At 43.8% G+C, this 57,671-nt stretch carries 53 protein-coding genes and 1 other RNA gene (2 of these 54 running past the window's edge); 21 read left to right on the top strand and 33 right to left on the bottom strand.

The features are described from left to right. On the bottom strand, nt 1-110 hold the start of the coding sequence (locus tag AC3WJC_RS05960; RefSeq protein WP_492398154.1) for a tetratricopeptide repeat protein. 1,330 nt of this gene lie to the left of the window's left edge; the window shows 110 of its 1,440 coding nt (coding positions 1-110); it begins with the start codon at nt 108-110; its stop codon lies beyond the left edge, outside the window. 304 nt (nt 111-414) lie between these two features. On the opposite strand from AC3WJC_RS05960, the gene AC3WJC_RS05955 reads away from it, so the two are divergent. The 9 genes from AC3WJC_RS05955 (at nt 415) to AC3WJC_RS05915 (ending at nt 3,610) form a co-directional block, all read left to right on the top strand. Then, entirely contained in the window at nt 415-567 is a 153-nt protein-coding gene (locus AC3WJC_RS05955) for a hypothetical protein (protein WP_492398153.1), read from the top strand. Nucleotides 568-601: 34 nt separating this feature from the next. After that, entirely contained in the window at nt 602-745 is a 144-nt protein-coding gene (locus AC3WJC_RS05950) for a hypothetical protein (protein WP_492398152.1), read from the top strand. A 38-nt stretch (nt 746-783) separates the two neighbouring features. Further along, nucleotides 784-921, top strand: a complete 138-nt coding sequence (locus tag AC3WJC_RS05945; RefSeq protein WP_492398151.1) for a hypothetical protein — start codon at nt 784-786, stop codon at nt 919-921. A 66-nt stretch (nt 922-987) separates the two neighbouring features. Continuing rightward, nucleotides 988-1,176, top strand: a complete 189-nt coding sequence (locus tag AC3WJC_RS05940; protein WP_492398150.1) for a hypothetical protein — start codon at nt 988-990, stop codon at nt 1,174-1,176. Between the two features lie 58 nt (nt 1,177-1,234). Beyond that, nucleotides 1,235-1,423 carry a hypothetical protein gene (locus AC3WJC_RS05935; RefSeq protein WP_492398148.1) on the top strand — a complete coding sequence of 63 codons (189 nt, stop codon included), beginning with the start codon at nt 1,235-1,237 and terminating at the stop codon, nt 1,421-1,423. 58 nt (nt 1,424-1,481) lie between these two features. Then, nucleotides 1,482-1,667 (top strand): hypothetical protein, encoded by a 186-nt coding sequence (locus AC3WJC_RS05930; RefSeq protein WP_492398149.1) that lies wholly within the window; start codon nt 1,482-1,484, stop codon nt 1,665-1,667. 57 nt (nt 1,668-1,724) lie between these two features. Then, a complete protein-coding gene (locus tag AC3WJC_RS05925; RefSeq protein ID WP_492398148.1) occupies nt 1,725-1,913 on the top strand; it encodes a hypothetical protein in 189 nt (62 codons plus the stop codon). A 31-nt stretch (nt 1,914-1,944) separates the two neighbouring features. Next, nucleotides 1,945-2,115: a hypothetical protein gene (locus AC3WJC_RS05920; RefSeq protein ID WP_492398147.1), complete on the top strand. Its 171-nt coding sequence runs from the start codon at nt 1,945-1,947 to the stop codon at nt 2,113-2,115. Between the two features lie 124 nt (nt 2,116-2,239). After that, on the top strand, nt 2,240-3,610 hold the full coding sequence (locus tag AC3WJC_RS05915) for a dipeptidase (RefSeq protein ID WP_492398146.1): 1,371 nt from the start codon (nt 2,240-2,242) through the stop codon (nt 3,608-3,610). A 40-nt stretch (nt 3,611-3,650) separates the two neighbouring features. On the opposite strand, the gene AC3WJC_RS05910 is transcribed toward AC3WJC_RS05915, so the two are convergent. Then, the gene (locus tag AC3WJC_RS05910; RefSeq protein ID WP_492398988.1) at nt 3,651-4,709 is read right to left on the bottom strand and encodes a mandelate racemase/muconate lactonizing enzyme family protein; all 1,059 of its coding nucleotides are present in this window, start codon (nt 4,707-4,709) and stop codon (nt 3,651-3,653) included. A gap of 241 nt (nt 4,710-4,950) precedes the next feature. On the opposite strand from AC3WJC_RS05910, the gene AC3WJC_RS05905 reads away from it, so the two are divergent. The 4 genes from AC3WJC_RS05905 (at nt 4,951) to AC3WJC_RS05890 (ending at nt 9,170) form a co-directional block, all read left to right on the top strand. Continuing rightward, a complete protein-coding gene (locus tag AC3WJC_RS05905) occupies nt 4,951-5,682 on the top strand; it encodes a DUF4290 domain-containing protein (RefSeq protein WP_492398145.1) in 732 nt (243 codons plus the stop codon). 102 nt (nt 5,683-5,784) lie between these two features. Then, entirely contained in the window at nt 5,785-7,092 is a 1,308-nt protein-coding gene (gene murA / locus AC3WJC_RS05900) for a UDP-N-acetylglucosamine 1-carboxyvinyltransferase (protein WP_492398144.1), read from the top strand. A gap of 147 nt (nt 7,093-7,239) precedes the next feature. After that, entirely contained in the window at nt 7,240-8,796 is a 1,557-nt protein-coding gene (locus AC3WJC_RS05895) for an ArnT family glycosyltransferase (RefSeq protein ID WP_492398143.1), read from the top strand. Further along, on the top strand, nt 8,793-9,170 hold the full coding sequence (locus AC3WJC_RS05890; protein WP_492398142.1) for a DMT family protein: 378 nt from the start codon (nt 8,793-8,795) through the stop codon (nt 9,168-9,170). Before AC3WJC_RS05895 ends, AC3WJC_RS05890 begins: the two co-directional genes overlap by 4 nt. Nucleotides 9,171-9,301: 131 nt before the next feature. Here the strand turns inward: AC3WJC_RS05890 and AC3WJC_RS05885 are convergent, their stop codons facing one another. From AC3WJC_RS05885 to AC3WJC_RS05845, 9 genes are all read right to left on the bottom strand, one after another. Next, nucleotides 9,302-10,663: a pyridoxal-phosphate dependent enzyme gene (locus AC3WJC_RS05885; protein WP_492398141.1), complete on the bottom strand. Its 1,362-nt coding sequence runs from the start codon at nt 10,661-10,663 to the stop codon at nt 9,302-9,304. 218 nt (nt 10,664-10,881) lie between these two features. After that, nucleotides 10,882-11,745, bottom strand: a complete 864-nt coding sequence (locus AC3WJC_RS05880; RefSeq protein ID WP_492398140.1) for an AMP nucleosidase — start codon at nt 11,743-11,745, stop codon at nt 10,882-10,884. Between the two features lie 189 nt (nt 11,746-11,934). After that, nucleotides 11,935-13,173 carry an ATP-dependent Clp protease ATP-binding subunit ClpX gene (gene clpX / locus AC3WJC_RS05875; protein ID WP_492398139.1) on the bottom strand — a complete coding sequence of 413 codons (1,239 nt, stop codon included), beginning with the start codon at nt 13,171-13,173 and terminating at the stop codon, nt 11,935-11,937. A gap of 105 nt (nt 13,174-13,278) precedes the next feature. Further along, nucleotides 13,279-13,986 carry an ATP-dependent Clp endopeptidase proteolytic subunit ClpP gene (clpP, locus tag AC3WJC_RS05870; RefSeq protein WP_492398138.1) on the bottom strand — a complete coding sequence of 236 codons (708 nt, stop codon included), beginning with the start codon at nt 13,984-13,986 and terminating at the stop codon, nt 13,279-13,281. Between the two features lie 249 nt (nt 13,987-14,235). Next, on the bottom strand, nt 14,236-15,585 hold the full coding sequence (tig, locus tag AC3WJC_RS05865) for a trigger factor (RefSeq protein ID WP_492398137.1): 1,350 nt from the start codon (nt 15,583-15,585) through the stop codon (nt 14,236-14,238). An 82-nt stretch (nt 15,586-15,667) separates the two neighbouring features. Continuing rightward, complete coding sequence (locus AC3WJC_RS05860; RefSeq protein WP_492398136.1) at nt 15,668-16,657, bottom strand: c-type cytochrome; 990 nt, start codon at nt 16,655-16,657, stop codon at nt 15,668-15,670. Between the two features lie 148 nt (nt 16,658-16,805). Further along, nucleotides 16,806-17,522, bottom strand: a complete 717-nt coding sequence (locus tag AC3WJC_RS05855; protein ID WP_492398135.1) for a head GIN domain-containing protein — start codon at nt 17,520-17,522, stop codon at nt 16,806-16,808. Between the two features lie 130 nt (nt 17,523-17,652). After that, entirely contained in the window at nt 17,653-18,258 is a 606-nt protein-coding gene (locus AC3WJC_RS05850) for a GIN domain-containing protein (RefSeq protein ID WP_492398134.1), read from the bottom strand. 280 nt (nt 18,259-18,538) lie between these two features. Then, nucleotides 18,539-21,778, bottom strand: a complete 3,240-nt coding sequence (locus AC3WJC_RS05845; RefSeq protein ID WP_492398133.1) for an amidohydrolase family protein — start codon at nt 21,776-21,778, stop codon at nt 18,539-18,541. Between the two features lie 74 nt (nt 21,779-21,852). On the opposite strand from AC3WJC_RS05845, the gene AC3WJC_RS05840 reads away from it, so the two are divergent. Further along, nucleotides 21,853-23,748: a RecQ family ATP-dependent DNA helicase gene (locus AC3WJC_RS05840; protein WP_492398132.1), complete on the top strand. Its 1,896-nt coding sequence runs from the start codon at nt 21,853-21,855 to the stop codon at nt 23,746-23,748. Between the two features lie 48 nt (nt 23,749-23,796). On the opposite strand, the gene AC3WJC_RS05835 is transcribed toward AC3WJC_RS05840, so the two are convergent. Next, a complete protein-coding gene (locus AC3WJC_RS05835) occupies nt 23,797-25,083 on the bottom strand; it encodes a citrate synthase (RefSeq protein WP_492398131.1) in 1,287 nt (428 codons plus the stop codon). A 152-nt stretch (nt 25,084-25,235) separates the two neighbouring features. On the opposite strand from AC3WJC_RS05835, the gene AC3WJC_RS05830 reads away from it, so the two are divergent. Then, nucleotides 25,236-28,496, top strand: a complete 3,261-nt coding sequence (locus AC3WJC_RS05830; protein WP_492398130.1) for a PAS domain S-box protein — start codon at nt 25,236-25,238, stop codon at nt 28,494-28,496. A 3-nt stretch (nt 28,497-28,499) separates the two neighbouring features. Here the strand turns inward: AC3WJC_RS05830 and AC3WJC_RS05825 are convergent, their stop codons facing one another. Further along, nucleotides 28,500-29,024 (bottom strand): DUF3347 domain-containing protein, encoded by a 525-nt coding sequence (locus tag AC3WJC_RS05825; protein ID WP_492398129.1) that lies wholly within the window; start codon nt 29,022-29,024, stop codon nt 28,500-28,502. Nucleotides 29,025-29,044: 20 nt separating this feature from the next. Next, nucleotides 29,045-30,292 (bottom strand): ABC transporter permease, encoded by a 1,248-nt coding sequence (locus AC3WJC_RS05820; RefSeq protein WP_492398128.1) that lies wholly within the window; start codon nt 30,290-30,292, stop codon nt 29,045-29,047. Nucleotides 30,293-30,454: 162 nt separating this feature from the next. On the opposite strand from AC3WJC_RS05820, the gene queA reads away from it, so the two are divergent. Beyond that, nucleotides 30,455-31,504, top strand: coding sequence for a tRNA preQ1(34) S-adenosylmethionine ribosyltransferase-isomerase QueA (queA, locus tag AC3WJC_RS05815; RefSeq protein ID WP_492398127.1), 1,050 nt, complete (start codon nt 30,455-30,457; stop codon nt 31,502-31,504). 87 nt (nt 31,505-31,591) lie between these two features. Next, nucleotides 31,592-32,278, top strand: a complete 687-nt coding sequence (locus tag AC3WJC_RS05810; RefSeq protein WP_492398126.1) for a 2-C-methyl-D-erythritol 4-phosphate cytidylyltransferase — start codon at nt 31,592-31,594, stop codon at nt 32,276-32,278. 38 nt (nt 32,279-32,316) lie between these two features. Here AC3WJC_RS05810 and AC3WJC_RS05805 read toward each other — a convergent pair whose 3' ends face one another. The 3 genes from AC3WJC_RS05805 to AC3WJC_RS05795 all read right to left on the bottom strand — a co-directional run bounded on the left by AC3WJC_RS05805 (nt 32,317) and on the right by AC3WJC_RS05795 (nt 33,456). Continuing rightward, nucleotides 32,317-32,463 (bottom strand): lmo0937 family membrane protein, encoded by a 147-nt coding sequence (locus AC3WJC_RS05805; protein WP_127707651.1) that lies wholly within the window; start codon nt 32,461-32,463, stop codon nt 32,317-32,319. A 126-nt stretch (nt 32,464-32,589) separates the two neighbouring features. Beyond that, on the bottom strand, nt 32,590-32,811 hold the full coding sequence (locus AC3WJC_RS05800; RefSeq protein ID WP_002996718.1) for a DUF2795 domain-containing protein: 222 nt from the start codon (nt 32,809-32,811) through the stop codon (nt 32,590-32,592). Between the two features lie 96 nt (nt 32,812-32,907). After that, entirely contained in the window at nt 32,908-33,456 is a 549-nt protein-coding gene (locus tag AC3WJC_RS05795; RefSeq protein WP_492398125.1) for a cob(I)yrinic acid a,c-diamide adenosyltransferase, read from the bottom strand. Nucleotides 33,457-33,551: 95 nt separating this feature from the next. Here AC3WJC_RS05795 and AC3WJC_RS05790 point away from each other — a divergent pair, with 95 nt between their 5' ends. Then, on the top strand, nt 33,552-34,538 hold the full coding sequence (locus tag AC3WJC_RS05790; RefSeq protein WP_492398124.1) for a chitinase: 987 nt from the start codon (nt 33,552-33,554) through the stop codon (nt 34,536-34,538). Here AC3WJC_RS05790 and AC3WJC_RS05785 read toward each other — a convergent pair. The 4 genes from AC3WJC_RS05785 to AC3WJC_RS05770 form a co-directional block, all read right to left on the bottom strand. Continuing rightward, nucleotides 34,532-35,353, bottom strand: a complete 822-nt coding sequence (locus AC3WJC_RS05785; RefSeq protein ID WP_492398123.1) for a DUF4249 domain-containing protein — start codon at nt 35,351-35,353, stop codon at nt 34,532-34,534. The two genes, AC3WJC_RS05790 and AC3WJC_RS05785, sit on opposite strands and share 7 nt — an antisense overlap. A 4-nt stretch (nt 35,354-35,357) precedes the next feature. Continuing rightward, a complete protein-coding gene (locus tag AC3WJC_RS05780) occupies nt 35,358-37,691 on the bottom strand; it encodes a TonB-dependent receptor (protein ID WP_492398122.1) in 2,334 nt (777 codons plus the stop codon). 148 nt (nt 37,692-37,839) lie between these two features. Beyond that, on the bottom strand, nt 37,840-38,202 hold the full coding sequence (locus tag AC3WJC_RS05775) for a VOC family protein (protein WP_492398121.1): 363 nt from the start codon (nt 38,200-38,202) through the stop codon (nt 37,840-37,842). A 102-nt stretch (nt 38,203-38,304) separates the two neighbouring features. Continuing rightward, entirely contained in the window at nt 38,305-38,877 is a 573-nt protein-coding gene (locus tag AC3WJC_RS05770; RefSeq protein ID WP_492398120.1) for an LOG family protein, read from the bottom strand. A 96-nt stretch (nt 38,878-38,973) separates the two neighbouring features. Here AC3WJC_RS05770 and AC3WJC_RS05765 point away from each other — a divergent pair, with 96 nt between their 5' ends. Further along, nucleotides 38,974-40,173: a pyridoxal phosphate-dependent aminotransferase gene (locus AC3WJC_RS05765; RefSeq protein WP_492398119.1), complete on the top strand. Its 1,200-nt coding sequence runs from the start codon at nt 38,974-38,976 to the stop codon at nt 40,171-40,173. A gap of 147 nt (nt 40,174-40,320) precedes the next feature. Beyond that, nucleotides 40,321-40,689, top strand: a transfer-messenger RNA (tmRNA) gene (gene ssrA / locus AC3WJC_RS05760). A gap of 57 nt (nt 40,690-40,746) precedes the next feature. Here ssrA and AC3WJC_RS05755 read toward each other — a convergent pair. From AC3WJC_RS05755 to AC3WJC_RS05720, 8 genes are all read right to left on the bottom strand, one after another. After that, on the bottom strand, nt 40,747-41,457 hold the full coding sequence (locus AC3WJC_RS05755; RefSeq protein WP_492398118.1) for a DKNYY domain-containing protein: 711 nt from the start codon (nt 41,455-41,457) through the stop codon (nt 40,747-40,749). Nucleotides 41,458-41,764: 307 nt separating this feature from the next. Continuing rightward, the gene (locus AC3WJC_RS05750; RefSeq protein WP_492398117.1) at nt 41,765-42,733 is read right to left on the bottom strand and encodes a S41 family peptidase; all 969 of its coding nucleotides are present in this window, start codon (nt 42,731-42,733) and stop codon (nt 41,765-41,767) included. 38 nt (nt 42,734-42,771) lie between these two features. Beyond that, a complete protein-coding gene (locus tag AC3WJC_RS05745; RefSeq protein ID WP_492398116.1) occupies nt 42,772-43,530 on the bottom strand; it encodes a hypothetical protein in 759 nt (252 codons plus the stop codon). 47 nt (nt 43,531-43,577) lie between these two features. Continuing rightward, nucleotides 43,578-44,972: a beta-helix domain-containing protein gene (locus AC3WJC_RS05740; RefSeq protein ID WP_492398115.1), complete on the bottom strand. Its 1,395-nt coding sequence runs from the start codon at nt 44,970-44,972 to the stop codon at nt 43,578-43,580. A 92-nt stretch (nt 44,973-45,064) separates the two neighbouring features. Further along, nucleotides 45,065-46,549, bottom strand: a complete 1,485-nt coding sequence (locus tag AC3WJC_RS05735; protein WP_492398114.1) for a beta-helix domain-containing protein — start codon at nt 46,547-46,549, stop codon at nt 45,065-45,067. Nucleotides 46,550-46,728: 179 nt separating this feature from the next. After that, the gene (locus tag AC3WJC_RS05730) at nt 46,729-49,983 is read right to left on the bottom strand and encodes a TonB-dependent receptor (protein ID WP_492398113.1); all 3,255 of its coding nucleotides are present in this window, start codon (nt 49,981-49,983) and stop codon (nt 46,729-46,731) included. A gap of 183 nt (nt 49,984-50,166) precedes the next feature. After that, nucleotides 50,167-51,147: a FecR family protein gene (locus tag AC3WJC_RS05725; protein WP_492398112.1), complete on the bottom strand. Its 981-nt coding sequence runs from the start codon at nt 51,145-51,147 to the stop codon at nt 50,167-50,169. Between the two features lie 101 nt (nt 51,148-51,248). Beyond that, nucleotides 51,249-51,758, bottom strand: coding sequence for an RNA polymerase sigma factor (locus AC3WJC_RS05720; RefSeq protein ID WP_492398111.1), 510 nt, complete (start codon nt 51,756-51,758; stop codon nt 51,249-51,251). Nucleotides 51,759-52,080: 322 nt separating this feature from the next. On the opposite strand from AC3WJC_RS05720, the gene AC3WJC_RS05715 reads away from it, so the two are divergent. After that, nucleotides 52,081-52,545 carry a response regulator gene (locus tag AC3WJC_RS05715; RefSeq protein WP_492398110.1) on the top strand — a complete coding sequence of 155 codons (465 nt, stop codon included), beginning with the start codon at nt 52,081-52,083 and terminating at the stop codon, nt 52,543-52,545. 2 nt (nt 52,546-52,547) lie between these two features. Here the strand turns inward: AC3WJC_RS05715 and AC3WJC_RS05710 are convergent, their stop codons facing one another. The 4 genes from AC3WJC_RS05710 to AC3WJC_RS05695 form a co-directional block, all read right to left on the bottom strand. Continuing rightward, nucleotides 52,548-52,946: a response regulator gene (locus tag AC3WJC_RS05710; RefSeq protein WP_492398109.1), complete on the bottom strand. Its 399-nt coding sequence runs from the start codon at nt 52,944-52,946 to the stop codon at nt 52,548-52,550. A gap of 6 nt (nt 52,947-52,952) precedes the next feature. Continuing rightward, the gene (locus AC3WJC_RS05705) at nt 52,953-54,038 is read right to left on the bottom strand and encodes a hybrid sensor histidine kinase/response regulator (RefSeq protein ID WP_492398108.1); all 1,086 of its coding nucleotides are present in this window, start codon (nt 54,036-54,038) and stop codon (nt 52,953-52,955) included. A gap of 61 nt (nt 54,039-54,099) precedes the next feature. Further along, entirely contained in the window at nt 54,100-56,256 is a 2,157-nt protein-coding gene (locus tag AC3WJC_RS05700) for a sensor histidine kinase (protein ID WP_492398107.1), read from the bottom strand. A 41-nt stretch (nt 56,257-56,297) separates the two neighbouring features. Continuing rightward, on the bottom strand, nt 56,298-57,671 hold the 3' portion of the coding sequence (locus AC3WJC_RS05695; RefSeq protein WP_492398106.1) for an Rv1355c family protein. 936 nt of this gene lie beyond the right edge of the window; 1,374 of the gene's 2,310 nt are visible here — the last part of the coding sequence; the start codon falls outside the window, past its right edge; its stop codon occupies nt 56,298-56,300.

Below are 57,671 nucleotides of genomic sequence, written 5' to 3'. Positions count from 1 at the left end.
TTGAACTTAATAACCTCATTGGTATCCTGCAGCATAACGGTTGAAGCCGGATAAGCTACAACGTTAAAGCCAAGAATAAACAGGATTAGGGGAAGAAGGTATTTATTCATTAACCATTAATAACGGGCACTGTTGCCGCAAGCTATAAAAATAACAATAAAACCCATGTTGAAAACTTTTTTTTAAAATTCTTTACTCTTAACGAAACATAGGTATATTTGCAACTGTTAAATAATTGACTAACAACACATTATATGATAAAATAATATTTAGGAAAATACATAGCCATATCAGCGGATTGTTTAATTTAAACATGACCGCGAGGTAAGCAAGTTGTTCATTTATTCTGGACCGAAAAAATGAAGATGTATTAACTTAAATATATCATTAACTATAGATTAATATATAAATTATATGAAAACTTTAATATTATTAATGGCAATTTTTTTAGTTATTGGTTCATTTACTTTAAATGCTAATACTAATATCGCATCAACAACCAAGCAAATTGATGCCCCTAACATTAAAATAAGCGGCTTTAAAAAAGATATAAGTGTAGCCGACTAATATTTTTAAATACAATATTCAATAATTAAGCGCTATGAAAAAGATCTTAATAATAGTTGCCATAGCAACTTTAGGTTCGGGTGTACTAACCTCTTGCAAAAAGGATAACAGGCTGCATATTGAAGCCCCTGTAAAAACACTTGCCGGGTTTAAAAAAGATGTTAGCGTAGCAGATTAAATTACTGATATACAAATAAATAATAATTAGATAACATCATGAAAAAGCTTGCATTAGCACTACTGATAGTAACTACAGCCGCCCTTGCATCATGCCAAAAAAAGCATGAAGCCAAACCCGAGGCTCCCGTTCATGTGCTGATGGGGTTTAGGAATGATATAAGCACGGCAGATTAAAAAATAATAATATTAATATATATTAAAATACAATAAAAACTTATAAACAATCAAGAAAATAATTATATGAAAAAGATATTTATAACAACAGCCCTGGCAATAGCCACATTATTTACTTCAGTATCAGCAAACACAAATAAAGCAGGCGATAAAAAAGACGTTTCTTTTGCTGATTACAAAGCCGGTGACAAGAAAGATGTAAGCTCTGCAGATGCTAAAGCAGGTGATAAAAAAGATGTTTCTTCTGCCGACTAATTACCGATCAACTACACATATCAACACAAAATTTAAATACCCCATAACACATAAAATAATGAAAAAATCAATCATAGCAACCGCATTAGTTCTTTCAACAATTTTTTCTTCAGTAGCCGCTACCAACCTGAAAGCCGGTGATAAAAAAGACGTTTCCTCTGCCGATTACAAGGCCGGTGACAAAAAAGATGTAAGCTCTGCCGACGCCAAAGCAGGTGATAAAAAAGATGTTTCTTCTGCCGACTAATTACTCTACCAACAAACACATAATCAACACAACATAATACTCCACAACATATAAAATCATGAAAAAGTCAATCATAGTAACCGCATTAGTTCTTTCAACCATTTTCTCATCAGTAGCCGCTACCAACCTGAAATCCGGTGATAAAAAAGACGTTTCTTCTGCCGATTACAAAGCCGGTGACAAGAAAGATGTAAGCTCTGCCGATGCCAAAGCAGGTGATAAAAAAGATGTTTCTGCCGACTAATTACCGATCAACTACACATATCAACACAAAATTTAAACACCCTATAACACATAAATAATGAAAAAATCAATCATAGCAACCGCATTAGTTCTTTCAACCATTTTCTCATCAGTAGCTGCTACCAACCTGAAAGCCGGTGATAAAAAAGACGTTTCCTCTGCCGATTACAAAGCCGGTGACAAGAAAGATGTAAGCTCTGCCGATGCTAAAGCAGGTGATAAAAAAGATGTTTCTTCTGCCGACTAATTAGTTCAGCGTCCCTTACTAAATATAGATTATGAAAAAATATATCATTGCTGCCGCCATCATCCTTACTTCGGGGATTACCGCATGGTCGTTCAACAAAAAAGCGGATATAACACACGAGCAAATTATCAGGATTGAAAAAGCGCCCTTGCATAAACAAGCCCCAGGTAATGCCATGCGCGATATTTCAACGGCCGACTGATTTGTTGTCCAATAATTATAAAAGAAACCTTTAGCTGATAACAGCGCGACGCGGTTCAGGCTAATTGAAAAACCACATGGTTTAAAAGCAACTTACACTATATTTGCTGCAAATACATTTATTTATGTCAGTCATAAAAAATTATGTTGCGCAGCATGAGCAGCGAATGCTTGATGAACTGTTTGATTTACTGCGCTACCCGTCTGTAAGCGCGGACCCAAAATACAAAGCCGACGTTTTAAAAACAGCCGAGTTTGTTGCAACAAAGCTGATTGAAGCCGGTGCCGAAAATGTAGAAGTATGCCAAACTGCCGGCTACCCTATTGTTTACGGTGAAAAAAATATTGATGCCACCAAACCAACCGTTTTGGTTTACGGGCATTACGATGTTCAACCGCCAGACCCGCTTGAACTGTGGGAGACTCCCCCGTTTGAGCCCACCATACGTGATGGTAAGATATTTGCCCGCGGTGCGTGTGATGACAAAGGCCAGTTTTACATGCATGTAAAAGCCTTTGAGCTAATGATGCAAACCAATACCCTGCCCTGCAACATCAAATTTATGATCGAGGGCGAGGAAGAAGTAGGTTCAGACAACCTGGGCGACTTTGTAAAACAAAACAAAAATAAGCTAAAGGCTGATGTGGTACTGATATCAGACACCGCCATGATCAGCATGGAGCACCCATCACTTGAAACCGGCCTGCGTGGCCTTTCCTATCTTGAGGTTGAAGTTACCGGTCCTAACCGCGATCTGCACTCCGGTGTTTACGGTGGCGCGGTTGCCAACCCGGCCACCATTCTGGCTAAAATGATTGCCTCTCTGCATGACGATAACAATCGCATAGCCATCCCCGGATTTTATGATGATGTAATAAACCTGAGCGATGCTGAACGCAATGCCCTGAACAGCGCGCCTTATAATGACGCTGAATACAAAGCCGACCTTGGCGTTAATGAGCTTTGGGGCGAAAACGGCTATTCTACCTTTGAGCGTACCGGCACCCGCCCTACCCTCGAGGTGAACGGCATTTGGGGTGGCTACATTGGCGAGGGTGCCAAAACCGTACTGCCATCAAAAGCAAGTGCCAAAATATCCATGCGTTTAGTGCCCAACCAGGGTTCGGCTAAAATAACCAAACTATTTACCGATCACTTTTTAAGCATAGCGCCGGCATCAGTAAAAGTAAAAGTAACCCCGCACCATGGTGGTGAACCCGTGGTAACCCCAACTGATAGCATAGCCTACAAGGCGGCACAACAAGCCATTGCCGAATCGTTCGGGAAAGAGCCGATACCAACCCGTGGCGGCGGCAGCATCCCAATAGTAGCTTTATTTGAGGCTGAATTGGGTATAAAAACCGTACTGATGGGCTTTGGACTGGATAGCGACAACCTCCATTCGCCGAATGAAAAATATGATATTGCCAACTATTTTAAAGGCATTGAAACCATACCCTTGTTTTACAAGCACTTTGCCGAATTGAGCAAATAGTAAAAATATACGTTATCCAAGGCTCCTTTCGGAGCTTTTTTTATTTCATCGTAAACCGCTCACAATCCGCCAAAAAGCTTTCATCCGCGTCAGCGCCTATGCCGGGTGTGTCATCTATCTTTAAAAAATAGCCGTCGTACTTTACACCACCTACGCATGGGTCGGCCAGGTGGCCCAGCATACAGGTGTCCATATCGTAAAATTTAATGTTGAGGCTTGCATAGGCAAAATGCAGTTTGGCACTCAACCCGATCCGGCTTTCGAGCATCCCGCCCATCATGCAGGGGATATTCCGTTCACCGGCAGTATCGTGGATCTTCTTTGCTTCCAGCATACCGCCTGATTTGGAGAATTTAATGTTGATGTAATGGCATGATCCGCTTTCTATTTGCCTGCGGGCATCATGATGGTTATAAACACTTTCATCAGCCATTATTTTTACCGGCGATAGGGTCATTAGTTCGGGCAGGCGGTCATCATACCAGGTACGCATAGGCTGCTCGCAAAACTCAATATCATACGGGGCGATATTGGTGAGCGCATAAACGGCATCGTCAAAACTCCAGCCCTGGTTGGCATCAACACGAATACGCATACTGCTGCCCACGGCGGTACGGATCTGCCTGATGCGCTCCACATCCGCAAGTGCATCCTTACCCAGCTTTACCTTTAATATACCAGCACCCGTTTCTTTAAAGTGCAAGGCTTTTCCGGCCATTACTTCCGGCGTATTGATGCCGATGGTGATATCCGTTTCAATATCCCGTACGGCTCCGCCTAAATATTGGTATAACGGCAGGCCCGCATGTTTAGCGGCAACATCAAACAAGGTCATATCAAACGCGCTTTTTATGGTGGTGTTACCGGCGGTATAGCTATGCAGTTGCTGTATACGTGCTTCTATATCAAGAGCATCCTCGCCTATCCATAATCGCGCAAAATCTTTTGCCATAACCAGGCAGGTGTCCTGCGTTTCGCCAACGATCATCGGGAAAGCAGAGCATTCGCCAACGCCATAAAAACCGGCATCAGTATGCACCCGTATAAATACGTTTTGCGCATGATGCATGGTGCCCGTGGCGATACTAAAAGGCTCCATAGGTATGCTGAAGCGGTAGATGTCTATCTTGCTGATCAGTAGCTGTTTTTTCAAGGTATTGACGTTTAACTGCTAAAATAAAGTAATATAATTCACACGCAAACAAACTTATTTGTACATTAACACAATTGCGTTATATTTGCGTTACTACAAGAGTAATTTTTTAATACAACTTGTCATTTAGTCCGGCTGACGCTGCTTAGCGCTACGGACAATTTAAATTTTCATTTTATTATAATACATGGCTTATACCACTCTGCCTGCCGGGTTTGATTATAACTCAACAAGGAATAAACTTATTTTGACCGAATATGGCCGTAACGTGCAAAACATGGTCAAATATATATGCAATCTTGACAGTAAAGAAGAACGTAACCGCTACGCACAAGTGGTTATTGATTTGATGGGATTTTTAAACCCACACTTACGCGATGTTGCCGACTTTAAGCATAAACTCTGGGATCACCTGCACATTATATCCGACTATAAGATTGATGTTGACGCGCCGTATCCAAAGCCTACGCCCGAATCGGTACATATTAAACCACAGCCGCTAAACTATCCTAATCAGCGTATACGCGCCAAGCACTATGGCAAAACCATTGAGCTGATGATAGAGCGCGCCAAAGCCATCGAAGAGCCTGAGCGCAGGCGACACATGGTACAATCAATAGCCAACTTTATGAAAATGGCTTACGTACAGTGGAACAAGGATTCAGTATCTGACGAGATCATCCTGGCAGATCTGGCCAGCATGTCTCGCGGAGAACTAAAGCTTGATGATAACATTAACCTGAACAAGGTTGAGTACCGCACCCAACCGGTTAACAACCAAAACGCGCGCGGTAAAACCAACAACCAAAACAACCGTGGCCGCAGTAACAACAATGGCGGCGGTGGCGGCGGCCCGCGTAGCAATAACAACAACCAAAATAACCGCGGCCGTAATAATGGCGGCGCACGCAAATATTAAGCGTTAAAAATTTCAGTCTTTTATTATTTTTGACCCGAAAAACATTTTAGGGATGGGCAAGGTATTAACCTTGCCATATCTTTTTATTACCAACACTAATTTATGAAGAACGCATTTGAAATAATTGGCGGCAAAAAACTTAAAGGCGAAATTGTACCACAAGGCGCTAAAAACGAGTCGCTGCAAATACTTTCGGCCGTACTTTTAACGGAAGAAAAGATCACGATAAGCAACATCCCCAATATTGTTGATGTTAACAAGCTGATAGAATTATTGGGCGATATGGGTGTTAGCATTGAGCGCTTGTCGGCTGATACGTATACGTTTGAGGCTAAAAATATCGATCAGGATTTCTTTCAGTCCGATGCATTTAAAGCCAAAGGCGGCAGTCTTCGCGGCTCGATCATGATCGTGGGGCCATTACTGGCTCGCTTTGGCAAAGCAGCCATCCCGAAACCGGGTGGCGATAAAATTGGCCGCCGCCGTTTAGATACCCACTTTCTGGGTTTTGAAAAGCTGGGTGCCCGTTTTAATTACGATACCACCGAAGAGTTTTACAACGTTGACGCGTCAAACCTGCAGGGCACTTACATACTGCTTGATGAGGCATCAGTAACCGGCACAGCCAATATCGTTATGGCGGCCGTGTTGGCCAAAGGCACTACCACAATTTACAACGCCGCTTGTGAGCCTTACCTGCAACAGCTTTGCAAAATGCTTAACCGCATGGGTGCCAAAATCAGCGGCATCGGCTCAAACCTGCTTACTATTGAAGGGGTTGAACGCCTTGGCGGTACAGAGCACCGTATGCTGCCTGATATGATCGAGATCGGCTCATTCATCGGCCTTGCCGCCATGACTGGTTCTGAGATCACTATTAAGGATGTACACTATAAAGAGCTGGGTATTATACCCGAAGTATTTAAACGTTTAGGCATCAAGCTGGAACTTCGCGGTGATGATATTTTTATCCCCGAGCAGGATCATTATGAAATAGATACCTTTATTGATGGCTCCATATTAACCGTATCTGATGCGCCCTGGCCGGGCTTTACGCCTGACCTGCTGAGCATTGTACTGGTTGTAGCCACACAAGCCAAAGGTTCAGTACTTATCCACCAAAAAATGTTCGAGAGCCGTTTGTTCTTTGTGGATAAACTGCTGGATATGGGTGCTAACATTATTCTTTGCGATCCGCACCGCGCTACTGTTATCGGTTTAGATAAACGTATTCAACTGCGTGGTATTTCCATGACCTCGCCTGACATTCGTGCCGGTGTATCATTACTGATCGCCGCTTTATCAGCAAAAGGTAAATCAACCATTTATAACATTGAACAAATTGAGCGTGGTTACCAGCACATTGACGAAAGGCTGATTGCCTTAGGTGCCGATATAAAGCGCATATAATAACCGCAGTTTTTATTGCAAGGGGCTGAGCTGTTGATTTAAGGGATGATGAATATTTATCCCGGTAGTCAATAAAGCTCAGCCTTAATTTTTAGTAAAATATTAAACTTAAATATTAACTTTATCAAACCAGTTTTTTAACCAAGAATGATCTACAGGAATAAGCGGGCCGAATACCATCGTTTTGTGATGATATTTGTGCTTGTTAAGGTAGTACTTAACCTGATTGCTATCTCAAACTTCGGCTTTCACCGTGATGAATTGCTTCACCTGGCCCTGGCCGATCACCTGGATTGGGGCTTTAAGGAAGTACCGCCGTTTATAGCCGTGCTTGCCAAAATATCGCTAAACCTATTTGGCGATTCGGTATTCGCGTCGCGCCTGTTCACAACCATAGCCAGCGGCATCATTATCTGGCTAACCGGCATGATCACCATTGAACTGGGAGGCCGTAAATTCGCCATTGCCATTGCCTGCCTTTCCATGATATTTGCCCCGGCATTTGCTGCCAGCGGATACCTGTTTCAGCCCGTAGTGTTTGATCAGCTTTGGTGGGTGCTGGCAACCTGGTGCATGGTGAGGTATGTTAACACTTCTTCGGTATTATTTTTATATGGCTTTGGTGTAACTACCGGCGTTGGTATGCTCACTAAATATACCATGGCCTTTTTCGCTATCGCGCTGGTAATTTCGGTATTGATCAGCAAACAGCGCCGTGTGCTTTTTACAAAACACACTATAGGCGCAGGCCTTGTAGCTTTTATAATATTTTTACCTAACCTGATATGGCAATGGCAGCACCACTTCCCGGTGTTAAACCACATGGCCGAACTGCGCGAAACCCAGTTGGAATACGTTAAAGCCGGAGATTTTATTGTGCAGCAGCTTATGGTTAACGGCATAGCGCTTCTTGTCTGGCTGATCGGGTTTGTATTTCTTTTAGTATCGTTCAGGCTGCGTAAGTACCAGTTTCTGGCTTTTGCCTACATCATCATATTTTTGTTTTTACTACAGATGAATGGCAAAAATTATTACCTGTTTGGTGCCTACCCCATGCTTTTTGCCGCCGGTGGATGCGGGTTTGACCGTTTGTTTAAAACAGCAGGCAAGCCGTTACGCGCGGCCGCCATTGTAATAGTTACCCTACCAAACGTATTGTTGCTGCCCATGGTGCTGCCCTTGCTCCCTTTGCCGCAAACCGTGACAGCTATCAGATATACTCAAAACATGATGCCTGCCCTTGATTTTATTACCCGGTGGGAAGATCAGCGGCAACATGCCACCACGCAGGATTATGCCGACATGCTTGGCTGGGATGAGATGGCCGCACTAACAGCAAAAGCCTACCATGGCCTGAACGAGCAAGCAAAGGCACAAACCCGCATATTTGCCGAAAATTATGGCCAGGCTGGTGCCATCAGTGTATTCGGCAAAAGGCTTAACCTGCCGCCGGTAGTATCTCTAAGTAGCAGCTTTTCGCTTTGGGCACCGGATAGCCTGGTACCTAAATACCTGATCTATATTGCGGAGGACGAGGAAGGCGTAAAAGAATTACAGCCGTATATTGACCGTTATGTTAAGATAGGTACCATCAGCAATCCGCTTGCGCGCGAAAAAGGTTCGGGAGTTTATATACTATATAATCCGCTCCCATCGTTAAATGTACGCTATCAAAAAGAACTTGCCGAACTTAGAAAAAAATGAACCTACGGGCACTGCAAACCATCATCTTCCTGGTTATATCAAACACCTTTATGACGTTTGCCTGGTACGGGCATTTAAAGTTTAAAGATTATAGCTGGGGTAAAAACCTTGGCCTCATAGCCATCATCCTCATCAGTTGGGGACTGGCATTTTTTGAATATGTTTTCCAGGTACCTGCCAACCGCATCGGCTTTAAAGATGATGGCGGCCCGTTCAGCCTGGTGCAATTAAAGGTAATTCAGGAAGCTATCACGCTTACCATCTTCATGATATTTACCACCATCTTTTTTAAAACCGAAAAACTCGCCTGGAACCACCTTGTCGGCTTTCTGCTGATCGTGCTGGCGGTTTATGTGATATTTAAGAAATGGTGATTGGAAATAAAGTCTAAAAGACCAAAGCAAAAAGCTCCTCTCTTTTTTCGTAGAGAGTTAAACAGTGAATTTCTTCATTCAAAACTAATATCTCAACTCCGCAATCACCTTTCCGCAATCCGCCTTTTCCCCTATGCTGATATCGCATTAATAATATCGTATTGTGTAATGATCTCGGCATTGCCGCGTTCGTCTGTCACTAAAACGGCAATATTATCTTTATTGATCATGGAAGAAATACGGTCAATAGACGTATTCAGATCAACATAAGGGAACGGTGCCGTGGTGATATTTTTTACCGGTTGCGATTTAAGGCTTGGGCTTTCGAGCAGCGCATCCAGGATATCACTCTCTGTTACCTTACCGATGATGTTGCCGTGCTGGGTAACGGGTATTTGTGAGATATTAAGGGTTTTAATGGTGTTGATGGCTTCGATAACGGTTTTCTCGTGATCGATGGTAATGATCTCGGCACTTTCCTTTTTGCTGATAATATCGCGGGCGGTCAGTTTATCATCCTTCAGGAAGCCGCGGTCGCGCAGCCAGTCGTCATTGTACATTTTACCCATGTAGCGTGAGCCATGGTCAGGGAAGATCACCACAACCACATCACCCGCTTTAAACTTGTCCTTCATTTGCAGCACACCCGCCACTGCCGAACCTGTTGAGTTACCGGCGAATATGCCTTCCTTACGGGCAATCTCGCGGGTCATCAGCGCGGCATCCTTATCAGTTACTTTTTCAAAGTGGTCTATCAGGCTAAAGTCGACATTCTGCGGTAAAAAGTCTTCGCCAATGCCTTCGGTTATGTAAGGATAAATCTCGTTCTTATCAAAAACACCGGTTTCTTTATATTTTTTAAATACCGAGCCATAGGTATCAATACCCAATACCTGTATGTCCGGATTCTTCTCTTTAAGGTAACGCGCCGTGCCCGATATGGTACCACCCGTACCTACGCCTATCACCAGGTGCGTTATCTTGCCCTCGGTTTGCTCCCATATTTCAGGACCGGTTTGCTCGTAATGTGCCTGCGAGTTCGACAGGTTATCATACTGGTTAGGCTTCCATGAGTTAGGCACCTCCCGCTCCAGGCGAGATGATACGGAGTAGTATGAACGCGGGTCTTCCGGATCAACGTTGGTAGGACAAACAATAACCTCGGCTCCAAAGGCACGCAGGGCATCAAACTTTTCCTTTGATTGTTTATCAGTACTGGTAAAAATACATTTGTAGCCTTTTATAACAGCGGCAATGGCCAGCCCCATACCTGTATTGCCCGATGTACCTTCAATAATAGTTCCGCCGGGTTTTAGCTTCCCGCTTTGCTCGGCATCCTCAATCATTTTAAGCGCCATCCTATCCTTTATGGAATTACCCGGATTGGTAGTTTCAATTTTGGCTAACACGGTAGCCGGTATATCTTTTACAATTTTATTGAGTTTAACCAGCGGCGTATTACCAATAGTTTCGAGTATGTTGTTATACCACATATAGGCGCTTTAATTTGTATAGCAAAGCTATAGATTTTATCAGATTAACCCTTAAAAAAGATAAACCTAATAAAGCAACATTAAAAGCTGCTGTTTGATTGGCAAATTAAACAAAATTATGCCTGACGGGGAATACATCATCTACCATCATCTGGCAGGATGTATTTCCGGGCATTATACGCTTAACCAGCCATATGACTGGTTAAAGTAAAGCGGTATTAAAACCGCAGGTGCTTAACGGTTAGGCCGTTATTGATAAGCTGTTTGAGTGATTCAATACCTACTTTCAGGTGGGTTTCAACGTAACCCTCCGTAACTTTCGAGTCGCTTTCGCTGGTTTTAACGCCTTCAGGGATCATTGGCTGGTCAGACACTAATAGTAATGCGCCGGTAGGTATCTTATTGGCAAAGCCCGTTACAAACACGGTAGCGGTTTCCATATCAACAGCCATAGCGCGCAGTTTTTTAAGGTATAGCTTAAACTCCTTATCGTGCTCCCAAACCCGGCGGTTGGTGGTGTAGCAGGTGCCTGTCCAATAATCGAGTGACATATCACGGATAGTGGTTGATATAGCCTTTTGCAGCGCGAAGGATGGCAAGGCCGGTACTTCGGCAGGCATGTAATCGTCTGATGTTCCTTCGCCTCTGATGGCGGCTATAGGCAATATCAGGTCGCCAACATTGTTCTTCTTTTTAAGGCCACCGCATTTCCCTAAAAATATTACCGCCTTTGGTTTGATGGCTGTAAGCAGATCCATCACCGTTGCAGCAACGGAACTACCCATGCCAAAATTGATAATGGTAATGTTACCGGCGGTTACGCTTTGCATCGGCTTATCCAGACCCATTACCGGTGCATCATCATTCCATTGCGAAAACAGTTGAATGTACTTTGAAAAATTAGTCAGGATAATATACTGGCCAAACTGGTCAAGCGGCCGGCCGGTGTAGCGCGGTAACCAGTTGGCTACAATAGCATCCTTGGTTTTTAAACCCCGGCGTACAGGGCTTTCCACCTCTTTTACTTTTTTCGCTTTTTCTACAATCTCTTCATCTTTTTTTACTACAGTTTCTTCATTCATATATATTTCTCCTTTTTATTATTTTTGATTACACCCTATTGGTTTGGATTTCATTGATATTAGTTGTGATTTTACTGATGTTACTGATAATATCGATTTACCAAACTACCGGATACAACAAACCCCGGCATTGCACCAGGGTTCGTGTTTATTTTCAATAAAGATAGCGCTTGTGCTATTGGGTTATTGTTAAGCTACTTTTAACTTTTTGAGGTCTGATTTTTCAAACTTCTCACGGGCATAATCCAATGTTACGTTCAGTTCTTTTACATCCTTACGGGATGGAAATTCAAACATCGCGTCTATCATTATCGCTTCGCAGATGGAACGAAGCCCCCTGGCTCCTAACTTAAATTCCATTGCTTTATCTACTATAAAATCAAGTACATCCTCATCAAACTCAAGCTTTACACCTTCGTACTCAAACAATTTTTTGTACTGTTTAAGCAAAGAATTTTTAGGCTCGGTCAGGATGTTGTGCAGCGCCTCACGATCCAACGGGTTAAGGTAAGTTAACACCGGTAAACGGCCGATCAACTCCGGTATCAAACCGAATGATTTAAGATCCTGCGGGGTGATGTACTTGTAGAGATTTTTAAGATCAACCTCGCCATCCTCGTTATTAAACTTGTAACCTACAGTTTGCGTGCGCAACCTGCCGGCTATTTTACGTTCAATACCATCAAACGCGCCACCGCATATAAATAAAATATTGCTCGTGTTTACGGTGATCATCTTCTGATCCGGATGCTTACGACCGCCTTGTGGTGGTACGTTAACCATGGTGCCTTCCAGTATCTTTAACAGCGCCTGTTGTACACCCTCGCCGGATACATCGCGGGTTATGGATGCATTATCGCTTTTGCGGGCTATCTTGTCTACCTCGTCAATGTACACTATGCCACGCTCAGCAGCGGCTACATCATAATCAGCAGCCTGTAATAAGCGGGTTAATATACTTTCAACATCCTCACCTACATAACCTGCTTCCGTTAATACGGTAGCATCGCAAATGCTGAACGGAACGTTTAAAACCTTGGCAAGTGTTTTGGCTAATAAAGTTTTACCGGTACCGGTTTCACCAACCATAATGATGTTTGATTTTTCAATCTCAACCTCATCCTTATCAATACGCTGGTTAAGGCGTTTGTAATGGTTGTATACGGCTACCGAAAGTATTTTCTTAGCATCATCCTGACCTATGATATACTGATCGAGGTGTGTTTTGATTTCACCCGGTTTTAAAATAGATGGTGTTGATGGCGACGTTTTAACTTTACGAACCTTTAATTCTTCAGCTAATATCTCGTTAGCCTGGTTAACGCACTTATCGCAAATATGCGCGTCTAAACCGGCTATCAGCATCAGGCTATCCTGTTTACCTGCACCACAAAACGAACATCTGATCTCCTTGCTGTTTTTAGTCATTGCTTTTGCTTTGATTAAATTGGATAAAATTACTAAATTATTTTATCACTTACAATACTATACGCCCCATTGCGCTTTTAGTTTGAGCAATAGGGCGTTTTTGTATTATTTTTTAGGATTATTCCCTCTTAAAATCTCGTCAACCATACCAAATTCTTTGGCTTCTTCGGCAATCATCCAGTGGTCACGGTCTGATGCTTCCCAAACTTTTTCATAAGGTGCACCGCTGTGGTCGGCAATGATCTGGTAAAGCTCTTTCTTCAGTTTGGTGATCTCATGGTAAGTGATCTCGATATCAGATTGCTGGCCTTGCGCCCCGCCTGATGGCTGGTGGATCATTACCCTTGAGTGTGGCAACGCCGCACGTTTACCTTTGGTACCGGCACATAACAATACCGCGCCCATTGAAGCAGCCATACCTGTACAGATGGTAGCCACATCATTTGAGATGAACTGCATGGTATCATAAATACCTAAACCCGCGTAAACCGAACCACCCGGCGAGTTGATATAGATCTGTATATCGCGTTTGCTGTCTGCTGATTGCAAAAACAGCAATTGCGCCTGGATGATGTTGGCAATGCTGTCATAAATAGCATCACCTAAAAAGATGATACGGTCCATCATCAAACGTGAGAATACATCCATCTGCGCTACGTTTAGCTGGCGCTCCTCAATAATGTATGGAGTCATGCCCATCGGCAGGTTTGCCCTGTCAACATTTGACATGAATTTATCTACGTGTAAGCTGTTAATGCGATGGTGCTTTACAGCATATTTTCTGAACTCATTTCTGTCGATATTACTGCTCATTGTATTTATTGTGTTTTAGATTGGGCATTGTTGCCCGTGTTAAATATATACTTTTTACTTGAATACTATTTTGCGTGTAAGGTTTTCAAAAAGTAAAATTATATGGTAGTACTTACAGCAAAGCAGGACTGACCGGCAATATTCGCCTTTTCGCTTTTACCTTTTCACTCTCAGCTCATAACCCCATAAACACCAAAAGCAACCTTATTAAAGTTGCTTTTGGTGAATTTTATGTGGAAAGCTTTTTGCTTAGTTTACCATTTTGGTAAACTCGTTGTAAGCGATGTCCTTTTTATCAAGCGTGATAACGCTCTTAATGTAATCAAATACTTTAAGGGCTTTAACTTCTTCAAAAATACGGTTAGCGTTTTCCTTGTTTTGCAGGTACTGTACTGTGTACTGGCCTAATTGCTCCTCTGTTAAAGGTTGCGGGCTGTACATCCTGAATTGCGCGTCCAAACGTTGTTTAGCTGCCTCAAAAACCTCATCGTATTTAATTTCGATGTTGTTTTCAACAATGATCTTGTTAGCTATCAGCGTCCATTTCAGGTTTTTAGCAAACTCGGCATAACCTTCTTCAAGCTCCTGATCGCTCAATTTCTCGTTAGTAGCTTTTAACCAGCGTTTTAAAAACTCATCAGGTAAAGTAAAGTTAACTTTGCCGGTAGCGTAGTTGTATATCTCGTCCTGCAGTTTGCGGTCGCTGTCCTGCTGCATCATTGTTTCAAGCTCTTCAGTAATCTTAGCTTTAAACTCTTCCTCAGTAGTAACGGTACCTTCACCAAATAATTTATCAAAGAACTCCTGGTTCAGATCGCTTTCCTCTAAACGGTTAACGTTTTTAACCGTAAGGCGGAAGTTTGATTTAAGGTCGGCAGCGGTTTCTTCGTCAATTTTTAACAAACCGGCAATCTTTGCTGCGTCGTTATCGTATGCTTTCTGAATATCAAACTCAACGGTATCATCCTTTTTTAAACCGATCAATGAAGCTTTGATGGCCTCATCCTTAACCTGGTCTAAACGTACTGATACAGTTTCGTTAATGCCACCTTCAAAAACAGAGCCATCCGGAGAAAGCTGCTCTAATTGCGAGTAAAGCACATCATCATCTGCCGATACGTCAGGATTTGTCATTTTGCCATAGCTGCGGCGAATGTTTTTGCTGCGTGATGCCAGTGTTTCTTCATCAACCTTGATCACATATTGCGTAAGCTGATCTTTTGAAGTAAACTCCAGCTCAAACTCAGGTGCTAAACCTATTTCGTAGTTAAACTCAAAAGTTTCGGCAAAATCCCAGTTAAATTCTTTGCTGTCATCCATTTTTGGCAGCGGCTGGCCTAAAATATTAAGCTTTTGCTCGTCAATGTAATTGTTCAGCGTATCTGATAACAGGTTGTTGATCTCATCAACCAAAATGCTTTTGCCATACATTTTTTTAATGTGGCCTGCAGGTACCATACCCGGACGGAAACCCGGAAGCTTGGCTTTTTTAGCATGGTCTTTAATGGCCTTATCAACACGCGGCGTATAATCCTCCGGTGTAAGGTTAATAGTAAGAACGGTGTTCAGGTTGTCAACTTTTTCCTGTGTAATATTCATCTTCTGCGAATGTTTAATTATTAACAGGTACGGGGTTGCCGTACCTGATTTTGAGGCGCAAAAGTATAAATTTTATTTTAATTTATTTAGCAGCAATTGCATTGGGCTGAAATTTTACTACAGCGTTTTTCACCGGCTTAACCTTTTTAAGGTAGGCATACATAGCCTCAAGGTCGGCAGTTTTAAGGTTGCCGTACTTCCACCAGGGCATAATGGTTTGAAATTCGCCCGGTTTAATGGCCGATGGTTGTATGCTGCCATCAGCAAACTGTTTAAAGCGGGCCACAAATTGCTCCCTGGTCCAGTTACCTATGCCGGTAGCCTTATCGGGCGTTATATTTGCTGATTTGAGTACGGCACCCGGTAAATTAAATACCCTTCCGCCTGCAAATTCAAGCCCGGCTATTACAACGCCTTTATCATCCTGGCTATGGCAATCGCGGCAGGCGGCGGTTTGCACCAGGTATTCACCGTATTTAAGCGTATCAGTCTCCGGCGGGCGCTTACCCAGGGTAGCGGGCTGCGGCATGGTGTTCACAATAAAATTCAGCGGAAAATCAAGCTGATGGGCCGGATAGTTTTTTCCGCCCGGCTTTAGCGTACGCAAGTAAGCGATTATAGCGTACACATCCTCCCTATCCATTTTTGAGTAATACTGCCACGGCATGATCGGGAATATAGCTGAACCCTGTTTGGTTACGCCGGTTGTAATAGCGCGAAATATTTCGCCATCCGTCCAGCTTTTTAAATTAAGCGGGGTGATGTTGGGCACATATACCAACCCCGGAAAGCCCACATTTTTATCAAACTTATCGCCGCCTGCACCAATCAGGTTAGTATCTATCGGCCCGGCAAATTTTGAAAAATCGCGCGTTGAATGGCAATCTACACAAACCGCGACATGGTTGGCCAGGTATTTACCGCGTTCAATACGCTGCGGGGTAAGTTCAACCCTTATTTTTTCAGGATCGCCCACATCGGGCAGCGCGAATTTGACGTAGGATAGCCCGGAAATAACTATCACTACAGCCAAAAGCAGGATAATGACTATCCATTTGATTAACTTTTTCATTGTGTGGTTTTGGTTGGTTGTTATAAATATAACTACTTAAACGCAAGTACCATCACAAATGCTACAAATCCCAATAAAATTTTAACAGTCAGCCACCTAACAAAAAAACCCGCCTGTTTAGGGCGGGTTTAAGTATAAGGGTTATGAGTTAGTCTATCTTTTTTATGGTTGACGAGCCTGTCTCCTTCTTATCAATCGCACTTGGGTTGCCGCGGTATTCAACTGATGACGCGCCGGTTGTTTTAACGCTTAGTGATTTAAGCACATTTACCTTGTAATCGCCGGCGCCGGTTGTTTCAATAGTATAGCTGCCTACCACAAAATCCAGCGCGTCAACCTTACCGCTGCCTTTAAGGCTCACGGTGTTTGATGCCGCCTGGCCTTTCAGCTTTATTTCGGTTGCCCCGCTGCCTTCCAGGCGCACGTTGGCCGCGCTCAGGTCAAGATCGGTACGGCCCGCGCCAGAAAGGTCAATGTTCAGGTCCTTAACATTCAGCTTACCATCGCTGTTAAATGCTACCGCGCCCGAGCCCTTTAACTCGTCCAGGTTTTTAACACCAATGATCAGCTTGGCATCATCGCTGCCACATATATTGCGCGTGTTTGATATTTTAAGGATATTACCGCTTACCTCAGTTTCAACAAACTCAATCAGGTTATCATCAATGCTTATGTTCACATTAAGCGAACTATCCTGTTTTAAAATGATCTTAAAACCTCCGCTTACATCAATTTTTGTAAAATCGGTTACCTTACGATTATCGGTTATTACAGTGCCCGAACCTTTTTTGCATTTTGTTTTGCATGATGAAAAGGATAAGGTTGCCGCGGCGGCAATAGCGAGTGTATATACTATAGTTTTCATGATCGGGTTGTTAGTTTTAGGGTTCGACGTTGATTGCAAGCGTGAAGTTACACTTTAAATTAGAAAAGCCATCATTTGTTAAACTGACGGCTTTTCGCTGATATATGATGGACTTTTGCAAAAGTGAGGCTTAAAGGGCGGCCAGCTCATTTTTAGCGGCGGCATATTTTTCGGCGGTTTTGGCTACCTGCGCTTTGCCCATGGCTACCAGTTTACCATAGTTTACGCTGGTTGAGCGGCCGTAGTTTAAAGCGTAATCGGTTACGTTACCGGTAAGGTCGGCTTTGGCATTATCGTTTACTTTGATATCGGCACTGTATGAGTCGATATTCAATTGTGCTACGGCATTGTTGTGCAGGTTTACATCAAGGTTGATGGCTGATAGTGTACCGAATGATTTAACAGTAGCGTTATCATAAACCGAGATAGAACGCAGATCATTTGCTGATACCCATACTACCAGTTTTTTGGCTGAATATGATGAGATGCGTAACACACCGTTATTATTTTGTACCAAAGCGCTTTCGGTATAGTAGCGGTTGTAAACCTTTACTTTATCATTTATACTGTTTGATACATACAGTTCAACGTTACCGCGAACTTCAATTTTGTTAATGTTTTTTACGTCGCTTAATACGGTGGCGGCGCTGTCGTTAAATTTATCTGGTGTAGCTGCGTTTACTGAACCGAAAGCTAATGAACAGATAGTGGCGATGGTGATTATAGTAGTTTTCATGACTTTATGATTTTGATTGTGAATTATTTATGTTATGTTTTTAAATACACTAATAAGACACCCTCACCCCCACGAACGTTACAGCCGATCAGCCTCAAATAGGCGTAAACAGGGTAAACCTCGGTGAACAACCAAAATGTGTCGGTGAAAACCATTGGTGTACATAGTACACCTTGCTTAACAGGCAACAAAACGGGCGTTCTGTAACCCAAAATGAGTCTACAGCACAACAAAAAAGCCGACCTATTGGCCGGCTTGATGTTTAATGTGGTTGTTTCTTTTAATCGCAATCCTGCGTACCGTACAAGTAGGTTTCGGTATTGTTTACCGGCAGGTTAAGCATATCGCCGCCACGGCCCATTTGCCACCAGAAACGCAGGCGGGGCTTTTCGCGGTTACCAATCTCATTCATCGAGTCGGCATCGTACAACCGGCCGTTCAGCATAACATATTTTATGCTTTCGCTGTTACTAATATCTTCCAGCGGGTTTTCATTAAGCACCACCAGGTCGGCCAGTTTGCCCGGCTCAAGTGATCCGATCTCTTTATCCATACCTAAGTAAGATGCTCCGTTAATAGTTGCGCAACGTAGCGCCTGTAACGGCGACATACCGCCCTGCGCCAGCATCCACAGCTCCCAATGCGCTCCAATACCCTGCATTTGCCCGTGCGCGCCCAGATTTACTTTGGTACCGCCATCAGCAATGTATTTGGTAGCCTTGGCCATATCAATATGCCCATAATCGCCATACTCGGATGTGGTACGCCTGCGCGAACGCGCGTCAACCAATGATGGCGGCGTGAACGAAATCAGGCGGTCGCTCTTCCAAACTTCGGTTCTGTCATACCAATAATTCTCGCCAAACTGGGTGCCATAGCTAACAATAAGGGTTGGCGTATAACCCACCTTTGTGGCATTCCACAGGCTGCGTACATCTTTGTACACCGGGTAAACAGGTATGTTATGTTCAATGCCGGTATGCCCGTCAATCACCTGGGTCATGTTCGTAAAAAACGTTGATCCGCCCTCGGGTACTACTTCCATCTGCAATTCGCGGGCGGCTTCAATTATTTGCTGCCGCTGCTCGCGGCGCGGCTGGTTATAGCTTTTAACCGAGAACGCGCCCACCGCCTTCAGCCTGCGCAGGCTGGAACGCGCATCGTCCAGGTTATTAATTACGGCCTTAAAATCGCCGTCGGCACCGTATAATATGGTACCGGTTGAGTACACCCTCGGCCCTACCATCAGGCCGGCGCGCAGCATCTCATTCTGGCTAAATACCATCTCGGTATTGCTTGACGGATCGTGCGAAGTGGTTACGCCAAAAGCCAGGTTGGCGTAATAGCTCCAGTCCTGTTGCGGTGTTACCCCGTCGGGGCTGGTATGCAGGTGCGCGTGTACATCAACCAAACCCGGTATTATGGTTTTGCCTGCCATATCATAAACCCTGGCATCAGCCGGTACAGGCACATCCGCTGCTTTACCTACCGCGGTAATTTTGTTGTTAACCACAATCAGGTTGCCCTGTGCAATTACTTCCTCACCCTTCATGGTAATAATGCGGGCATTGGTAAAGGCTATTTTACCGGTAGGCGCATCGCTTTTCAACCGCAGGCCAATATCGGCAGTGGCATTGGTGTCAATAGCTGGGGCTTTGTCCGGGTTGGCATCGTTATAAGGGAAAGCCGTTTTCAGGTCGCGAGCGTAATATTTTGGGCCCAGCGTCCACATTAGTTTCTGGCTGTCCTTACTCCAATGCAGGTAAGTACCGGCATCGCGTGTAAGCCTGTTTAAAGGTAAAGCCCTGTTTCCTGCTGATAGATCCTGCGGGTTACCGGTTTGGGTCATGGGGGTTATGTAGCAGTTATATAATTCAGTAAATGCCATCCACTTACCATCAGGGCTTGGGCAAAACTGTGTTGCATACGTTGAGGTATACAGCGTGCGTCGGTTGCCGCCAAACAAGTCCATCACTTTAAAGGCCTTGTTGCCATCTTCGCTGCTTTGATAATATATTTTTGAGTCATCGGGCGAAAACTGCGGGCGGATGCCATTATCAAGCACCAGCCTTGGCGTGCCACCTGCCGCGGCCATAACGTAGATACCCGGGTTAGTACCAAAAGCGAAACCCAGGTCCTGGTTGCCCTCTCCCTTGCGGAATACAATTACATCGCCTTTGTTGTTGAATTTTGGCGAGTAATAAAATCCCTTTTCAATGGTAAGGCGGGTAACCTGTTTGGTAACCAGATCAATTTTGCTGATGCCGCCTTTAAGCTCGTCCGTCCAGCTTACATATACCAGTGTGCGGCCATCGGGGCTAAAGCTTGGCTCATACTCCATATCAGCCGTATTGGTTATACGCTGTGGTTTACCGTTAGGTAATTCTTTGATATAAATATGCCCGGCAGCATTAAACGCCACCAGTTTTCCATCAGGCGATGTGGTAAGCTGGCGTATCATCTTCGCGGTAAACTCATCCTGAAATACTTTTTGCTGAAAGTGCAACGATTCGGACACGATTTGCTGCGTAGTAACCTCAAAAGGCACCTGCACCACGTTGAGTGTACTTATATCCAGATTCCAGATCTTACCTTTGGCATAAAATACAATGCCTTTACTATCGGGCGTAAAGCTAAAGTTGGGGTACACACCAAAAATAGCCCAGGTTTCCTGCTGATCGTGCGAGAGGCCATCATATACCGGCCACTCCTCGCCTGTTTCCAGGTTACGCAAATACATTACTGATTTAAGGCGAACACGCTTAACAAAAGCCATCAGTTTACCGTCAGGCGATAGCTGCGGGCGGCAGGCTCCCCCGGCATCACCGGTAACGGTTTCAATATCGCCGGTTTGGCGGTTTAAACGTTTTATCGCGTAGATACCAGGATACGGATCTTTATTATATTGAAAAAATGGGCCGGGTGTAACATCCTCGCTCCAGTAAACATATTTACCATCCGGAGAGATAACCGGTTCACCGGCATCCTGCTGATCATTTTTGCGTCGGGTTAGTTGTATGCCATCGCCGCCGGTACGGTAGTATAGCCACATTTCGCCCGCGCCTAATGAGCGGCTTGCCGTAAAATGCTTCCGGGCCACCAGGTAATTACCATCCGGCGACCATGAGGCATTGTTCAGCAGCCTGAAATTTTCTTTGGTGATAGAATGCTTGTTGTTGCCATCGCTGTTCATTATCCAGATATTATCGCCCCCCTCTTTATCGCTGGTGTAGGATATAAACTTTCCATCCGGGCTAAAGCGCGGCTGCACTTCCCAGGCCCTGCCACCTGCCAGTATGGTAGCGCGGCCACCGGTTATGGGCATACTGTAAATATCGCCCAAGAGATCAAATATTATCGTTTTACCATCCGGACTAACATCGAGGTTCATCCAGGTACCTTCATCAGTAGTAATACTTACTTTTTTGGGCTGGCCTGAGGTGTTTTCAACATTCCATTTTTGCGCGCTGGCCGTTAAGGTTAAAAGGAAAAGAAGAACCGAGGAGTAAAATATTTTCATAAGGTCAAATTATTACAGCCACGAATTTAATTATATTCAAACACTTTACTGTTTTTTAGCTTTGCCATATTTGCATGACAATCCATACCATACTACAACAATACTGGAAACATGATACCTTCCGGCCTTTTCAGGAGGACATCATCAATTCGGTAATGGCCGGTAATGATACGCTGGCACTGCTGCCTACGGGCGGCGGCAAGTCGGTATGCTTCCAGGTGCCTGCCATGGCTATGGAGGGGCTGTGTATCGTGGTATCACCGCTGATAGCCTTAATGAAGGACCAGGTTGAAAACCTGAAGGCTAAAGGCATTGAGGCGGTGGCCATTGTATCGGGCATGGGTAAACGGGAGATCGACATCGCCCTGGATAACTGCATTTATGGCCAGGTAAAATTCCTCTACCTCTCGCCCGAGCGCTTATTATCAGAGTTGGTGCGCGAACGGGTATCGTACATGAAGGTAAACCTGATCGCTGTTGACGAAGCGCATTGTATATCGCAATGGGGTTATGACTTTCGCCCGCCATACCTGCATATTGCCGATCTGCGGGAAATAAAGCCCGATGTACAAGTATTAGCGCTTACGGCTACCGCCACCGCTGATGTTAAGGATGACATTAAGGAAAGATTATTGTTTAAGCCCGGCTGCAGAACCTTTCAGCAAAGTTTTGAGCGTGCCAACATCAGCTACGTGGTACAGCATACTGAAGATAAGTTGCGCAAGCTGCTCAGCATTGCCAATGGTGTAAACGGGAGCGGCATAGTATACGCGCGCAGCCGTAAGGAAACTGTTGAGCTAACCCGCTTTTTTACCGACAACGGTGTTTCCGCCGCTAACTATCATGCCGGTATGCCGATGGATCAGCGGGCACTGCATCAGCAGGAATGGAAGGAAAACCGTATCCGGATAATTGTAGCAACCAGCGCCTTCGGTATGGGTATTGATAAGCCCGACGTGCGGTTTGTGGTGCATAAAGATGCGCCCGAAAGCCTTGAAGCCTATTACCAAGAGGCAGGCCGTGCCGGTCGCGACGGACAAAAAGCATACGGCATTTTACTATACAATAACAATGACCGTTACAAGCAGGAACGCAAGTTTGAAACCAGCTTTCCATCAGTTGATGAGATAAAAATAGTTTACCACCAGTTAGCCAATCAATACCAGTTGGCTTACGGTGCGGGTGCCGGGTTGAGCTTTGATTTTGATATTACCACCTTTTGCAACCGCTTTAACCTGGATATATTTAAAACGCTTAACGCTCTTAAATTTTTGGAGCAGGATGAATACTTGTCCTTTAACGAGAGTGTTTACCTGCCTTCGCGGTTCAGATTTTTTGTGGATAACGCGGCATTATACAGTTTCCAGGTGGCTAATAACGGGTGGGACCTGTTTATTAAAACCTTGTTACGCTCCTACGGCGGCTCGTTTGATAATTATGTGCGTATAAAGGAATTTGACGTTGCCCGCCGGGCTAACATGAGCGTACAACAGGTTATTGAGGGGTTAAAGCAATTGCAGGATTACAAGATCATCAATTACCTGCAACAAACTGACCAACCGCAAATCACCTACCTGAAACCCCGCCTGCATGCCGGCGAACTGCATATTAACCGCGCATATATCGAAGAACGCAAAAAGATCTATCGTAAAAAAGTGGAGGCGGTAATGGCTTATGCCACTCACCAAAAATGCCGCAGCCAAATGCTACTGGGTTATTTTGATGAGGATGATGTCCGCAAATGCGGTGTATGCGATGTATGCCTGGACGAAAAGCGCAAACGGGAAAATGAAAATATTAGCGAAGTAATTGCCGATGAAATATTACAACTAGTAAGCATTGAGCCCTTAACCCTGCACACGCTCATCTCATCGCTTAAAAAGGGAAATGATGCCCAAAAGATTGGTGCCCTGCGTGAGTTGCTTGACTCGGGCCGCATTAAGGCTGATGGCGAAAGGTATTACGTATAAACAACAAAAGCCTGTTCACGCAGGCTTTGTTATATTTAATCTAATATATTATCGTTTATCAAGCGCTACAAAAGTACGGTCGGTTTCGCCAACATAAATCTGGCGCGGGCGGCCGATAGGCTCTTTGTTCTCTTTCATTTCTTTCCATTGGGCTATCCATCCCGGCAAACGGCCAAGGGCAAACAGTACGGTAAACATATCCGTAGGGAAACCTAAGGCACGGTAAATAATACCTGAATAAAAATCGACATTAGGATAAAGCTTGCGCTCCACAAAATAAGGATCTTTCAAGGCTACTTCTTCCAGCTTTTTGGCTATTTCAAGTACCTCATCATTAATACCTAATTTCTCCAGCAATTCATCACATGCCTTTTTGATGATCTTAGCGCGCGGATCAAAGTTTTTGTACACGCGGTGGCCAAAGCCCATCAAACGGAACGGATCATTTTTATCTTTCGCCTTGGCAATCCATTTATCGGTATCGCCGCCATCCTGTTGAATTTTTTCCAGCATCTCAATAACGGCCTGGTTTGCACCGCCATGCAACGGGCCCCATAACGCCGAAATACCGGCTGATATGGAAGCGTAAATATTTGAGTCAGACGAGCCTACAATACGTACGGTAGAAGTAGAACAGTTTTGCTCATGATCGGCATGTAAAATAAGCAGCTTGTTCATGGCGCTTACAATTACCGGGTCAATCTCCACCTGTTCGGTACGTTGCCCAAAGGTCATGTGCAGGTAGTTGGTAACGTAATCGTATTTATTTTGCGGATAGATGTACGGATGTCCTAATGATTTTTTGTAGATCCATGATACCAAGGTTGACATTTTGGCCAGCATTTTAACAATGCTCAGGTTAACCTCTTCTGCCGTTTGGTTTGATTTTAAGGAATCAGGATAAAATGCCGACATGGCGCATACCAGGGATGACAGTTGCCCCATCGGGTGCGAACGCTGCGGAAAGCCGTCAAAAAACTTCTTCATATCCTCATGCACCAGGGTATGGCGGCTGAGCAGATATTGAAAATCATTTAACTGATCGTTTGTTGGCAGTTCACCGTAGATCAGCAAATAAGCAACCTCGATAAAGGTTGATTTTTCGGCCAGATCTTCAATAGAATAACCACGATATTTTAAGATACCTTTTTCCCCATCTAAAAAAGTAATGGCGCTTTTTGTCGCGCCAGTGTTTTTGTACCCAATATCAAGTGTTACGTAACCGCTCAGGTCGCGTAGTTTAGAAATATCGATTGCCTTCTCTCCTTCAGAGCCAGTTATTACCGGTAGGTCGTGCGTTTTATCGCCTATAATTAGTTGTGCAGTTTCTGACATAGAAAAAAATGTAAGTGAGCAAATGTAAATAAATCTGTGTATTATTATCAGCTATAAGGGTTTTGTAATGTAATTTTTATGTTTAATTAACACACTATAAAACCATTGAATTATAATTTTAGTTTATATATTTTCAAACTATTAACTGGCACATGTCACTCAACAGCAGGCTTGTATTATTAATACATAATGACAGGAGCATATACCGGTTATTGCTATCGGCTTTATGTATAGCCAGCCCCGCGCTGTATTACCTGTGCCACCAAAACTTTGCAGACCCGCTGCCTTTAAGGCTGCTCAACAGCGGGATATGTATTACCGCCATAGGCCTGTCGTTTGTTAAAAGTAAGTCCATTTTTAAAGCAGGCTTATATTTCACCATCTTGTCGCACCTGGCAATTAATAATTATTTACTGTTAAGTTATACCGCATTCAGCCCCATTTATATTTTTAGTTCGGTAGCTATATTTATGGCTTTGGCCATATTATGCATCCGGCAATACGAGTTCATCGCCATCACGATACTAAACTTTGGCTTTGTACTCAGCGCGTATATTATAACCCCAAACCCGGGCATTAACATAGCATCGTTAACAGGCTTGCTGATAACCTTTACCATAACGGCTTATATTGTTTTTATTGTACGGATGGTATATCGCATCAAGTTAAAAAAAGCGGTTGACAGCCTTGTTAAAACCAATAACTCGTTAAGGTTGAGCGAACAGAAACTGCGCGACAGTCGCAACCAGCTACACTCGTTAATTAACTCTATTAATGATATTGTTTTTGAGGTTGACGAGAATGAACAGGTATTGAATGTATGGTACAACGAGCAGAAACCATTGCATTATGACCCTAAATCGTTTTTGTTAGATACGATGGCCAACGTGGCCGGGAGCGAAAACATACAGCCTATTACCGAAGCCATAAAATATGTTATTGCCAACCGTACGTCTACCGCTATTGAATTTCGTTCGATATTTGGGGTCGATAAATGGTTTACAGCGAAGATAAGCCCGGTTTACGACAGGCAATCTAACTACACGGGCCATGTTTCGGTAGCCATTACCGATATAACCAGCCAAAAGAATTACGAACATGCGCTGCAAACCAACCAGGAGTTATTGTTAGAGGCACAAAACATAGCCAAAATGGCCAACTGGTGGTATGATAGCACTACTAATGAGGGCTATTGGTCGCCGTATACTAACCAGATTTTAGAGATTAACAGCATACCCGCCGGGGTTACCCACCGGGAATATTATATTTCACGGATACATCCGGATGATATTGCCGCTACTAAAAACTTTTTGCAGCAAATCGGTACCGATGGCCATAAAGTATTTGAACATAAGATAATCACCGCTAAAGGCAACCTGAAATACATCAAGATTATTTGCGGTGAGGCTGGCAGTTATGCTGACGGTAAGTTACAACGCATCTCCGGCGTGATACAGGATATTACAGAAGTACGCTTATCCGAAAAATCAGCCAAGATCAGTCAGGCCGAACTGATAGAAGCGCAAACCATCGCCAAAATAGGTAACTGGAAATATGAATTTGCCAACAGCAGGTTCGCATGGTCTGACGAAATTGCCAATATTTACGAGATCAGCGAGAAAGATACGGGCCTTAAAAACTTTATCCGCCTGTATTTTAAATATGTACATCCCGACGACAGGCAGTTATTGTACAAGTTGCTGCGAACGCCGTCAATGGCTGTAGGCCGGTCCTTTGAATACCGGATTATAACCGCAAGCGGCGCTATTAAATACCTGAGCGTTATAACAGGCAAGGTAATGCGCCGCGATGGTGCCCTGCGAAAAATTATAGGCACCCTACAGGATATCACCGAACGCAAAAAAGCGGAGCTTGAATACAAACGTACCCGCAACAAGTACCGCCTGGTGCTTGAGGGCGTAAAACTGGCGGCATTAACCATTAACGAAAGCGGCATCATTACCTTTTGCAACAGCCACATGGCAGGTATATTAGGTTACACTACCGAAGAAATGATCGGCCAAAAGTGGGTTGACCACTTTGTACCGCAGCAATTCAGGGAAACCTTAAATGACTGGATAGAACGCAACAGTTACGAAACTCATTACATAAACCCCGTGATATGTAAAGATGGCAGCGAAGCGATAATAAGCTGGCAAAATACCATGAGCTTTGATGAGCACGGCAACCTGATCGAGATCACCTCGATAGGTGAAGATATTACCGACCGCCAAAAAGCCACGCAGGAACTTATATCGGCCAAAGAGGATGCGGAGCGTTCATCCAAATTTCAGTCTGATTTTTTGTCTACCATGAGCCACGAGATCCGCACGCCGATGAACGCGGTGATCGGTATCACCAACCTTTTGCTGGCCGAAGAGCCGAAGCCGGAGCAAATGGAGTACTTGAATACGCTTAAATTCTCGGGCGATAATTTGCTCGCCATTATTAACGATATACTGGATTATAATAAGATAGAGGCCGGCAAGTTCAACCTGATAAAGCAACCGGTTAACTTAAAGCAACTTACGCAAAACATCTGGCAATCGTTTTTACCGCGGGCAAGCCAGCAAGGCATCGAATTAAAATTAATTACGGACAGTAATATACCCGAACAGGTAATGGCCGACCCGGTACGCCTGAGCCAGATACTAAATAACCTGATAAGCAACAGCATAAAATTCACCCAGCAAGGCAATGTCACCATTAAAATTGATACGGTTGACACCGAAACCGCTAATACCGCCAACGTTCATTTTTGCATAATGGATACCGGCATAGGCATAGCACCCGAAAGCCTGCCGCATATTTTTGACCCTTTTGTGCAGGATATGCACCATCAAAACACCTTTGGCGGCACCGGGCTTGGCCTGGCTATAACCAAGCGGCTGGTTACGCTGCATAAGGGCAGTATTGATGTGGTCAGCTCGTTAAACACAGGCACCAGGTTCACTATTGATATTCCGTTTGAGGTGGTAACTAATACGGAAACAGATACAAACAACCAATCAGTACATAAGCTTATTAAAAACCTGAGCGATGTGCGCATACTGGTGGTGGATGATAACAAAATGAACCTGCTTATCGCTTCCAAATTCCTTAAAAAATGGCATGCTCACGTTGATGAGGCTACCAATGGCGAGATAGCCGTTGAAATGGCCCGCAACCAAACCTACAGCATGATTATTATGGATCTGCAAATGCCGGTAATGGATGGGTTTGAAGCCACGCGCATCATCAAACAAATACAACCGGATGTGCCTATTATCGCGCTAACCGCGGATGCCATGCCCGATACTTACAACAAAGCGTTTGAGGCAGGAATGGATGATTATTTAACCAAGCCATTTTTGCCCGAAACGCTTTTTGAAAAGGTATCAAAATACCGCGACGCACGCGGTGTTACCGAATAGTAATTACTTTAATTCTTCTTTCACTTCACCACACTCCAGCATGGCATCGCCGTAATATGGATTTTTGATCTCTTTAGCTTCAGACAGCCAGTAGCCTCCTTTGCCGTCATTAGTCATCGGGCAAAAAGTAACGAATGACGGGCGGCCGGTTTTAATGCCCTTAGCCAGGGTGATCACATCCTTGCTCAAGGTTAAAAAAGCTTTACGCTGCTGGTCAACCTTATCCGTAGCGGCAATTTCACCCGCCAGGTCTGCTGCTTCAGAGCAGCCTTTAACTTCTACAAGTTCCTGCTGTAGTTTGGCCGCGCTTTTTTGAGCCGCCGAACCATCTGATTTTACCAGGTCATTTTTTAAGGCCAGGTAAGATGTTAATATTTCTGATACATTTTCCTTATCAGGGATAGCAGCGTCTTTTACGGCTGTTGTCGTATCAGTTTTTGCATCATCAGTAGTTTTCGGGGCTGTTTGGTTGCAGGCACTAACCATAAACATGGCGGCCGCGGCTACGGTAATAAAATGTTTTTTCATCGGAATAAATTTAACAGCCTTTAGTTTGATCGTATGGCATCAACCGGATTAAGCCGCGCCGCGCTGAGTGCCGGAATAATTCCTGAAATTATGCCTATACCTACCGAAGTAAGAATACCTATCAGGATGTTTTTCATCCCCAGTACTATCTCAACATCGGCTATGCCTTTTACGGCCAGCGCAACCAGGTACACCATCATCAACCCAATAACTCCGCCCATAAGGCAAAGCACTATGGCTTCAATTAAGAACTGCAATAATATGAAATAGTTTTTCGCCCCCAATGATTTCTGGATGCCGATGATGTTGGTACGCTCCTTTACCGATACGAACATGATATTTGCGATACCAAAGCCACCAACCAAAATGGAAAACCCGCCAATAAATAATCCGGCAAGGTTGATTATACCGAACAGGGAATCTAACTGGTTTGAAAGCAGGGTTGATTTATTGAGGGCGAAGTTATCATCCTTACCCGGCCCTATCCTGCGGATGGAACGCATAACGCCGCGCAGTTCACTTTCCACTTCTTCCTCGGCAATACCCTCCCGGCCTTTTACCACAATTTGCGGCTGGTATTTTTCGGATTTGATATCGATCAGGTTACGGGCGTAATTAAGCGGCAGCAAAACCTCTTTATCCGCCGAGATACCCAGCATATCATCGCCCTCTTTTTTAAATACGCCTATCACGGTAACATAGCGCCCCATGATCTTGATCTGTTTACCCATGGCATCTCCCGCCGGGAAAAGGTGACTGGCTATCTCGTAACCAATAACGGTAACCGGCGCGCCTGAGCGCGATTCCATTTCAGTAAAATAACGGCCGTCCTGGTACTCATAGTTATAAACTGAAGCATGCTCATGCGATACGGCATACAGTACCGCGCCATCAATCGTATTGCTTTTATACTTTACCTTACGGCTGTCAATATAAAGTTCAAATGATACAGCCTCGGCGGTTTGGCTGCGTTTTTTAAGCTCTTCGTAGTCATGAATGTTGGGTACCGGGCGCTGAATGAACTTCCACCAGGGGTAATCATTACCAAATATCCAGGGCCATTTTTGTATATAGATACTGTTATTACCCAGTTTATTAACGCTGTTTTGCAGGTTATTACGCAAGGTATCAACCGCCGAGAACACGGCTATGATGGTAAAGATACCTATTGTAACCCCGAGCAATGATAACAAGGTGCGCAGTTTGTTTTGCGTAAGGGCATCATAGGCGAATAAAAAACTTTCGCGAAACAGTTTTAAAAATAGCATAACGGCGATTATTGGTTTTTAGACATCAGCGCATTCATTTGGTTACAGTAAATTTAAATTATTTGTGCATTATCCGCACACAAAAGCGCCCGGATTGGTGTTAAATATTACTAATAAAATTTTTCGTACATTTGCGCCCTGAAAATCCAATAAAAATATTATATGAAATTATCTCAGTTTAAATTCGATTTACCCGAATCATTAGTGGCCCATACGCCGTCGGATAAGCGCGACGAATCCCGTTTGATGGTACTGCATCGTGAAACAGGTAAAATTGAACATAAGATATTCAAGGATGTATTGGATTATTTTGACGACCAGGATGTAATGATCCTGAACAACACCAAAGTATTCCCTGCACGTTTATATGGCAATAAAGAAAAAACCGGTGCTACCATCGAGGTTTTTTTACTGCGTGAGTTGAATAAAGAGTTACGCCTGTGGGACGTTCTGGTTGATCCGGCACGTAAGATCCGCGTAGGTAACAAACTGTATTTTGGCGATGATGACCTGCTGATAGCCGAGGTTGTTGACAATACCACATCACGTGGCCGTACCATCCGCTTTTTGTTTGACGGTACCGACGAGGAGTTTCGCCGCAATGTAGAGATACTGGGTGAAACGCCACTGCCAAAATACATTAAACGTAAAGCAACTGCCGAAGATAAAGAGCGTTACCAAACCATATTCGCTAAAAACGAAGGCGCGGTTGCCGCCCCTACCGCCGGCCTGCACTTTAGCCGTGAACTAATGAAACGCCTTGAACTTAAAGGTGTTGAATTTGCTGAAGTTACCCTGCATGTTGGTTTAGGCACCTTTCGCCAGGTTGAGGTGGAGGATTTGACCAAACACAAAATGGATTCGGAGCAATTTATCATCGAGCAATCACAAGCTGATATTGTAAATCGTGGCATTGAACGTAAAAAACGTGTTTGCGCGGTAGGCACTACCAGTATGCGTACCATTGAATCGGCAGTATCAGCCAATAAATCGCTTAAAGCGGCTAACGACTGGACCAGCAAATTCATCTTCCCGCCATACGAATTCAGCATTGCCAACTCCATGATCACCAACTTCCACACACCGGAGTCGACTTTATTAATGATGATCTGCGCGTTTGGCGGTTACGAACATGTAATGAACGCTTACGAAGTGGCCGTTAAAGAAAAATACCGTTTTTACAGCTATGGTGATGCCATGCTGATCATCTAACATTAAAAATATATTATAAAAGAGAGATGGTACCCCATCTCTCTTTTTTTGTTTGCACATATTTGCATGGGTTTAACCTATTAAAACATGCCAACAACAAATTATGCCATTATAGTGGCCGGCGGTTCGGGCACAAGGATGCAGTCTGCATTGCCTAAGCAATTTTTATTGCTCAATGGCAGGCCGCTGATATTTTACACGCTCGAGGCTTTTTGCAATAGCCAGGCAAAACCACAGCTTATAGTAGTACTGCATGCCGATTTCCATGAATATTGGGCTAACCTTTGCCATCAGCATGCATTTAAATTGCCCCATACCTTGGTAGCAGGCGGCAACACCCGTTTTCAGTCCGTTAAAAATGGCCTGGATACTATTAAGAATATGGACTCGGTTATTGCCGTACATGATGCCGTAAGGCCGCTTACAAGCCCGGCAGTTATCGATAATGCCTACCAACATGCACAAACCCATGGCAATGCTGTGGTGGCCGTAAAAAGCCGCGATTCGGTACGCCGGGTTCAGGGGGGCGTGTCAACCGCTTTAGTGCGGGATGAAATATACCTGGTGCAAACGCCGCAAACCTTTACCTACCAGCAATTACGACAGGCGTATACACAGCCTTACAATGATAGCTTTACCGACGATGCAAGCGTAGTTGAGGCGGCGGGATATTCCATTAATTTGATCGAGGGAAATGATACCAATATTAAGATTACCTTTCCGGATGATATAGCTATTGCCGAAATGTTGCTAAGCAAAAAGCCACCCCTGTAACAGGGATGGCTTTTAAGTATTTGTATAATTCTTTGAATTTACGCTCGTCTGATTACGCCTAACAGTAAAGCGATGATAGCTATTACCAGTAATACGTGTATCAGGTTACCCGCGTGGTTAAAAAAGAATCCGAATATCCAGCCGATTACTAAAATGACCGCGATAATGTACAATAAACCTCTCATGTTATTAAGTTTTAGTTGATAAATGTTTAAATATTATTCTTATAACTTAACAAACTAAAATCATTCCAAAAAGTGTTGAATTTTTTAAAATAATTTACAAGAGGCCTCAGCGGCAACCAGCAGCGCTTAATATTCGTCTTCGTTAAAAAAGAAATCGTCTTTTGTAGGGTAATCAGGCCATATCTCTTCTATATTTTCATACGGCTCACCATCGTCCTCAAGTGCCTGTAGGTTCTCGATCACTTCAACCGGTGCTCCCGAGCGTATAGCGTAATCAATTAATTCGTCTTTTGTTGCCGGCCATGGTGCATCTTCCAGATGCGATGCAAGTTCAAGTGTCCAATACATATCTATATAGGTTTTTAAAAGTTATTTATGTTTATATACAATTTCGCAAAAGTATAATATTTTAAATTTGATTATCAATATTTTTTTTCACATTCTTCACACCCTTGGCAACCATTGGTTTTCAGGCACCTGCGCATCAAAACCAACCTTTCGCGCCAGCGTAAAAAGGTAATCGCTCAACCGGTTAAGGTAGATGATTATCTTATCGTCCACCGTGCTTTCATCAGCCAGGTGTACCACTACCCGTTCGGCCCTGCGGCAAACACAACGCGCCAGATGGCAAAACGATACGGCATTACTACCACCGGGTAATATAAAATGTTTTAACGGCGGCAATTTTTCGTTCATGGCATCTATTTCCTGCTCAAGCATTTCAATATCGTTCTCCTCAATATCAGGCAATACCATTTTTGACCGTTCGGGATCAGCGGCCAGTGACGCGCCAATGGTAAATAACCTGTCCTGTATGGTTTTAAGCAGATCCTGGTAATGTGAGCCGATAGCCTGATCCCGGATGAGGCCGATATAGGAGTTCAATTCATCAACAGTCCCGTAGCTTTCAATACGCAGGTGATGCTTGGGCACGCGTGTACCGCCAATTAATGAGGTATAACCCTTATCGCCCGTTTTAGTATAAATTTTCATAACAATGGCGCAATTAAACAATTTACACGCTGTTATTATTATCAATGTGAATAATTTGCTAAATGTTTACATTTAACCTGCTGATGCTACCGATCATGACAAGAAAAACACCTTTAATAGCATTTATAATTGTACCTGCCATGCTGATAGCCCTTAGCTTTAGCTGTGGTAACCGCCCTGCAAGCCAAACTACCAAGGCTGAACCTGCCGTGGAAAATGTAATAACCAAACAACAATTTAACGCGCTATTCCCAAACCGCGACAAGTTTTATACTTACCAGGCATTTATAAAAGCCATTAAGGATATGGCCGTGATTAAGATCAAGATCACCAAGCGGGCGTACCAGGCCTTACAAATGATACGCACGGATAAAGCAACCGGCAAAAGCACCGTAATACGGCAGGACGAAGGGTTTAATGAAGACTGGGCACGCTCGAAACCGGATAGCGTTTACGATATTGATTACAGCTTATTTTGCCACGAAAAGGATGCCGCCGTTAATAAAAGGGAACTGGCCGCTTTTTTTGCACACATAGCCCATGAAACGCGGCATGGCATCAACGGAAAATATAATGATGGCCTGATGCTGAAAACCGAAGCCGATACTACCCTGCCCTACGTGGTGCCCAATGATGAATATCCGCCCGTAAAAGGAAAAAAATATTATGGCCGCGGCCCTTTGCAGTTAAGCTACAATGGCAACTACGGCTATGCCTCGCACTGCATATTCGGCAATAAGGAAACTTTGCTTAACCGGCCTGAACTTGTTGAGCAGGATGCCGTGGTGGCCTTTAAAACGGCTATTTATTTTTGGATGACACCGCAATCGCCCAAACCCTCGGCACATGATGCCATAACCGGTAAATGGCAGCCCGCGGCTACCGAAAAGGCTAAGGGACGCGTACCCGGCTTTGGCAGCACCATTAATATTGTTAACGGCGCTATTGAGTGCGGCAAGGGCGATAGCCAAAGCAATATGCAGGACCGCATTGGGTTTTACCAACACTTTTTAAAACAGCTTGGCGCTGCCGACCCAAACTGCGCATGTTCATGCGGCAGTATGCAAGCCTACGCTTACTGATCATTATCCTGTATGGTAATGGTTCTTTTACGTGAGGTATGCGCGCTGAAATAGCCTAATGCCCCATTGCTGATATTGGTTGGCGGGTTACCCGGCGTAACACCCCCACCCGGCCCGTTCTGGCTTTGGTCGGCAAGGGTTACCCAGTACTTGTACAAAGGCCTGTCAATACTTTGCATCTCCACCTCAACCATATCGCCGTCATTTATTTCTTCGTTATCATCATCGCTGCTGTAAAAAAGCTGATCCTTAACTTCGTTGCCATTCGTCAGCCGGTCATCATTAGCGTAAACACGGCGGGTTTGGGTGCCGTTAACCCACATAACAAAGCGGTATTGGTTAGCTTCGTCTGCCGGGTCGCGGTAATGTACGGCCACCACCTTACGGTCCTCACCGCCAAAAGTAATTTGAGATACGCTCAGCGAGTCAAGCTCTACCGGGCGCGGCATGGTTGACTGAGCCGTGTAATCCTTACCATCAACCCTTACCTGCATGTTATAAGTAACGTTTGGCTGCCCTTTAAACGAGCTGATGTATACACCCGGTATGCGTTCAACAAAGTTATGCTCATTGCCCCGGCTGTCCGTTACAATAACCAGTGCGCCCGTAACCGGCGGATATGTATTATCCTCAGTGTATGATACCGAGCGCGATAGTTTGATGGTTTGCATATCGGCATTATCAGCCACGGTACCTTCAATTACCAGTTGGCTGGCTGATTCCTTGATATCTACATCGATCACCTTCTCGCAGGATGTAAGTCCTATCGCGGCAAGCACCAATGTTCCTAAAAAATGTATATGGGTTATTTTCATGGTATTAAAAGCTAAAATTCCAGGTTACCGACGGGATAATGCCGAACAAGGCTATTTGCACCGCCTCGGTACGGTTTGGGTCGTCCTTTTTATCGCGGAACTGGATGGCATATGGATTTTTGCGGTTAAGCGCGTTGTACAAACTAAACGACCAGCTTGAGCGGAAACGCTTGGTTTCTTTCGCTTTTAGGGTGGCGCTCAGGTCAAGCCTTTCGGTATGCGGCATACGGTTGGCATTGCGCTGGGTAAAGTAATACGTAGTAAGCCCGCCTACATTATATTTTCCTGCCGGATAAGTAACCGCGTTGCCCGTACTGTAAATATAATTTGCCGATACCGACCAGCGTTTGCTCAGGTTATATATACCTACCAACGCAAGGTCGTGCGTACGATCCTGCCGGGCCGGGAAATAATTGCCTTCATTCAGTCCATTGAACTTACGCTCTGTTTTTGACAGCGTGTAACTGATCCAGCCGGTTAAACGCCCCTTAGTTTTTTTGGTGTATAACTCTAACCCGTAGGCACGGCCGGTGCCATATAATAACTCCGATTCTACATTAGCATTGGCTATCAACTGCGCGCCGTTTTTATATTCTATTTGGTTTTGCAGCCACTTGTAATACGTTTCGGCCGAAAACTCAAAGGTATTGTCGTTCGCGTTCTTAAAATACCCGATAGCCACCTGGTCGGCAATTTCGGGCTTTATATTATTGCTGCTCATCACATACTGGTCGGTAGGTGAACTGGTGCCGGCATTGGTTAAAATATGTATGTTTTGCGTATTGCGGTTATAGGACGCTTTTACAGAATTCTCCTCATTAAGGCTATAGCTTAACGACAGGCGCGGCTCAAGGTTAAAATAGGTTTTCACAAACTCGCCGCTGCCATATTTATAAGCGGATGCCACATCGCCGTCGGCATTATAATTATTGAATGTGCCCGGGCCAAGTAATGAGAAGGTGCTCAACCTTAAACCGTACAGCACATTAAATTTATCGGTCAGCTTCCAATCGTCAGATACATAGGCGGCCATTTCTAACCCGTAACGGTTTTCGATAGAAAGCGGGTTAAAGCTCGAGTTGCCATTAGTGGTAATCTCTGATGGCGCTATACGGTGGTGTGTACCCTGAAAGCCAAAACGGATGGTATGCTTATCGCTGAAATATTGCAGATCCTCCTTCAGGTTAAAATCGCGTATCAGCGAGGTAACGTTGGCATTGTTATCATCATCCAACAGGCTGATACTGTAATTATATTTATTGAAGATGAAACTGGTATTTGAAAATAAGCGGCTGTTAAACACATGGTTTAACCTGATGGTTGCCGTGGTATTGCCCCACTGGTTGGCAAACAGATCCTTTATGCCGATATTATCCCGCCCGAAATAACCTGAAACATAAAGGGTGTTCTTATCATCAAATTTATAATTTGCTTTGGCGTTGATGTCGTAAAAATTCAGCGTATTGCCTTTCACTGATGAATCGGGTGAGGCCTGCAGCAACAAATCGATATAAGTACGCCGCGCGCTGATCATGAACGAGCCGCGATTTTTTACTATCGGCCCCTCGGCTTTTATACGGGAAGCGATAAGCCCAATACCGCCCTGTATGCCAAATTCCTTATTATTACCATCCTGCATTACCACATCAAGCACTGATGATAAACGCCCGCCGTATTGCGAGGGCATACCGCCTTTGTACAGGCTTACATCCTTAATAGCATCAGCATTAAACGTACTGAAAAAGCCCAGTAAGTGCGATGAATTGTATACGGTAGCCTCGTCAAGCAGTATCAGGTTTTGATCGGCAGCGCCACCACGAACGAAGAAACCGGTAGTACCCTCCCCGCCTGATTTTACGCCCGGTAATAGTTGAATGGTTTTGAGTACATCCTTTTCGCCAAATATAACCGGGATGTTATCCAGGTCCTTCATGTTGAGCTTATCCAAACCCATCTGGGGGCTGCGCACATTCTCGTTCTTACGGTCGGTAGCGCTTACCACTACCTCGGCAAGTTCCGAGCCGCTTTTAAGGTCGATATTCAGCTTCGTATCCGCAGTAAGATTAACCGTTTGCGTAACCTGCTGGTAGCCCGTGTAGGTTATGGTGAAGGTGTACTCGCCTGCCGTATTGGTAAGCGAATAAAAGCCATAAGTATTGGTGGCCGCCGCGGATTGCCCCGCCGCGTTTTGTATACGAACGGTAGCACCTATCAGGGTTTCGCCGGTTTGGGCATCGCGCACGGTGCCGCTTACGGTATAGCGCTTTTGCGCCAATGCCGGAAGTGCGAATAATAAGCTAACAAGTATTGTGAGGTAGTAAAAGTGTCGTTTTTGCATGAACGGCAGTAAGGTAAAGTTGATGTATGTCGATGTATCTAACGCAAGTATGCGCAGTTTTTTGATACAACAGGCAATTTTTATTACAAAACTTTGCAATTAACTTACCCGGCGGTTAATTTAACCTCAATATTAACCTATGCTAACCTTATTCTGCCGCGGCCTGCCAAAGCTCTATCTTGTTCCCTTCAGGATCATAAATCCAGGCAAATTTACCGTATTCATCATCCTGCTTTTTTTCGTCAATACGTACCCCTTTTTCTGCAAGCTGAGTCAACAAAGCAGCCAGGTCAGTAACCCTGAAATTGATCATAAATTGTTGCGACGGACTGCCAAAGTAGGTTGTGTCCTGCTTAAAAGGCATAAAAACGGTTTGGCCTGCCTGTTGCTGCCATATTTCGCCGCTTTGCAATGAATTGATGCCTAAATGCTCATCATACCATTTACTTAACACATTGGCATCTTTAGCCCTGAAGAAAAAACCGCCGAAGCCGGTTACTAACTTTTCCATAGTGATATTTTAGATTTACAGTTCCTAAAGCTATCAGTTTATTACATCACAAACAAGGGGCAAAAACAACATTACAGCAGGGCAAAACAGACAAACATTTAATTACTTTTTAAACCAGACATCTTCGGGTGCGGCATCAAAATTTTGCATGGCATTCATCAGCCCCGCAACATCACCGGCCGAAAGCACCATACTACGGTTAGCCGGTTTCATATATTTTTGTTCAACCATAAGGTCTAGCTGTTTTAACAGCATATCGTAAAAACCGTTAACGTTTAATACACCAACCGGGCTTTTATGCAAGCCTAACTGCAGCCAGGTAAGCGCCTCAAACAATTCATCCAGTGTGCCCAGGCCGCCCGGCAGCGCAATAATACCATCGCTCATTTTTACCATGAGCTGTTTACGTTCGTGCATGGTTTGCACTACGTGCAACTCGGTAAGGCCGGTGTGCGCTACCTCTTTATCTGCCAAAAACTGCGGTATTATACCAATGGCCTTACCGCCTTTTGCCAGCACGGCATCAGCTATTAAACCCATTACCCCTACCCGGCCACCACCAAAAATCAGTGTAATATCATGATCCGCAAAATATTGGGCAAGATTATCAATTATGTTTAACAGATCGGTATCGCCATTAAAATTGGCTCCACAATACACACAAACAGCTTTCATTATATTTAAATTTTAGCGCGAAGATAACTAATGCGCCCCACGCCTGTTTAAACAGATTATTACTTTACCGCATGATGGATTTTTGTACTTTTGCGGATGCCAAAAATTTCGCAAAAAGGGCTGCGTATGCCCGCCTCGCCTATTCGTAAATTAACGCCCTTTGCTGATAAGGCAAAACAAGAGGGTAAAAAAGTATATCACCTTAACATCGGTCAGCCGGATATTGAAACTCCGGCCGGAATGCTTGATGCCGTTAAGAATATCGATTTTAATATCTGGGCTTATACAGCATCTGAAGGCACACTAAGCTATCGCAAAAAATTAGCCGAATATTATAATAAATTAGGCTATGGCATCGATACCCAAGATATTATTGTAACTACCGGCGGCTCAGAAGCGATCACCATCGCTATGATGACCTGCCTTGACGCGGGCGACGAGGTAATTATTCCTGAACCTTTTTATGCTAATTACAACGGCTTTGCCAGCCAGGGCGATGTGATGGTGAAACCTATTCTATCGTACATTGAAAATGATTTTGCCCTGCCGCCTATCAGCGAATTTGAAAAACTGATAACAGATAACACCAAAGCCATCATCATCTGCAACCCTAACAACCCAACAGGCTACCTGTATACACGCGAAGAACTGGAAGCCTTGAAAACGCTTTGCTTAAAATACGACCTATATTTACTGTGCGATGAGGCTTACCGTGAGTTTTGTTATGACGGACGCGAATTTATTTCGCCGATGCATTTAGAAGGCTTGGAGAATAACGTGATCGTGTTGGATACGGTAAGTAAGCGTTACAGCGCCTGCGGCGCACGTTTAGGCTGCATCATCACCAAAAACAAAGAGGTATGGACAACAGCCTTAAAATTCGCGCAGGCACGTTTAAGTCCCGGCATGGTAGAACAAATTGCCGGCGAAGCCGCAGTTGATACGCCCGACAGTTACTTCGAGATGGTGAACGCCGAATACAAATCGCGCCGCGACACATTGGTAAACGCCTTAAACAACATGGATGGTGTTTTTTGCCCTACCCCCGGCGGCGCATTTTATATTGTAGCCCGACTGCCGATAGACAATGCCGACAAATTTTGCCAGTGGCTGCTGGAAAGCTTTGAATACAATAACCAAACCGTAATGTTAGCCCCCGCCACCGGTTTTTACAGTACCCCCGGCAGCGGATTGAACGAAGTTCGCCTGGCCTATGTGCTAAACAACGATGACCTGAAAACAGCGATGGTTTGTTTGGAGAAAGCATTAAAGGTTTATCCGGGAAGGACGAATTAATACAGTTGGTGGTTGACGGTTTGCAGTCAACAGACTTACATTACATCTGCAAACTGCAAACTTTAATAACCCACGGCACAAAAATTGTGTATATTTGCAGGCTACAAAACTGCAAACTGGCAACTAATAACTGCCAACTCTAAAAATGGGGTCGACCGGAATTGACAGGATGGAGATAAGTAGGTAAGCATGCAGCGCGTTGGGTGAATTAGCGCTTTAATCTGAACGCTCAAACTTACAAATGGCGAAAATAACTACGCCTTAGCTGCCTAATTTAGAATTAGCATAGCTTTTGTCCCGCCGGTTTTCCGTTCTGTTGAATCGGCAATCGGGGCATCGAAAAACGGAACTGGCCAGCTTAGGGTGTGATAAGCAGGCGAGATAAAGCACCTACGGAAGACGGTACAGGTAAGCAACTGACCTTCCCCTTCCCGACAATTTAACAGAAGCTAAGCATGTAGAAAGCTTACCTTATACCATGTTTGGACGAGGGTTCGAATCCCTCCGGCTCCACTTAAAAAAACCGAACCTAAAGTTCGGTTTTTTTTATGCTATACTGCTACATTGATTAAATCAATTAATTGATTGTTTAAGCCCAAAATAGTAAACATCTTTACCATTTATGCCGTAAAGCTTCTCATCAACAATTTTTACTGAAAAATCTGAAGGCTTAACTTTGTGTAATTTCCGCAAACCCTTACTCAAAGTATTTACAAAATAGACGTTGTTTTGATCGAAAGCATAATAGGTATGACTTTGATCTAAATGAAAATCATCAAAACACCCTGGTACCATTTTAAAGGTAGCTACATCCGCCTCAGGCTGCCTCTTACCCTTAAAAAATATGCTGTTGTTATCTTTGCCGATATTTTGCCATACAATGCTGAAAGAATCTACATCTGCCGTTTCTACATACTCGGTAATAAAAAATACTTTTTTACCTTCCCGAATATAATATTCATTATACCATTCTCCTTTACTGTAGTCATAAGGCAGCACTTTGTTATACCAGTAATAACCGGCCCCATCATAAGCAATCCCCTTCGCAGCATCAACTACTTTAAAATTTTCCGGTTTTGCATTCTCAATAACAGAAGGGGTACACATGTAACTGGTAACATAGGCATTATTTTTATCCTTAAAATAAAATGTTTTGTCCTCGAAAGCTTCTATTAATTCAAACGAATTATGATCAATTATTTTTTTCAGGCTGGTAAATGTTTCTGATTCATGATACAGAACACTCTTGTCAATAAGCCTGAAGCCATATCCTAAATCTTTCATAGTATCGATATTTAAAACGTTTTATAAAATTCAAGTTTATATATAAATAATTTATTTGATATAAGGCTTAATACACATGACTATCCCTTATCAAAAGTATTATTAAGCAGGAGCTTGTCCGGGTTATTTTGGTGGGTCAGATACCCCTATTTTCCATAGTCATTACATCGCTATTAACCGAATGTAGCTGTGTTATATGGATTGATGGCAATTATATTCACCATTTAGTCGATATACATATAGCGGATCAAAAACCGCCCCAATCATTGAAAAAGTTAATTGCAATAGCGTATAGGTAGTACAATTATTATTTAAGGCGCTTGATCCCATATTCTAAAATGGCATCTCGGCCGGCAGCATCATCAGCTAAAGTATTGGTTATAATGGTGTCTGGCTTTAATCCATCCTCTATATTATCGCCGTTAGGAGTAAGCGCCATAGAAGCTGAATAGGTAAGCCGCCAGCCGTTGGAAAGTTCGTAATTGAATGGTGTACCCCCGCCCCCGCCTGTATAATCGCCTATTACGTGCACATTGGGCAATGCCGACATATACAACACAAAATCATTACATGAGCTAAAACAGCGGCGGTTGGTTAACACGCAAACCGAGGTAAATTGAACAGGATCGCTAACAGGGTCAAGGTATTTTGCCACAGGCGCGTAATACTCGTTACCGGCGGATGCCTTTTTGTAAACATCATACTTCAACAATTGCCGCTTGGTTAAAAACAGACGAACAAGCTGATCAACCAGGGCGGATTCGCCCCCGCTATTATCACGCACATCAATGATGATTTTCTTAAATCGGTGCATCTTATTTAACACCTGTTCCAGATCAACCGGTGTCAGGGTTTGTTTAAAGGTGGGGATGTATACGTATAATACATCGTCAAATTCATTTACGGTAACTACCCCGATTTTTTGAGGCTTTGTTAGGTAATTCGCCATCAGCAATTCATAATTAAAGTTATGATCGTAAGGCAAATAATACCCGTTATACGTATATACCCTATCAGATGCCGACAGGGCTACATGGCCGTCACGCAGGCTATCAAGCATGCCGGAAAGTATATCAAACAGTTGCTGATCGGTTGTGGTTGACGAAGCTTTTTGACGGTATGCATCATGAATACTATTCCAGTTCACTTTTTTATACTCGAGCATGGCATACCGCTCGTTAATTACCTTACACAACTGCTCAAATACACTTACCGGATCGCGCGATGGGTTTCGCAAAGCTGATTTTTGGCAGGATTGAATTATCAGTACCATCATTAACAGGCATGCAGATAGCTTTATGTAGTTTACTAACCTCATAACTGAATACTATAGCCTATTATAAACTGATGAGAGGCGGAACTTACCTCACTATCCTGCTTTAAGTGATAATAATTCCACTGGTAGCCAACACTTATTTTGCTATGATCGTCAATCTGTTTTTCTAAACTGCCCGACCAATTAACTGCGCTAAACCCTGCAAAGCTGGTCAAATATAAATTATCCAGATAAGCACTGAATGCCGGTTGCTGAACGTTGCTTACCCTATTCCCGCTAAAGTTTGAGCGTGAAACGGCGGACACCAACGGGCAGGTAATACCTGTTTTAATAACAAAAGGTTTACGGTTCCCAATACTATATTGAGCCTGTAAAGCCAATGCCGCGCTACTTACAAATTCAAAAAAACGGCTGTTATTAACAAACTGTTCATGACTGCGTGTAGCAAAAAAAGTTTCTGAAGCAAGGCCGCTATTGATATCTGCACCGACAAGGTTAAACAGGTGCCATAAAGCGGTGTATTTTAACGAGATAGTTTTTGAACGTACCGTTGATGAATTGACATCATTACCCAAACTCCCCTGCTGATAACTGACTGAAACCTGTTGTGCGAACCTGCCGTTCTTGAAATCTGCCCCAAGGGTTATACCCGGTAAATTCCCCGCATATACCAGTGCCGACATGCCATCATCCTTAACACGCGTATTTACCAGCATAGCCCCTGCGTGCAGGGTTTGCGTACCGGCTTGCTGCGCGGATGCGGGCAGGTAAAACCAACCAAGCGATATAGTTAACAAATAACCTATTACTGTTTTCCGGATCACATGCAGACTTTATATCACGCTTAATAGTTTGTTGCAACCGGATAAAAATCCGTCCAACCTTCCATCCAGTTTGATGCGCCGAAAGCGCCGCGGTAAGCAACTTTATTAAAGAACGCGTTGTTAAAATCAGTGCCGCTAAAGTTTGCCCCGCTTAATGCCGGCGAACCATTGGCCGGTAAAACACCGGGAGTTTTAAAATTAAACGGATCAGCTAATGAAATACCGTTAGGCGATGGATAGCGAATATTGTTATGGCTCTCGGCATAGGCGATAACCGTTGCCGTATCTACCGAAAATACTGCGTTCATATCAACCGTGTAGGCATCTGTAAAGTTATTACTATGAGCCAGGTTATAGCTAAACTCGGTTGAACCGTCGAGCAAGTGCAGGGCCGCGGCATCGTCGCTAAACTTAATACCACCTTTAGGCATCCCCATTATTACTGAGTTACGCAAGGCTATGCTGCTGTTGTAGCTCAGGTTAACGGCGGCGTTCCACGGCTGCATATCATTGTATCCCGGGTTATTGTACGGGCCTATAACGGTAAGGTTTGATATTACCGGGCGTGTGTTTCGTTCTAACGGATTGTTAACAATATCATTTAATACCAGCACACCATCGGTAGTGTAAATAAAACTACCCGGCGCGGCAAAATACGGGTGCTTGTAGCTAAGCAAAAACTGCTGATTACCATTGTAGCCGTTAGCATATAAAAATCCGGCACCGCGGGTATTGAACGCGATCAGGTTACGTGCGTTTACCGTGCCGCCAAAAAAGCCAAAACCCGACGTTTGGGTATTACTCACCTGCACATTTTCAATAACGGTACCGCCGCCTACTCCTACACAAGTTAAACCATAAGAATCTACTGATGATACTCCGGCAAACTCAATACGTACATATTTCAGTATGCCCGAATTATCGGTAGCGTTATCGCCGCCGCCCGGAGGCGCTGCCACGCCACGCGGACTGATAGTTGGCGATGGCATCCCACTGTTCTCATCATACGCGCTTACGGGTGCGTTACCCGCTATGTACAAACCGCCCCAATCACCATGCTGGCGCTGTGATACAGGCGAGCCCGAGGTAAAAATGATAGGCTTTTCTTTAGTCCCCTCGGCTATGATTTTCGATCCGTTATCTATAATAAAAAAATCAGACCGCCCCTGCCCCGCCGCGGTATTGCGACTCATGATAACCGTACCCGGCTCAATGGTCAATACAGCATTATTGGTAACAAGTACAGATGTTTCAAAGGTATAGGTGGAATCACTGCTCAGCGTGCGGTTGGCGCGTATTTCATTGGGCAGTTTGGCTTTAGGTTTTGTAGCGCTTACTTCGGTTTCATTTTTTTTGCATGAAAAAAAGATCGGGCAAAAACACAGAAAAAAAAATGTGATGTATATATTTTTCATTTAATGAGTATCAGGTTTATTTAAAAACCTTTTTGGCGTTGCCGCCAAAAAGGTAAAACATAATCAGTTTTTAACAGGTAGATGGTGTACGATTAGAATTTAGTCCAACCGGTTGAGCCTGAACGTACAGTAGCCCAGTTAGCTGTGCCTGTACCTGTAGCACCGGTGTAAGCGAATGCACCACGGAAAGCCACGGCCAAAAATGTTTTTGAACGGGCAACCGGAGATGTTGATGATGGGAATGATCCACCTGTAAAATCAGCACCTGTTGCAGCGGCAGATGATGAAGAATTAAGGAAGAACTGAGTTGAGTTAACGCTTGTAAGGTTAAACGGATTTACAAGGTCGGCAGCACTTGCGGTAGCCAGCTCAACGTTAGCATTGGTAGCGTTAGTAAGGAATGTTTTTAAAGTAGCATCAGTGTATGATGTTGTACCTGTAGCAACGGCAAACGCTTTATTAGCTGCATTGCTGTGTACAAAGTTTTTCCTGAACTCTGATGTACCTGCGGTTAAGCTATCGGCAGTAACGTTACCATCAACTAATAAACCGGCTGCCGGGAAACCCAGGAATATAGAGTTACGAACTTTTAAACCGGTATTTCTGCGGAAATGAGCACCGGCCTGGAATGAACCATCAACACCGGTTGCTGAAGTTACCGGGAAATCAGGGTTTGAATCAGCAACACCGTTGTTACCCAATACAGTTAAGTTTGATATAACCGGGCGGGTACGCGGCGTGTTGGTAGCAATACCTGTATTATCGTTATCACTCTCAATACCGTTTGATTTTGATTGATCGTTGATTTCCGGATCTCTTAAAGCAAGCAGGAACTGTAATGAGCCCTGGTAACCAAAGTCAAAATCAAAGTCATCATCAATTGCACGGTATGAGATCAGGTATTTAGGGTTAACCGTACCACCAAAAAACTCAAAAGAGTCATCGCCGCTATAGCTAACCTGTACGTGGTCAATCAACGTACCTGCGCCAACACCACCTAAAGTTAAACCGTTAACCTCATTGTTGTTACCTAATGTACCCTGGTAAATACCACCGGCATACTCAATACGGGTATAAGTAATGTTACCACTGTTGTCAGAAGCGTTGGTACCACCATATTGGGTATCACTGCTCGCAGGGATACCTTCAATAGTAGTTGTAGTTGGTTTGTTGGTTGGCGCGCTGCCTAAAACAATTATACCGCCCCAATCGCCATTAGTTGGCGTAGCTTCGTTTGATGTAAACACAACCGGATTGTTAACCGTACCGTTTGAGTTTATCTTGCCGCCTCTGGCAACAAGCAATACACCTTTTTGACCGGCTACACCATAACCTTTAAGGGTTGTACCGGCAGGTATGTTTAAGGTAGCACCGCTTTTTACAGTAACCACACCTTTTATAATGTAAGTTTTGGTATTTACCAGGTTTACGGTACCGGTAACATCATTTTTAATGGTATCAATAGCCGGGTTAGTACCGGTAACAACGTCGCGCACTAAGCTGCTATCTTTTTTACAGGCGGTGAACGCTACAGCGGCCAATGCGGCAACTGATAATATTTTTGAAATAGTTTTCATGATGAGTAGAAAAATTGTTAAGATTGTGTTAATTATTAAACTGCCAAGTTTTTAATTGCATTTTGAGTGACCCCGGCCTTGCTGGGGTTACGCTCATGATGTTTATCAGTCTTTTTCTTTTTTTCCTCCGCTTTTTCAGGTGTTTGCTTTATGTAGGATTTATTAATGCGCTGTTGTTTTTACTTTCTGATGGTATAGGTTAACGTTAGCGTATAATTGGCAAAGGGCTTACGTGAATAAACCGTAGCGTCAAAAACATTACCCGAGTATTTACCATTCAGGTCAAAATCCTGATATTGTATATATGGGCTGTTAAGTACATTCGCCGCGTTGAATCTTATTTCAAACTGTTGCTTCATAAATTTCTGGCCAATCTGCAGGTCAAGCTGGTTACGCGGATTTTCATATATATCCGGATAAGTGCTAATGTCTGACCGATCCTCAGCAGTAGTACCAACCACTACTATGCGGCGGCCCGAGCGGTTAAAGGCTGCTGAAAAAGTAAATGTATTTTTAAGTGCGTTTACCAGTATACCCGCGTTAAGCAAATATGGCGATTGGCCCATCAGCGGGCGCTCTTTTAATTTTGAGTCTACATTTGTGCCTTCGTAGCCGTCAACCGTTCCGCTAATTTTGGAGTGTATCCTGGAGTAGTTACCAAAGAATATTAAATTTTTAAGCCACTCGGGCCCGGTACCGAAGTACAGGTTTTTACGTATTTCAAACTCAAAACCCCAGTTTGTTGCACTTTCAATATTATTATAAGTGCGTATAAACCCAGTGGTTGAGGTTGTTGCCTGGGTGGTGGTTTCAACGGGGTCTGTCAGTTTTTTACGGAATAAAGAGGCGGAAAATATCTCGCCCGCGCTCGGGAACCATTCTGCCCTGAAATCGAGATTTTGAATAGTACCCCGGTTAAGGTCAGGGTTACCACGTGTTATGTATCCTGTAACAAAATCAAAATACTCGTACGGGCTTATCTCTCTAAACTCCGGCCTTGTCAGCGTTTTTGAAAACGCGCCCCGGATGTTAACCGTTTTTAACGGACTATATATTAAGCTTGCTGAAGGTAATACATCCGTATTGTAGCGGATATAATCAACCGGGGTTTGATCGGCCCCGCTACCGCCGCTGCCCGGTAAACGGGTTGCGAGATCCTTACTGGTGCTCAGGCTCATGGTATAAAACTCTATTCTTGCACCATATATCAGTTTCAGGTTATCAAAAATATTGCTCTCCATATTGGCAAAGGCTGATGCCAGGTTAGCACCACCCGTATATTCATTAGCCGGAAGCTCATAGTTTACAACCACCAGCCCACCCGGCCTGAAATTTTCAGGACTAAGTATTTTATCAATAGGCTGATTAAAATTAACCGGGGTTGATGAAGGGAAGCCCTGATCATTATCGGTAGTTACGCCGCGAGCGGCATCAAAGTAGCCTAAGTTACGGGTAAAGTACTCGCGCTTTCTGAACTGGGTAAAGGCACCGGCCTTAAATAACTGGGGTTGCTGTTTTACTTTAAATGGCGTTGATACGGCAAAGTTTACATTGTAAGCATCTTCCTTTAAATCAGTAAATAACCTGCTGGATGATTGGATAGAACCAAACTCAGGCACAAAATAATTCTGATCCTTATAACGTACCGTATCTGTTGGGTACAGGTTAACATATCCTAAACGGGTTTGGTTAGGCTCGTACTTTTTCACCTGGTTGTAGGCCACGTTCCAGGTTAACGTAACCGGATCGGTTTGCCCTAATTTATGCTCCCCTTGTAACTGCGTACCTAACAATGTTTTTTGGGTGGGATGCATATCCGTAACCATGGTAGGTGCTATATCGCTAAAATCATTACCCTGCGTTCGCTCGCCTGATCTTAATGTTGTAATAGTTTCAAAATCACGATTGAACATGCTTTTTACCGAAACCTTGTTTTTACCAAACTGGTAAGCCACGTTAAGTAAAGCACCGGCGTTTACCAGGTAACGGTAACTACGCTCGTACGGAAACGACCGCAGGTAAGCCAGTGTATCGCCGGGAGCTGCCGTACCGCTAAACCTGCGCAGGCGGGCCAAGTCATACCGCTCTACCTGGTCAATGGTTTCATCGTGCCTGTAATTGGCCAGGGCAACTATGCCCAATTTTGAGTCGGTAAAGTTGAAGGTTTTACCGTAGCCTAATTGCAACTGCTGTATAGGTTTGGCATTACCGGCCCCTACCGGTGTCCATCCCTTGCTCAAGGCATTACTTATCCTGAAACGCTCTTCAGGGTATAGTTTGTTAAGTTCGGCAGAGCTGCGGTCAAGCTCCTTAGGCAACGCGCGGCCACCATCGTCAGATCCTATCCAGTCACGGCTGCCGTTGCGGTCTTTAAAAAACGCCTTACCGGTTTGCCCGGCATAAACACCTGAGCCCAACGCGATCGAAATAAAATCCTGATCCGGAAAATCCTTGGTATTTACCTGTACCACACCTCCGGCAAATTCGCCCGGCAAATCGGCCGTTGCGGTTTTGGTTACAATAACACTTTCAATAGCCTGCGCGGGTATCAGGTCGAGGCTGAATGAACGCCTGTCGGGCTCAGTGCTTGGTAACACGCCGCCATTCAGCATGGTATAGTTATACCTGTCGGCCAGGCCGCGTACCACCACATATTTACCTTCGAGTATACTTACGCCAGTGATCCTTTTCATCGCGTCGCCCGCGTTACGGTCAGGAGTGCGGCGTATCAGATCGGCAGAGATACCATCCGTAATAGCAGTGTTGTTGCGCTGCAGGGAGTACAGTGATGATTGTGATTCGCGTTTGAATGAACTGGTTACCGTTACGGTTTGCAATTCGTTAGTTGCCGCATTGAGGGCAATATTTAAAAGGGTGGCTATATTTTCCTTTACCTCTACACCGGTAATTTTTTTAATTTGATAACCCATGTACCTGAATTCAACACTGTAGGTACCCGGTTGCAGGCTCAGGGAATAGTTGCCCTGAATGTCTGACGAGATACTTACATTATTGCTGGCCACCACGGTAACGCCGGGCAGCACCTCGCCGGTTTTGGCATCAGTAATTTTACCTGATACCCTACCCGGAGCCAGATTGCTGTTGTGCTTGCGCTGATCGTACCCTATAGTGATGTTTTGATTAACAACACTGTAGGTATAGTCGGTATTTTTAAGCAACTCATCAAGTATCCGGTTTAGCGGAGCATTTTTGAAGTTGAAGTTCGCGACTTTAATTTTCATCAGCAGATCCTTATTGTAAGCAAAATCAAAACCCGATTTTTTTTGAATCAAGTCAATATCATCAGCCAATACCCTGGCATTTAAATTAATGGTCAGTTTTATATCATCCAGTTTTTGCGCGGCAACATCGGCCGCGTTAATAACCCCGCATGTACTTAAAATTATAGCTGTGAATAAGGTAGAAATTCTCATAAATTGCTTTACGCGCGTAAAAAGTATAATCATATATTTGTTTATGGTTTTAGGTTAACAGAATAGCCTGGACACAGCAGCTCCATCTCCAGTACCAACGGAATAAAAAGCTGATCTTTAACGGAAGCTGTTAGCGCAGCCTCCGTTTCTTTTTTTGTGTGTATATGTAATATTGGGGTTAGGTTAGTACATCGTTATAGTTTTTGATTTAACATTCAGTGAATACCGGGTATTATTTATTTTGCTCAACATGCCCATTACATCGGCTATATTATCATTCCGCCTAACAGTGGCCGTAAAGTGTAAAGCCGTAACCGCGGCATCATTTGCTTGCAGCTTATAACCATAATTGTTATACAACACGGTTTGTAATCCCACGAAACCAACCTGGTTCATTGTCACCTCACCATTCATCCAGGCTTTAGCCTGTGAGGCCGATACCTTAACTTTTGCACCGATGTGTTTTTTCAGGTTAAAATCCATTTGCTGGTTAGGTGTTAAAAAGTCGAGCAGTTTTTTATTGTAACTAACCCCCACCTTTCCGGTAGCTACCGACACTTGTATTGCGGGCAAATAGCTGTAGGCGTTAATGTTGAACGAGGTACCGAGCACCTGTGTAGACAAGCCTTTACTGTGCACTATAAATGGTTTTTTGTCATCATGGTACACATCAAAAAAAGCCTCGCCTTCCAGCAGGTCAACTTCCCTTTTGTCGGCATTAAATGTGGTTGGATATTTTAATTTTGAGCCTGAATTCAGCCATATTTTACTACCATCGGCCAGCTCTATTGATTTCATTTTGCCAGGTTCGGTATAAACAATGGTATAGGCAACCTTGCCGCTACCCGTGTTAAAATATTTGGCAGACGTATAAAAAAATAAGGCCGTTAATATCCCTACAACAAATATGGATGCGGCGATATTTAGCCAGCGGCGTTTAACCTGCCGTTTATTTTGCAGGTTTAGCGAACTATGGATAGTACTGAGTATATCGTTATACTCCCGCGCTTCCTCACGGTGATCGCTAAAAATATTTCCGGGTAATTGCTTATCCTCAAAAGCATCATACCACCTGTTAAGCAAATGGCGTTCAACTTCTGTAAGCTGTCCGTTTGCAGATTTTTCGATCAGGTTGCGTATTTGTTCTTCAGATAAGTTCACCATTATGTATTTATACCTACTAATTCGGCCCAGGCGAACCATAGTACCATGAGGTACAGAACTTTAATACACAGGAAATATTAGCTTAACACCATACCTGCTTTTCAGGATGCGTTGTAGTCATCCAAGGCTAATTTTAGTTTTTTTAAGGCGAGAGAGATTTGATTTTTTACGGTTTGGGACGATATGGAAAGTCGCTCGGCAATTTTTTCATTGCTCAGGTACTCCCGGCGGCTCAGTATAAATACCTGGCGCATTTTTTCGGGCAAACGCTCTATCTCGTTATTGAGCAGCGTTTCGAGTTCCTTGTTTAAAAACTGTTCGTTACCTGCTCCACCTGTGGCCACATCGGTAACTAAAGCCGGTAGGGTACGGTCTTTATGCTTATAAAAAAAATCAATTACCTTGTTTTTGAGCGAGCGGTACAGATAAGGGCCTAAAGGCAGTTCTTCATCAACGTTATCCGCATTGTTCCATAAGGATACAAAAAGGTCCTGTAATAGATCCTGAACATCCTCCTTATTACCTAACCGCTTATAAGCCGTTGCATACAAAGCTTTACTGTAACGTGCATACAACTCGTTAAAAGCATGAACATTACGCTGCTTTAGCATAACGATCAATTTTTTCTCAGAAAAGTTTTTCACTTTTAATTAGCAGTTAAGATTTAAAGCCCTACAAAGCTATTAACTAATTATGGGTTGATAATTAAATGAATGCTAATTAATTGTTACCTACAAATTTATACCGCTCAAATGCTTCGGGAGAGCCCGCTGAATAATGCCACTCGTTTACGTTAATATGCTTAATTATTAGGCATCATAGCTGCACCGTCATATTTTATTATAAATTATCATTAGCACTTGGCAATGCTTTAACTTTGCATAGTTAATGGTGTATAACTGTCAATACCTACCCCTATTATTTTTATTTGTGATGTCTGACAAGAAAATTACTATACTTTATGTGGATGATGAGGAGAATAATCTTTTTGCATTCAAGGCAACATTCCGTATTAAATACCATGTTTTAACCGCCATCAGCGGCGATGAGGCACTTAAAATACTGGCTGAAAAGCCTGTACAGGTTATTGTTACCGACCAGCGTATGCCCGAAATGACGGGCGTTCAGTTTCTGGAAAACATCCTGGAAAAATACCCTGACCCCATGCGTATACTGTTAACCGGATATGCCGATATGAACGCGGTGATCGACGCGGTTAACAAAGGCAAAATATACCATTACCTTACCAAGCCATGGAATGAGGCCGAACTGGATGCTACCATTCAAAAAGCCTATCAAAAATATTTAGAAAAGATAGAAATGCAGGACATGAACGAAAAGCTGGCCCTCTCTAACGATCAGCTTGAATTTATGCTCAGGCAAAAGCTGCTATCCTGATCCTATTCAAGTTCGTGCTGTAGCAGAATATCGTTCAGCTTTTCTTTGGTGAGCGGTTTTTCAATAACACCGCTAACAATGGTATGAGCCCGCCCTTTGGAGAGGTCGTTTTTATTAAGGGTAGATGAAAGTATAAATATCTTGTACTGATCTGTTATATCCTCCGGCAACTTTTCAAAAGCATCCAAAAATTCAAACCCGTTCATGATCGGCATCTGCAGGTCAAGAAAAATTATAGCGGGCAACTTAACACCAACCTCCCGGTTACGTATGGCCTCAAATGCGGTTAACGCGTTATGATACAACTTAACTACACTGTTGCTGTAGGTAAAATGGAGTATTTTTTGCGCTATAAAGCAATCCAGCTCACTTTCATCAATAACTATTAACGATAAATTCATATATAATTACAATGAAGGTATAGTCACTTTAAACGTCGTCCCCTGATCCATTATGGAGTTTACCTCAATCTGGCCGTTTAGCTTGAGCAAAGCGCCTTTTACATTATACAATCCAAAACCTGAACCTACCTCCTGCGAGTTGGCTCGGTAAAACAGGTTAAATATTTCGCCTAAATGATTGCCTAAAATGCCCACGCCGGTATCTTTAACACAAATAACGGCCGTATTATTTTGCACCTCAATGGTAACCTCAACCTGCTTTTGGGCTTTACGTTTATCCTGATATTTAAACGCGTTTGATAGCAGGTTATTAAAAATCAATTTCAACAATTCCCTGTCCGTCCTGAATATTTCGGGCTGAGTAATATTTACTGTAAATTCCACCTCATTTACTTTTGAGCTAACCTGGTACATGGGCATCAGCTCATCAACAAATTGCGTAAAATCAATTTCTGATATCTTCAGTTCACCGCGCTGCAGGCTGTAATAATCGTGCATGCTGATGATGTAGCTATCCAGCTTAGTGATTGATTTTTCCATCAGCACCAGCATTTCCTTCATCTCGTTAATATCATCAATATCATGCGCTACGTTGATAGCTCCGAGTATCCCGGTAAGCGGGCCGCGTATATCATGGCTAACACTGTAGGCAAACTTATTCAACTCCTCATAAGCGGTTTGCAATTCGTTATTTTTTACGGCAAGCATAGAGGTAGCCATATAAAACTTGTTCCCCTCCTCTATTGCTGATAATATATCGGCCTCCTGCCAGGGCTTTTGAACATACCTGAAAATATTGCCTTTATTTATGGCTGCTATGGTTGCTTCGGCATCGCTGTATCCTGTCAATAATATGCGTACGGGCAAATGATGTTTAAAGCGCATCTGTTCAAAAAACTCCGCGCCGGACATGCCGGGCATGCGCTGATCGCAAAATACAATACGTATATCAGGGTTTCGGTCAAGTATGGCAAAGGCCTCTTCTATTTTATCGGTAACAAACACCTGGTAGTTCATCCTTAATGTGGCTTTAAAACCGATCAGGTTATCGGGTTCGTCATCCACATATAAAATCTTGATTTTTTCGGACATTGTATAAATTGGTTTACTATTGATGGGGTGTTATACGGATGGCCGCCCTATTTTGGTTGGTTTATTGCAATTTTAAAGGCAGCTCAATTACAAACTCACAGCCCTCGCCTTTTTTACTGTTAACCGTAATATTACCGTTATGCCGTTTTATAGTATTATAAGCGATAGATAAGCCTAAACCGGTACCTTCGCCTACATCTTTAGTGGTAAAAAAGGGTTCAAATATTTTATGCTGGGTTTCCTCACTCATGCCTACGCCATTATCTGCAAAGTGCAAAAACACGTGCCCGTTTTCCTGCCTTGTTTTTATGCTGATGATGCCACCCGAGTTATCGCCAAACTTTTTGTTGATGGCATAAACCGAATTTGATATGAGGTTTAAGAACACCTGGTTCAGCTTGCCGGGGTAACACTCTACCAAATTCAATTGGCCATAATCCCGCTCAATTGCTACCTTATTGTTAAACAAGTTGTTACAGATGATAAGCGTTGATTCAATACCTTCATGAATATCAGCGTATTTCAGATCATCTTCATCCAAACGCGAAAATATTTTAAGGCCTTTAACAATCTCGGCAGTACGCACCGCCCCCTCATTAATGCCTTTAAGCAGATGCTTGATCTCGTAGTTCAGGTAATCCAGGTCAAGTTCTTCTTTCAGCGAGTCGATTTCCTTTTGCTTGGCTTCAACCGGCTTGTCAGATAAGCCTACCTTTTCAATAGATTGCAGGGCATCCATCATCATTTCGATGTCGCGCTTTAACGGGTTAATGTTAGACGTAACAAAATTGATCGGGTTATTGATCTCATGCGCGATGCCTGCCGTAAGCTGACCCAATGAGGCCATCTTTTCAGACTCTACCAATTGCGATTGCGCCTGCTTCAGGTTATCGAGTGTTACAGATAGCTCCTTGTTGGTTTCTTTTAACTCATAGGTACGGTCGTTCACTTTAGCTTCAAGCACCTCGTTTTGCTCACGTATAATACGGTCGTTCTCTTGCAAAGCGCGCAACGTTTCTTCCTGCGACTTTTCTTTCTCCTGCTTAAACACATTGATCCTGTCAGCCAGCGCGAATGAAAGCAGTACGGCCTCCAGCGCCGAACCGATAAGCAGTGCCGAGTTGGTCAGATCATTATAAGGCAGTACTACGTTAAAATCCTTCAGCACGTAGATCACCACACAAACAATAAATATTGACCACGCCGTGAGGAAATATTTGGCCGAGCGCGAGCCTTTAAGCAAGATGCGGATAGCCATAAACAGCACATACAATGCGCTGAACATGGCCGTTGACAGCATGATGGTGTAGCTCAGGTTATAGTGCCCTAAAAACGCGAGTAATATCTGGAATGAGTAAAGCACCCAAAAAACATACGAGAATTTGTGTAAGCCGGGCGTATACTGTTTTGAGGTAAGAAAGTTCTTTGAAAACTCAATAGCCGATAAGCCTATGAGCGCGCTGGTTATATATATCAGCATATCAGCCACCATCGGGTGGTTTTGCAGCACAAACCTCAGTAAATAACCTTCCATACAGGTTTGCGTGAGCAGTACCATGGAGAGGTAGAGGATGTAATACAGGTAGTTTTTATCGCGCACGCTGGTGTACACAAAAAAGTTGTACAATATCATTACCAGCATGATACCTACATAAATACCAAAAGTAATATCCTTAAAAAGTGCCCTTTCAACAATCTGCGCCATGCTGCCTACATAAAATGGCAATATGAGTTGCTTACCGCTTTTTACGTAGAAGTAAAAGGTACTTTCACTTCCCTTTTTAAGATTGACAGGATAAATAAAGCTTTGATGCTTGATAATACGGGTATCAAAAGCCAAACGGTGGCCGCTTTTATTTTGCTGGTTCAGTTTACCGTTAGTGAGCTGATAAAAGTCGACGTAGTCAACCATCGGCTGGGTAAACTGTACCGCCAGCGTGGTATCGGCTGATTGATTTTTTAGGCTGAACCTGATCCAGTAACCATAAGGTTTGGTATCCAGGTTCGGGAAGTCATTATCTGTTTTTTGATACCTGGCAGAGCGCATAGCCTCAGCAAGCGGCATATTAGCATTGGTATCCGTCAATACTTCAATACTTTTACCGATCACCTCAACTTTGCCTTTGAACGATATTACATTTTGCGCTTTCGCGGACACAAACGCGCCGCCCACCGCTAATAAAAACAATGCCTGGAACAAAACAATAAAATATCGCATCAATCGGTAATACATGTCAGTTACTTATACTTAACCGCGGTTTAAAACTGGTAAAAAAGCTCGTCCTTATTTTTACGTAGAGATTTTGGCCCGTAATCATCAGCAATGGCCAGCTTCATTAAAAAAACTTCAGCTTCAGGAGCATCCTGCTGCACCAGCGGAAAGATCTTTAAAAAACGCTCCCTCAACGCGTACAGGTTCTCCTGTACCTCAGCAGGCAATTGATCGCCACGGCCGTGGATCAACCGGTTAAAGAAAAACGCGGGCGAAAGCATCGGGTGTACCGCTATACCTTCGGCTGAGCTTAACAACCATAGTTTTTCAACGGCTTTACCGGCATCTATCAAACCGGTATGTGTAAATTCCGGTATGGTTACTAAGGCCATGCTCCCGGCTGATTTAACCGCCTTTAGTGATAGCTTTTTAAAGGCGCTACCCTTTTTCCATTTTGAGATCAGCTCTACAGCCTTCCAGTCGCCGGCAACTTTAAAGCCGGCTATGTCGCTTTGGCTAATATCAACGGCCTCAATTTCCACACCATCGCGCTTCAGGTCGGCCTCGGCCCTGTCCCAGCGCAGCTCATGGTAAAACTCTTCGTGCCCTAACTTGTTCAGCAGCCTTACCTTATCACATTCCGCAATAATATCGGCCAGTTCTGTCAAAGCTTCTTCGCTTTGTGTATGATAAAGCCGGATGCCCGGAAACTCTTCCAAAGCAGCGTGAGCCTTATCAAAAAAAATGGCATCAATAGGATTACGTATATCTATCCGGCGGTTAGTACGGCGTGTAAATAGCTGATCGGCCAGTTTTACTTCGTCGCTTTTAGTAGCCTCGTCGGCCTGTTCAAAGCGGATAACCGCCGCAATTTGCGTTGAAGCATCCGCAGGGAATATTTCGGCACGGTCAGTCAATCCAATGGCGGCAGCCTGTATGTGCACATTCTCCAGTGCCGCGCCTAATGACATGTGCGAACCCATCTCATAATAATCTCCCCACGACCATGATTTATACTTATCATGAAACAGAAATAACAGCCCCTCGTGGTACACCCAAACCCATGGCTGGTTGTTACCTGCCGATGGCGCGGCCAATGCAGCATCAACTACCTGGTGTAATTGCTCATCCGTAGGCTTAAATGATGCGGCCGAATGTTCAGCCAGATATTTTTTGATACTTTCGGTTTGATGCTCTTTAGTTAAAGGCTGGTATGGATTGGTGGAAGGCTCCGCTTCGGCTGCAACATGCTCGTCCTTAACCAATTCTTCCAGGTCAATATAATACCGTCCCGATTCGTGGTATTGGTCAAGCAGAATACGGCGGCAAACATCGGTAGTTAGCGCGCCGCCCAACGTAACCGACGATGCAAGTTGCGGCCAGGTATTAATAGATTGCTCCACCTCCAGCATTGATGCTTT

The sequence above is a fragment of the Mucilaginibacter sp. FW306-07-L genome (genome assembly GCF_058782065.1).
This window is presented reverse-complemented; position numbering and strand designations above follow the sequence as displayed.

Coding starts and splice junctions, on each gene's coding strand:
- AC3WJC_RS05840 (WP_492398132.1), top strand. CDS start 21,853: ATGACAATCCATACCATACTACAACAATACTGGAAACATGATACCTTC.
- AC3WJC_RS05725 (WP_492398112.1), bottom strand. CDS start 51,147: ATGGTGAACTTATCTGAAGAACAAATACGCAACCTGATCGAAAAATCT.
- AC3WJC_RS05955 (WP_492398153.1), top strand. CDS start 415: ATGAAAACTTTAATATTATTAATGGCAATTTTTTTAGTTATTGGTTCA.
- murA (WP_492398144.1), top strand. CDS start 5,785: ATGAAGAACGCATTTGAAATAATTGGCGGCAAAAAACTTAAAGGCGAA.
- AC3WJC_RS05700 (WP_492398107.1), bottom strand. CDS start 56,256: ATGCGATATTTTATTGTTTTGTTCCAGGCATTGTTTTTATTAGCGGTG.
- AC3WJC_RS05920 (WP_492398147.1), top strand. CDS start 1,945: ATGAAAAAATATATCATTGCTGCCGCCATCATCCTTACTTCGGGGATT.
- AC3WJC_RS05860 (WP_492398136.1), bottom strand. CDS start 16,657: ATGAAAAAGTTAATCAAATGGATAGTCATTATCCTGCTTTTGGCTGTA.
- AC3WJC_RS05790 (WP_492398124.1), top strand. CDS start 33,552: ATGACAAGAAAAACACCTTTAATAGCATTTATAATTGTACCTGCCATG.
- AC3WJC_RS05785 (WP_492398123.1), bottom strand. CDS start 35,353: ATGAAAATAACCCATATACATTTTTTAGGAACATTGGTGCTTGCCGCG.
- AC3WJC_RS05810 (WP_492398126.1), top strand. CDS start 31,592: ATGCCAACAACAAATTATGCCATTATAGTGGCCGGCGGTTCGGGCACA.
- AC3WJC_RS05880 (WP_492398140.1), bottom strand. CDS start 11,745: ATGAATGAAGAAACTGTAGTAAAAAAAGATGAAGAGATTGTAGAAAAA.
- AC3WJC_RS05780 (WP_492398122.1), bottom strand. CDS start 37,691: ATGCAAAAACGACACTTTTACTACCTCACAATACTTGTTAGCTTATTA.
- AC3WJC_RS05750 (WP_492398117.1), bottom strand. CDS start 42,733: ATGATGGTACTGATAATTCAATCCTGCCAAAAATCAGCTTTGCGAAAC.
- clpX (WP_492398139.1), bottom strand. CDS start 13,173: ATGACTAAAAACAGCAAGGAGATCAGATGTTCGTTTTGTGGTGCAGGT.
- queA (WP_492398127.1), top strand. CDS start 30,455: ATGAAATTATCTCAGTTTAAATTCGATTTACCCGAATCATTAGTGGCC.
- AC3WJC_RS05940 (WP_492398150.1), top strand. CDS start 988: ATGAAAAAGATATTTATAACAACAGCCCTGGCAATAGCCACATTATTT.
- AC3WJC_RS05755 (WP_492398118.1), bottom strand. CDS start 41,457: ATGAAAGATTTAGGATATGGCTTCAGGCTTATTGACAAGAGTGTTCTG.
- AC3WJC_RS05715 (WP_492398110.1), top strand. CDS start 52,081: ATGTCTGACAAGAAAATTACTATACTTTATGTGGATGATGAGGAGAAT.
- AC3WJC_RS05765 (WP_492398119.1), top strand. CDS start 38,974: ATGCCAAAAATTTCGCAAAAAGGGCTGCGTATGCCCGCCTCGCCTATT.
- AC3WJC_RS05720 (WP_492398111.1), bottom strand. CDS start 51,758: ATGCTAAAGCAGCGTAATGTTCATGCTTTTAACGAGTTGTATGCACGT.
- AC3WJC_RS05850 (WP_492398134.1), bottom strand. CDS start 18,258: ATGAAAACTACTATAATCACCATCGCCACTATCTGTTCATTAGCTTTC.
- AC3WJC_RS05820 (WP_492398128.1), bottom strand. CDS start 30,292: ATGCTATTTTTAAAACTGTTTCGCGAAAGTTTTTTATTCGCCTATGAT.
- AC3WJC_RS05845 (WP_492398133.1), bottom strand. CDS start 21,778: ATGAAAATATTTTACTCCTCGGTTCTTCTTTTCCTTTTAACCTTAACG.
- clpP (WP_492398138.1), bottom strand. CDS start 13,986: ATGAGCAGTAATATCGACAGAAATGAGTTCAGAAAATATGCTGTAAAG.
- AC3WJC_RS05805 (WP_127707651.1), bottom strand. CDS start 32,463: ATGAGAGGTTTATTGTACATTATCGCGGTCATTTTAGTAATCGGCTGG.
- AC3WJC_RS05895 (WP_492398143.1), top strand. CDS start 7,240: ATGATCTACAGGAATAAGCGGGCCGAATACCATCGTTTTGTGATGATA.
- AC3WJC_RS05945 (WP_492398151.1), top strand. CDS start 784: ATGAAAAAGCTTGCATTAGCACTACTGATAGTAACTACAGCCGCCCTT.
- AC3WJC_RS05885 (WP_492398141.1), bottom strand. CDS start 10,663: ATGTGGTATAACAACATACTCGAAACTATTGGTAATACGCCGCTGGTT.
- AC3WJC_RS05830 (WP_492398130.1), top strand. CDS start 25,236: ATGTCACTCAACAGCAGGCTTGTATTATTAATACATAATGACAGGAGC.
- AC3WJC_RS05925 (WP_492398148.1), top strand. CDS start 1,725: ATGAAAAAATCAATCATAGCAACCGCATTAGTTCTTTCAACCATTTTC.
- AC3WJC_RS05705 (WP_492398108.1), bottom strand. CDS start 54,038: ATGTCCGAAAAAATCAAGATTTTATATGTGGATGACGAACCCGATAAC.
- tig (WP_492398137.1), bottom strand. CDS start 15,585: ATGAATATTACACAGGAAAAAGTTGACAACCTGAACACCGTTCTTACT.
- AC3WJC_RS05935 (WP_492398148.1), top strand. CDS start 1,235: ATGAAAAAATCAATCATAGCAACCGCATTAGTTCTTTCAACAATTTTT.
- AC3WJC_RS05735 (WP_492398114.1), bottom strand. CDS start 46,549: ATGAAAACTATTTCAAAAATATTATCAGTTGCCGCATTGGCCGCTGTA.
- AC3WJC_RS05905 (WP_492398145.1), top strand. CDS start 4,951: ATGGCTTATACCACTCTGCCTGCCGGGTTTGATTATAACTCAACAAGG.
- AC3WJC_RS05855 (WP_492398135.1), bottom strand. CDS start 17,522: ATGAAAACTATAGTATATACACTCGCTATTGCCGCCGCGGCAACCTTA.
- AC3WJC_RS05930 (WP_492398149.1), top strand. CDS start 1,482: ATGAAAAAGTCAATCATAGTAACCGCATTAGTTCTTTCAACCATTTTC.
- AC3WJC_RS05730 (WP_492398113.1), bottom strand. CDS start 49,983: ATGAGAATTTCTACCTTATTCACAGCTATAATTTTAAGTACATGCGGG.
- AC3WJC_RS05775 (WP_492398121.1), bottom strand. CDS start 38,202: ATGGAAAAGTTAGTAACCGGCTTCGGCGGTTTTTTCTTCAGGGCTAAA.
- AC3WJC_RS05740 (WP_492398115.1), bottom strand. CDS start 44,972: ATGAAAAATATATACATCACATTTTTTTTTCTGTGTTTTTGCCCGATC.
- AC3WJC_RS05835 (WP_492398131.1), bottom strand. CDS start 25,083: ATGTCAGAAACTGCACAACTAATTATAGGCGATAAAACGCACGACCTA.
- AC3WJC_RS05910 (WP_492398988.1), bottom strand. CDS start 4,709: ATGGAGCCTTTTAGTATCGCCACGGGCACCATGCATCATGCGCAAAAC.
- AC3WJC_RS05825 (WP_492398129.1), bottom strand. CDS start 29,024: ATGAAAAAACATTTTATTACCGTAGCCGCGGCCGCCATGTTTATGGTT.
- AC3WJC_RS05795 (WP_492398125.1), bottom strand. CDS start 33,456: ATGAAAATTTATACTAAAACGGGCGATAAGGGTTATACCTCATTAATT.
- AC3WJC_RS05710 (WP_492398109.1), bottom strand. CDS start 52,946: ATGAATTTATCGTTAATAGTTATTGATGAAAGTGAGCTGGATTGCTTT.
- AC3WJC_RS05915 (WP_492398146.1), top strand. CDS start 2,240: ATGTCAGTCATAAAAAATTATGTTGCGCAGCATGAGCAGCGAATGCTT.
- AC3WJC_RS05800 (WP_002996718.1), bottom strand. CDS start 32,811: ATGTATTGGACACTTGAACTTGCATCGCATCTGGAAGATGCACCATGG.
- AC3WJC_RS05890 (WP_492398142.1), top strand. CDS start 8,793: ATGAACCTACGGGCACTGCAAACCATCATCTTCCTGGTTATATCAAAC.
- AC3WJC_RS05770 (WP_492398120.1), bottom strand. CDS start 38,877: ATGAAAGCTGTTTGTGTGTATTGTGGAGCCAATTTTAATGGCGATACC.
- AC3WJC_RS05950 (WP_492398152.1), top strand. CDS start 602: ATGAAAAAGATCTTAATAATAGTTGCCATAGCAACTTTAGGTTCGGGT.